This window comes from Actinoplanes sp. CA-051413, assembly GCF_050955795.1.
Lineage (GTDB): Bacteria > Actinomycetota > Actinomycetes > Mycobacteriales > Micromonosporaceae > Actinoplanes.
Genome location: NZ_CP192100.1, coordinates 4,370,295 through 4,427,965 on the forward strand (window position 1 = coordinate 4,370,295; position 57,671 = coordinate 4,427,965).

A 57,671-nucleotide genomic window follows, 5' to 3' on the forward strand; every position below is an offset into this window, starting at 1 on the left:
GACCTCTACACCCGGCCGACGTTGGACCTCAGCGACGACCAGACGCTCAAAACCGCGGCCCGCACCGACATCGAACGGCGCGGCTACCCGATCGTGGCCAACGTCGGCAACAGCGCCACGGACCTCGCGGCGGTCACGCCGAGCGCACGTTCAAGCTCCCCGACTACGACGGCCAGCTGGGCTGACTCGATCGCCGGCGCTGCAACCGTTCTGCTGCCCGGCAGCTCCCGGTGTGCCGCCCCGGGGCGTCCAGACTTGGCCCATGGTCGTCATCAGCCGGTGGAGCATCACCGACAAGCCGCAGGGCCGCCTCGACACCGCCCGCGAACTCGTCGCAGTCTGGGCCGTGCACCTGCACCGGTCCTACCGGCTCATCCGCGGCGCCTGAGCCGCTCGCTCACGCCTCGATCCGGGGCCGCGGGAACAGCGTCAGCAGGCGGTCGGCAGCCTCCCGGTCTCCGCGTACGGTGACCAGCCCCGCGTCCTCAGCGGCGGCCAGGGTCCCCGCACCGAAGATCAGCCCTCGGAAGATCGTCGCGCTCGTGTTGAGCACCGCGTCCGGCGCCTGAGCCGCACCTCGGGTGAGCGTGAACCGGCTGTCGCTGACCTCCGCCACCAGGACGTCGCCGTCGAGCCGCAGCTCGCACTGGGCGGCCCACGTGCCGGCCGCAGCCGCGTCGAAGGTCGTTCGCATCGCCAGGGCCAGCGCGTCCACGCTCAGTGGTGCCGTGGAGGTCGGCGGTGTGCGGCTGCCCCAGCGCCCGAGGGCCAGCAGGACCGGTTCGAGGTCGTGGCCGCGTTCGGTCAGCTCGTACACCTGGGCGCTGGCTGGTGGGCCCAGCTGCCGGCGGCGCAGCACGCCGGCCCGCTCCAGCTCGGCCAGGCGGTGGGTGAGCATGCTCTGCCCGGCGCCGGGCAGGCCCCGGCGCAGCTCGCTGAACCGCTTCGGGCCCAGCAGCAGCTCCCGAACCACCAGCAGGGCCCACCTGTCGCCGACAAGGTCGAGCGCGCGGGCAACTCCGCAGGGGTCGTCATATGTCCGGGCCACGTGTTCATAGTATCGTTACCGCACTGACTGGTACTAAATCAGAACCACGATGCGGAGTGCCGATGTCGACGACCCGTTCGTACGTCCTGGTCCCCGGAGCCGGCGGCAGCGCCTGGTACTGGCACCGTCTCGTGCCCGAGCTCCGCCGCCGCGGCCACGAGGCGATCACGGTCGACCTGCCGGCCGCCGACGACAAAGCCGGCCTGCGGGAGTACGCAAACGTCATCGTCGCCGCCGCCGGTGGCCATCGGCGGGTGGTGCTGGTGGGCCAGTCGATGGGCGGCCTCAGCGTTCCGCTGGCCTGCGACCGTCTCGACGTCGAGGAGATCGTGCTGGTCAATGCCATGATTCCGGCGCCCGGCGAGACCGGCGGCGACTGGTGGGCGGCGACCGGCCAGGAGCAGGCTCGCCGCGAGCTCGACGTGCGCGAGGGGCGCGACCCGGATGCGCCGTTCGATCCTCGCGTGATGTTCTTCCACGACGTGCCGGTGGAGGTTGCTGAGGAGGGCATGGCGGCTGAGCCGGGACAGTCGGGTACGCCGTTTGGTGAGCCGTGGCCGCTTGAGGCTTGGCCGGATGTGCCGACTCGGGTGCTCAGCGGGCGGGAGGATCGGCTGTTCCCGGTTGACTTTCAGATCCGGGTCGCGCGGAAACGGCTGGGGATCACGCCGGAGACCATGCCGGGCGGGCATCTTGTGGCGCTCAGCCGGCCGGGGGAGCTGGCCGCCTGGCTCGCCGGGTGAGTCGGCCGGGGGAGCTGGCCGCCTGGCTCGCCGGGTGAGTCGGCCGGGGGAGCTGGCCGCCTGGCTCGTCGGGTGAGTTGGCAGTCCGGCTCGCGCGTTAGTTCGCCGGCGGGGCCGGCCGTCCGGCTCGCTCGGTGGGCCAGCCGGAGGGGCCGGCGGCTCGGCTCGCCTGGCTTGCCCGTGAGCGTGGCCGTGATCGCCGCTTCCGAGACCGGTTTCGTGGTGCCGAGCGCCGGTCAGTCGGGCGGTCCCACCGGGGCGCCCTGCGCTGCCGGGCTGTCCGCGGCCTCGCCGGGAACGCCGGGGCAGCCGTCCTCCGCCCGGTGCACCTCGTCGTAGCTGAGGTCGCCGGGGTTGCCGGTGTCCGGCTCCGTCATCGCGTCCGGATCCATCGAGCCGGGGTCGGCCACGCTGCTGAGATCGTCATGCGGGTTCGTCATGTCGGCGGCTACCCGGTCCGTGCGGAGGCATACCTGCGCCTGATGATGTTCACCTTCACTTCACCCGGAACCGCGCAGCACCTTGTCGCCACCGGTGGAAGCGGGGGCCTCGGCCGTGCGCCCCTGCCGACCCGTACGGGAAACTGCTCGGATGCGGACCAAGCAGGAGCTCACCGAGGCAGTCAAACGGGACCGGCGGGCGGCGCTCGTCGTCAACGCCCACTCGCGGCAGGGCATGCGGTTGTACGACGCCACCCGTACCCGGCTGCTGGCGGCTGGGTTCACGTTGCTGGACGCGTACCCGGTGGACCGGCCCCGGGAGCTGGAAGCGACGCTCGCCGCTGTCATCGATCGCGGCCCGGATCTGCTCGTCGCCGGCGGCGGTGACGGCACCATCAGTACGGCCGCCCGGCTGCTCGCCCACCGCGACATCGCCCTGGGTCTGCTGCCGCTGGGCACCACCAACAACTTCGCCCGCACGGTCGGCGTGCCGCTGTCCCTCGACGAGGCCGTGGCGACGCTGACCGACGGCAAGGTCATCGACGTCGACCTGGGGCTCGCCGGCGGCACCGCGTTCACCAACCACGTCGGCGTGGGGCTGTCGGCCGACCTGATGCTGTCGGCGCCCCGGCTGCTGAAGCGGGTGATCGGCCGGACGGCGTACCCGATCACGGCTCTGGGGTTGCTGGCCCGGCACCGTCCATTGCGGATCGTCGTGCGCGCCGGCGGGCGGGAGCACACGTTCCTCACGCATCAGCTTTACGTGGCCAACGGCGGTTTCCACGCCGGGCGGCCGATCACGGCTGACGCGCACGCCGACGACCGGCTGCTGGTGGCCTATCCGGTCGGTGGCCGCGGGCGGTGGGGCCTGCTGCGGGAGACGGCCCGCAACGCGGCGACCGGTCACCGGCGCACGCTCGACGACGAGCCGTTCCTGGCGGTCGGCGAACTGTGGGTGGAGACCGACCGCCCGGCCCGCGTCGAGGTCGACGGCGAGCCGTCCGGCCGGACCCCGCTGCGGATCGGCCTGGACCCCAACGCGTTGCGGTTGATGGCCCCGGCCGACACGCGTGACCTTTAGGGCTGGGTGACCCCGCTCCGCCAGGACGGGTCGCGGCCGATGAAGCCCACCAGCCGGGTCTGGACGTCCGCGTCGGCGGGCACCTCGACCCGCGGGCCGTACTGGCCGGAGGAGCGCAGGACCTCTTCCATCTGCTTCATCCCGGCGAGCAGTCCGGCGCAGAAGGCCGGGTCCAGCCGGTCGTCCTGACCCGTGGCCCGGGACAGGTCCCAGGTGTGCATGAACACGTCCGAGGTGTAGAACTGGTCGATCGCGTTGGCCAGCGGCAGGTTGCCGATGTGCGGGTTGCTGAGCTCCCGGTCCGCTGTCGCCGGATCGTCGAGTACCGCCTGCACGCCGTCGCTGTGCACCTGCCACGCGCGGACCGGGTCGTCGTCCACCGATGGGCCGCGGGGCAGGTCGATGCCGGCGCCGGCGGCGAGGAAGCCGGGGAACCAGTCGGTCAGGTGCCGCACGACGTCGCGGGCGGTCCAGCCTTCCACCGGGGCCGGCACGTCCCAGGACCGGGTGCCGCGGACGCGGTCGGTGAAGAGCCCGGCGATCTGCCGGTGCCGCTCGGCGGGGATCTCAGACAGCGCCATCGTGGATCATCCTTTCCAGCTTTGCGTAACCCTGATTGAGGCCGACCTCCATGCCGCTGCGCAGCCACGCGTCGCGGGCCTCGAAGCTGTCGACCAGCGACTGGGTGCGCAGCCGCGTGCGGCCACCGCCCAGGTCCTCGAACCACATCGTCCCCAGCGACACCCCGTCCGGCTCGCCGTCGTAGGTGAAGGTCTGCACGATGCGGTCCACCCGAACCTCGTGGAAGCAGCCGTGGAAGCCGTACTCCGTGCCGTCGCGCACCGAGACGTAGCGCCAGCTGCCGCCGCTGGTGGCGTCCCAGTGCTCGATCCGGGTGGTCATGCCGTCGGGGCCCACCCATCGGGCGAACAGCACGGGGTCGGTGTGCGCGCGGAAGAGCTGTTCAGGTGTGGCTTCGAAGTCACGACTCAGCCGGATCACCGGCACCTTCGGGTCGGCCTCGATCGATGTCTCCATGATCGTGGTCATGCTCGTCTCCTTTCATCGCCGCCAGCACGGCGTCGAGGCGGCGGTAACGCTGCTCGGCGCGGGCCCGGTAGCGCTCGATCCAGGCGTCCATCAGGTCGAAGACCTCGGCCTCGAGCCGCACCGGCCGCGGCTGCGGCCCGCGTGGCCGGCTGACCAGCCCGGCGTCCTCGAGCACCCGCAGGTGCTTGTAGACCGCCTGCAGCGTCATCCTGTACGGCTCGGCCAGCTGGCTCACGGTCGCGTCGCCCTCGGCGAGCCGGGCCACCATGTCGCGGCGGGTCGGGTCGGCGAGGGCGGCGAACACCCGGGTCAGCGTGTCTGTGGTCACGGCCCCCGGCTTTCTGTGTCATGGCCCTGGTTTCAACTCATCGGTTTAAAGGACCGTAGACCGCACCGTGGCCACGCGTCAACCGATCAGTTGAAAGTCCTGCCCGTCGTGCGCCGGCCCAGGGTCGCGGGAATGATCGGAGGATGACGATCATCGAGACGCGGGGAGTGGACGCCCTGCTGACCCGGGCCCGGGCCGGGCTGCGCCGGCTGGACCCGCATGAGACCCTCGCGGCGGTCGCCGCCGGCGCGCTGCTCATCGACACCCGCACCGAGAGCCAGCGCCGGGTGCAGGGCGAGCTGCCCGGGGCGCTGGTGATCGACCGTACGGTGCTGGAATGGCGCCTGGATCCGGCGTCGCCGGACCGGATCCCCGAGGCGACCGGGTACGACCTGCACGTCGTCGTGGTCTGCCGGCAGGGCTACAGCTCCAGCCTGGCCGCGGCCGGTCTGCAGGCGGTGGGCCTGCGCCGGGCCACGGATCTGATCGGCGGGGTGGAGGCGTGGCTGGCCGCCGGTCTGCCGATGGCCGACGGCCCCGCCGACGTGCGTCTGTGAGTGGCGCCTTGTTCCGCCGCTCGACGCGACGGAACGAGGCGCCGCCGGTCTCAGATCCTGGCGCCCAGGTCGGCTCCGTTGGCCGGGCGCAGGAAGGAAGAGGTCGCGATCGCGCCGGTGGCCGTCCGCGGTCCGGTGATCACCGAGCTGTCGGTGCTGGCCAGTGCCGGGACCGAGCTCAGGTTCCACGAGTTGCCGCTGCCGGTCGAGCGGCCCAGCGCCACCGCGGTGCCGTTGCGGACGGACAGGTTCGCGGTGAGCCGGGAGGTGCTGGAGTCCACGTCGAAGCCGGTCTTCGGGTTCGCGTACGCGGTGTTGTGGTCGAAGACCAGCGTGCCCGGGTTGCCGTTGTCGGTGAAGCCGTGCGTGGCGTTGCTGAACGCCATGCTGTTGCGGATCACGTGGTTGGCGGCCGGGTCGGGATCGCCGCCGCCCATCTTGAAGCCGTTGCCGTCGCCGGCGAAGTTCGGGAAGTTCCACCGGTTGAACCCGTTGCCGTACGCGATGCTGCCCTCGACAGTGATGGGTGAGGTGAACATCCAGGCGTCGAACCCGTCGTCGACGTTGTTCCACAGCCGGGCGCCGCGGACCACGTTGCCGGTGCCGCTGCCCTCCTTGATCGCCAGGCCGTCCGCGCTCTCGCCGTTCTTGCGCGGGTCCCGGTTGAGGTAGCTGTCCAGGTTGAGCACCAGGTTGCCGCTCGACGCGCCCTGGATCTGCAGGCCGGACTCGTAGTTGTCGTGCGTCGACAGGCGTTCGAAGACGTTGCCGTTGCACCCGTCGCAGTAGAGCCCGTACGGGCCGTTGACCAGTTCAAGGCCGACCAGGCGCCAGTACGAGGCCTCCATGTGCACGGCACCGCGCTGGGCCCGGGGGACGCTGCCGCCGACCGGGGCCGGCGTGTTGGGCAGGGCCTCGCCGTCGATGACGACGCGCTCGGTGCCGTACCGGGTCAGCGTGATCGGCAGGCTCGCCGTGCCGCTGCGGGTGATCTGGATGTTGGTGGTCAGGGCGTAGGTGCCGCCGCGCACGGAGATGACAGTGCCGGGCTGGGCCAGGTCGACGGCCCGCTGGATGGTGCGCAACGGATGAGCCTGGTCGCCGGCGTTGCTGTCGTTGCCGGAGGTGGCCACGAACAGGGGAGCCGGTGCGGCGGCGGTCGCGGGGGCCGACGGGCCGAGGGTGACGCCGACGGCGGCGAGGGCGACGGCGGCCGCGAGCGCGGCGGTGCTGCGGGCATGCATGGGGAACCTCCGGAGGTGAGGGGAAGTCGTCGAGAGCTCAGCGACGAACGGATCTGCCGCCGCGTGCTGCCCTGGAACGCGGTGGGACGCCCGATGCTGGTAAGCGCTTTCCTGGCGAGGTTAGCCAGGTACCGATCGACTGTCAACGATGTCCGGCCGCCGGCTGCGCGCGCGGCGGTGATCCGAAGAATGTCAATATCGTGCCGCGTTCAAAGGCGACCGGACCCGGTGTGCGACTGATTCGCTGTGTCGTTGATCAGTGCGTCGCCTGATGGATTGGCGACACATATGCCGGCTGAATACGCCCGAATTCCGGATTGGGCACCGCGCCGCCGGGTACCAGGGCCGCCAAGCGAATAGCCGGCCGGTCGAATAGTCCGCCCGGTCGTTGCTCCGGTGGCGCGTGATGCGGGCCGCGGGCGTGCAAGTTGCACGCGAAAGATGAATTTGTTGTCGACGAAAGGACGGACACGTGCGTTCTCGCCTGTCGCGAAGGCGTTCGGTGCCCATTACCGGATCTGTGCCGGCCCGCGGGAATGAGGTTTCCCGATGATCGGTGTGGCATTGCGATCCGCTCTCGACGAGCGAGTGGCCGCGGACATTCTGAACGACTGCGCCCGGCGCCACGGGGTGCCCGGCGCGCAACTGGCGATTCATCAGGGCGGTGCGACGGTCACCGCGGAATACGGCGAGGACGAGTACGGGACCGGCCGGCGGGTCACCCGGCACACCGCGTTCCCGGTGGGGTCGGTGACCAAGGCCGTCACTGCGACCACGGTGCTCGCCCTGGTCGCGGACGGGGACCTGGAACTGGACGAACCGGTCGGCCGGCTGGTGCCGGACCTGACCGGGGCGGCGGCCCGGATCACCGTACGCCAGCTGCTCAGCCACACGGCTGGGCTGCCGTGCGGCCCGGCCGCCGAGGACGCGGCCGGGCTGTCCGTGCCGCGCTATCTGGCCGGCGCCTGCCGTCCCGAGCTGATGGTGCTGCCGCCCGGGACGGGCTTCTCCTACTCCAACGTCGGCTACGTGCTGCTCGGCCGGCTGATCACCGTCGTCACCGGAATGAGCTGGCGTGATGCCGTCTCGTCCATCGTGCTCGAGCCGCTGGGCGTCACCCCCACGCTGATCGGCGCCGGGGGTCCGCACCGTACGGTGGCGATCGGTCACTCCGTCCACGGCCGTACCGGGCGGGTGCGGCCCGTCCGGCAGTCCCTGCCGGAGGCCGAGGCAGCGGCCGGCGCGCTGGCGCTGAGTGCGGCCGACCTGGTCGCGCTCGGCCGGCTGCACGTGGACGACGGTGTGCCCGCTGTGCTGCCGGCCGGCCACGCGGCGCAGATGCGGGGCGTCGTGCCCGGGGTGGTCCCGTTCGGGCTGGCCCGGGGCTGGGGGCTCGGCCTGGCGGCGTTCGGCGTGGCCCCGCACGAATGGTCCGGCCACGACGGCAACGCCGACGGCACGGGCTGCTTCTGGCGCATCGACGCGGACGGCGGCCAGATCGTCGCGCTCACCTGTAATGCCGGTTCGGGCCACGCCATGTGGGCCGATCTGAGCGCGGAACTGCGCCGCGCCGGCATCGCGATGGACGATGCACTACCGGCGGCCGAGGTGCTGTTTCCCGGCACCGCGCCGGCGGAATGCGCGGGCACATATCTCAATGGCGACCTGGAGTATCGGGTAATCGCCGGAGGCCCTTTCGGGCTCCGGCTGAGCATCGACGGCGAACCCGCCGAGAACATTGTCGTTAGGGCCGACTTGACATTCCATCTCGAGGATGCGTCCACCGGTCGGTGGACGCTGGGCGGACGCTTTGTGCGAGATCACCGTACGCGGGTGGTGAACGGTATCCAGGTCGGTGGGCGCCTCGGTGGACGCCGAATCGAGGCGCTGGTCTAGCGGATTTCCCTCCGCAATTGTCGTGCGCCGCGGGACCGCCGCGCACATGTCCCGAGCTCCGCCCATCGTGACCCGAGAGGTTCATCGACGTTGACGAAACATCGCGCGGCACCGGTGTATTCAGCCGAGCAGACTCCGAAGCCGAGGGTGGGTGGGAAACCGCCGGAGACCGCGGAGGCCGAGCAGCTCGACCACTGGAGGCGGCGGTGCGCCGGCCTGGTGCCGCCGCGGCTGCCGGGGCACCGTCGCGGTGATGCCGGTCCGGGGAACTGGGCGCAGGTGCGGTGTGCGGTACCGGCCGGGTCGATCGGCGAGCAGTCGGCCGGGGCGTCTCTGCTGGAGCTCTGCGCTGCCGCGATGTACGTGGTCCTGACCCGTTACGCCCCCGGTGAGGACATCGCCGTTGCCAGTGCTTCCGGCGGAGCGCCGGGCCTGGTGGTGTTGCGGCTGGAGCCGGGTCGTGCCGCGATTCTCGGCGGGCTCGTCGAGGCTGTGCGGGATGCCTTTGTGCCCTTGGCGCGGGTGGGCCTCGACCCGGAACTCGCTCGAGTGGTGATCACAGACGGTTCGTATGCCTCGCCTGCCGAGGCGACCTCGTTGCTCCTGCGAGCCGTGCCGGGTCCGGGAGATGCGGTCGGCATTTCGCTGGAGTACCGGACTGACCGGCTGGCGGCGGATGTTGTGCAACGGATGGCGGGTCATCTGAGCCGCGTGCTGGCGGCTTTCGCATCGCAGCCTGGTTTGGCGGTGGCTGAGCTGGATCTACTTGGGGTGGCGGAACGGCAGGACGTGGTGACCGCCGGTGCCGGCGGTGTTCGGGAGATTCCCGCGGTTACTTGGGCGGCGCTGGTTGAGGCTCAGGTTCGCCTGATGCCCGAGATGCCTGCTGTGCTCTCGGAAGGTGTGGTTCTGAGCTATGCCGAGCTTGATGCTCGGGCCAACCGGTTGGCGCGGTTGTTGATCGCTCGAGGGGCTGGGCCGGAGACTGTGGTGGCGTTGGTGCTGCCGCGGTCGGTGGACATCGTGGTGGCTCAGCTGGCTGTGGCGAAGGCTGGGGCGGCGTTTCTGCCGGTTGATCCGGCGTATCCGGCGCAGCGGATCGCTTTCATGCTGGGTGATGCTCGGCCGGTTGTCACTGTTACGCGTAACGATGTTTCGGCTGCTCTGACTGGTGTTGGAGCGTCGGGTTCCGGCGTCGGCAGCCCTTCCGCGGGTCCGGTCGTGCTCGACGATCCTGGCGTCCGGGCGGAGTTGGCCGCTCTGCCCGGCACGGCGGTTACTGACGCCGACCGGGGTGCGCCGCTGACGCCAGAGCACCCCGCGTACGTCATCTTCACCTCAGGATCCACCGGCGTACCCAAGGGTGTGGTCGTCACCCACGCCGCGTTCGTGGACTTCGTGCTGGCCGAGGCGGAGCATCTCGGTGCTGGGCCCGGTGACCGGGTGCTGCAGTTCTCGTCGCCCAGCTTCGACGCGTCCATTCTGGAGCTGGGGCTGGCCCTGCCGTCCGGCGCGGCTCTGGTCGTACCTCCGCCGGGCGCCACCGTGGGTGAGCCGCTCGCCGAGGTGCTGGCCGGGCAGCGGGTGACGCACGCGCTGATCCCGCCGGCGGCTCTGGCCACCGTGCCCGCGGGCACCGAGATGCCGGAGCTGGGCACGCTGCTGGTCGGCGGTGAGGCGTGCGGTGCCGAGCTGGTCGAGCGGTGGGCCGAAGGCCGCCGGATGATCAACGCGTACGGTCCGACCGAGGTCACCGTCGTGGCGACCTGGACCGACGCGCTGACTCCGGGCGGCACTCCGCCTATCGGCCGGCCGCTGCCCAACACGGCCACGTACGTCCTGGATGCGCGGCTGCGTCCGGTGCCGGCCGGGGTGGCCGGTGAGCTGTACGTAGCCGGGCCGGGGCTGGCTCGCGGTTACCTGCACCGTCCCGGCCTGACTGCCCAGCGATTCGTGGCCGATCCGTTCGGTGTCCCGGGTGCGCGCATGTACCGCACGGGGGACCTGGTTCGCCGGGCGGCGGACGGGCAGCTGGAGTTCCTCGGCCGGGCCGACGACCAGGTGAAGATCCGGGGCTTCCGGATCGAGCCGGGAGAGATCGCGGCGGTGCTGGGACGGCATGGATCCGTCGGGCGTGCGGCGGTTGTCGCCCGCGAGGACCGGCCGGGCGTCAAGCAGCTGGTCGCGTACGTGGTGCCCGCCAACCCCGGGGGAGTCGACCAGGCGGAGTTGCGTGAGCACGTGGCAGCGGCGTTGCCGGCGCACATGGTGCCCGCCGCCTTTGTCACGCTCGCCGCTCTGCCGGTCAGCAGTAACGGGAAGCTGGACCATCGGGCGCTGCCCGCGCCACAGTTCGAGAGCTTGGCGCATGAGCCGCCTCGCACCGACGCCGAGCGGGCGGTCGCCGCCATCTGGGCCGACGTCCTCGGCTTGCCGCACGTGGGACGGCACGACGACTTCTTTGCGCTGGGTGGCGACTCCATCCTGGCTGTGCGGGCGTTGTCGCGGCTGCGGGAGACGCTGGGTGTGCGGCTGCCGGCCCGGACTGCGTTCGACGCCCGTACCATCGCTGCCACCGCGGCCGCCGTCACTTCAGGTGCGCCTGAGGTGGCTCAGGTCATCACGAGGGTGGACAGGTCCGGGCCGGTGCCGCTGTCGACGTACCAGCGGCGGCTCTGGGCACACGAGCAGCTCGACGCCGGGTCGGGCGAGTACCACACGGGCGTGGGGCTGCGGTTGCGCGGGCCGCTCGACCTCGGTGCCCTGCGCGCTGCCCTGGCTGCGCTGGTGGAGCGGCACGAGTCCTTGCGGACCACCTTCACCGTCGTAGGCGGGGAGCCGGTGCAGGTCGTCGCCGAACGCAGTGAGCTGCTCCTGCGCGTGGTCGAGATCGGCGTCGGTGCGCTGGACGAGCTGCTCGCTGAGGAACTGCGGCGTCCGTTCGACCTGGGAGCCGGGCCGCTGACACGAGCCACTCTGGCCGCCTGCGGGCCGGACGAGCACGTGCTCCTGCTTGCCCAGCACCACATCGTCACCGACGGCTCGTCGGTGCGGGTGCTCACCGATGAGCTTGCGGAGCTCTACGACGCCGGCGTCCGCGGGGTTCCGGCCCAGCTGCCCACGCCGGCGGTGCAGTACGCCGACTTCTCGGCCTGGGAGCGCGGCCGGGTCACCGGGGCAGTAGTCGAGGACCGCCTGGCGTACTGGCGTGAGTGGCTGGCCGGGATCGAGCCGCTGCAGCTGCCCACCGACGCGCCCGGATCCGCCGATGCTGCCCGGCCGGGTGGCCTGCACCGAACGCTCCTGCCGGCCGCGCTGGTCCGTCGCCTGGACCGGTTGGGCCGTCGGCATGGCGCGACCGTCTACATGACACTCGTGGCCGCGGTACAGGTACTGCTCGCCCGATACAGCGACCAGCGAGACATCGTGCTCGGCACGGTTGCCTCCGGGCGTGACCATCCCGACCTCGAACGGCTGGTCGGCTTCCTGGTCAACACGCTGGTATTGCGCGGGACGGTCGATCGGCGGCAGAGCTTCGCCGAGCGGGTGGCCGATGTGCGGGAGACGGTGCTCGACGCGTTCACCCATGACCTGCCGTTCGACCGGCTCGTTGAGGAACTCCGGCCGGGCGGTGTCCCGCTGGTGCGGGCCGTCGTCGTGCTGCAGCAGGAGCTGCTGCGGGCTCGCGAGGCCGGCGGGCTGCGGTTCGACGAGTACGACCTGCCTCGCCCGGCCGCCCGGTTCGACCTGGTCTTCGAGTTCGTCCCGCGCGGCGACACCCTCGGCCTGGCAGTCGAGTACGACGCCGACCTCTTCACGGTGGACCGCATCCGGCGACTCACGGATCACCTCGTCCGGCTCCTCGACGCGGTCACCACCGAACCGGCCGCGCCGCTGGGATCCGTCGACCTGATCTCCGCCGCCGAACGACATGAAGTGCTGGTCTCCCGCAATGACACGGCCCGAGCCACCGAGCCGGCCACTCTGGCACAGCTCTTCATCCGTCAGGCAGCCCGCACTCCGGACCTGCCCGCGCTGCTCGACCGGCACGGTCCGGTCACCTACGCCCAGCTTCGGGCTCAGGTCAACCGGCTCGCCCGGCTGCTGATCCAGCGCGGCGCAGGTCCGGAACGAGTGGTCGCCCTGGCACTGCCACGGTCGGTGGACATCGTGGTCGCCCAGCTGGCGGTTGCTCAGGCCGGTGCCGCGTTCCTGCCGGTCGACCCGGCCTATCCGGCGTCGCGCATCGCGATGATGCTGGACGACGCGGCTCCGGTGCTGGTGCTGACGCTGACCGCCCTCGCCCCGGATCTGTCCGTGCCTGGCGGGGCCACGCTCGTCCTGGACGACCCGGCGGTCGTGGCGGCCGTCGCCGAGCTGCCGGGCGACGACCTCGCCGAATCCGAACGTTCAGGTCCGCTGCTTGCGGCTCACCCTGCCTACGTCATCTTCACCTCCGGTTCCACAGGCCGGCCGAAAGGCGTCGTGGTTCCGCATGCGGGGCTGGCGAGCTTCTCGGCCGCGGAGATCGAGCACTATCAGGTACGCCCGGGCGATCGCGTCCTGCAGTTCGCGTCGCCCAGCTTCGACGCCTCCGTGCTGGAGCTGTGCATGGCTCTACCGGCCGGCGCGGCCTTGGTGGTTCCTCCGGAAGGTCCGCTGCTCGGTGACCGGCTGGCGGAGGTGCTGGCCGAGTCGCGGGTCACCCACGCGTTGATCCCGCCGGCGGCCCTGGCGACCGTGCCGGACGACGCGTGTCTGCCCGATTTCCGATGCGTCATCGTGGGCGGTGACGCATGCGGCGCAGACCTCGTCGCACGCTGGGCGCCGGGCCGCCGCATGATCAACTCGTATGGCCCGACGGAGTCCACGGTTGTGGCTACCTGGAGCGGGCCGCTGGTGCCGGGCCGGGTGCCACCGATCGGCCGGCCCATCGCCAACACCCGGGTGTATGTGCTGGACGGCGCGTTGCAGCCGGTACCGGATGGCGTGCCCGGCGAGCTGTACATCGCGGGTACCGGCCTGGCCCGCGGCTACCTGCACCGGCCGGGTCTGACCGCGCAACGCTTCGTCGCGGATCCGTTCGCCGCATCCGACCGGTCCCGCGCGTCAGACCCCGGCGGTGCGTCCCCCGCGAACGGCGCATTGGACGCGTCGACCCCATCCGGTGATTCCGATGTAGCCGGCGTGCCCGGCGCGGCCTACGCCTCTGGCGGGTCAGATCTGTCCGGCGCCGGCGGCGCACATGGCGTGCCTGGCGGGCGTGGCGGGCCCGGCGCCCGGATGTACCGCACCGGTGACATCGTGCGGTGGGGCACCAGCGGCGAGCTGGAGTTCCTCGGCCGCGCCGACGATCAGGTGAAGATCCGTGGGTTCCGTATCGAACTCGGCGAGGTCGCCGCCGCCCTGACCCGTCAGCCCGCCGTCGATCGCGCAGCCGTCGTAGTCCGCGAAGACCCGCCCGGCACCCGCCGCCTGGTCGCCTACGTGGTGCCCCATGCCGGCGGACAGCCCGACCCGGCACCGCTGCGGACCGCGCTCGCAGCCGAGCTGCCCGACCACATGGTCCCCGCCGCATTCGTCTTCCTGGACGCGCTCCCGGTCGACCCGAACGGCAAACTCGACCGCCGCGCCCTTCCCGCCCCGGACCTCACCGCCGCCCCGGACCGGTACGTGGCACCTCGCACCGACACCGAGCGGACCCTCGCAAGCATCTGGTCCGACGTGCTGGGCGTCCCCCGTGTCGGTGTCGAGGACGACTTCTTTGCTCTCGGCGGCGACTCCATCCTGAGCATCCAAGTGGTGTCCCGGGCCCGTGCAGCCGGACTTCAGCTGACCTCCCGCGAGCTGTTCCGGCACCCGAACATCGCGGCGCTGGCCTCGGTCGTTACGGTGGCCGGCCCAGCCACCGGTGACAGCGGGCCGGTCACCGGCAGTGCCCCGCTCACCCCGATCCAGCGCTGGCTCCTGGAGACCCGGGGCACCGGCGCGAACCGCTTCGACCAGTGGCTCGCCCTCGAGTTGACGCCCGACGTGGACGAGCGAGTGCTGCGGACCGCGCTGACCGCCTTGCTCGCCCAGCACGATGCGCTGCGGGCGCGATTCCCGGCGACCGGGGTCGGTCACCGGGTGGAGATCGGACCTCCAGTTGAGGTGAGCCTGATCAGGCGGCGGTTGTCCTCCGCAGCGACGCCTGAGGCGCTGCTGGGCGAGGCACAGCAGGCTCATGGGGCGATCGACCTGGAGAGCGGACCGCTGCTGCGGGCCACGCTGGTCGACGCCGGCGTGCCGGTGCTGGTGCTCGCGGTGCACCACCTTGTCGTGGACGCCGTGTCGTGGCGGGTGCTGGCCGAAGACTTGGGGCAGGCGTACCGGCAGGCGACAGCAGGGGAGCCGGTGCGGCTGACCGAGCGCACCACCTCGGTGCTGGAGTGGGCCAACCGCCTGACGGAGTACACCGCCAACGGTGGCTTCGCCGGGGAGCGGGAGCACTGGGCGGCTGTCGGGGCTTGTGACCCGGCCTTGCCAGTGGAGCGCAGCGGGCCGGACACCGTCGCGGACACCCGGTCGGTGACCGTGCGGCTCGACCAGGCCGAAACCACGGCCCTGCTGCAGGACGTGCCGGCGGCGTACCGGACGCAGGTCAACGACGTGCTGCTGACCGCGTTCGGCGCCACGCTTACCGAGTGGACCGGCCGACCGCGGGTGGTCGTGGATCTGGAGGGCCATGGGCGCGAGGAGATCATCCACGGCGTCGATCTCTCCCGGACCGTCGGCTGGTTCACCACCGTCTACCCCGTCGCCCTCGAGGTGCCGGTCGGGGACGGCTGGGGCGGCGCACTGAAGGCGGTCAAAGAACAACTTCGGGCGGTCCCCCGGCGGGGCATCGGCTTCGGGGCGCTGCGCTACCTCGCCCGCGACGAGCGACTCCACGGCCCGGCGCCGCAGATCAGCTTCAACTATCTTGGCCAGCTCGACTTCCCGGCGGGTGCCGACGGCCTGGTCCGGGGCGTGGCCGCTGCGCTCGATCTGGACGACGACCCGACCGCCGCCCGGCCACACCTGCTGGAGGTCGTCGGCCGGGTCACCGCCGGCTGCCTCGAGCTGACCTGGTCGTACGGGCGCAACCGGCACGAGCCGCGGACTGTCGCCGCGTTGGCCGATCGGATGTGCGCCGCTCTGCGCGCAATTGTCGACCACTGCGCCGAAGCTGGCGCCGGCGGGCGTACCCCGTCGGACTTTCCGCTTGCCCGCCTCGACCAGGCCGCGGTGGACCGCCTGGCCGGGCCCGGCACGGACGTCGAGGACATCTACCCGCTGACCGCGATGCAGGCCGGCATGGCGTTCCACGGCCTGGAGCCGGGCGCGCACGGCGTCTACTTCCAGCAGACCACCTTCGTGCTCGACGGCGTCGAGGATCCCGGGCTGCTTGCTCAGGCCTGGCAGCAGGTGGTGGACCGCACCCCGGTGCTGCGCACCGCGGTGGTGTGGGACGGGCTCGGCGAGCCGGTGCAGATCGTGCACCGCGGCGTACGCGTCCCGGTCACCCATCTCGACTGGACCGGGTACGGCGAAACGGACCGCCACGAGCACCTGCGTTCACTCCTCGACCAGGACCGCGCCGAGGGCCTCGACCTGGCCCGGGCGCCGTTGCTGCGGCTCGTGCTGGCCCGGCTCTCCGCGACCGAGGTGCGGGTGGTCTGGACCTTCCACCACCTGCTGCTGGACGGCTGGAGCATCTTCCAGGTGCTGTCAGACGTCTTCGCCTGTCACGCCGCACTCCGGCGAGGCGTCGCGGCCGCACTGCCGGTCCGGCGGCCGTTCCGCGACTACGTCGCCTGGCTGGGCGAACAACAGGATGATCTGGCGGAGGTTCACTGGAGGCAGGTGCTGTCGGGCTTAAATGCGCCTACGCCTCTGCCGTACGACAGGGAATCGGTGCCCGGGACCGGCGCCCGCTCGGCCCAGCGGTACGCCATCACGCTCGGCGAGCAGGAGTCGCAGCGGCTGCACGACGTGGCCCGCAGTAACCGGTTGACCCTCAACACGCTGATCCAAGGCGCCTGGGCGATGCTGCTGTCCCGTCACAGCGGACAGCGTGACGTCTGCTTCGGCGCGACGGTGTCCGGCCGCCCGGCCGGCCTGCGTGGCGCCGACGCCATCACCGGGCTGTTCATCAACACCTTGCCGGTTCGGGTCGATGTCGACCCGAACGCCGGCACCCTGCCGTGGCTGCAGTCGTTGCAGACCGCGCAGATCGAGGCGCGGCAGTTCGAGCACCTTCCACTCGCCCGGCTACGAGCGCTCAGCGACGTGCCCGCCGGTACCGGACTGTTCGACAGCATCGTGGTGTTCGAGAACTACCCGATCGATGACGACGCCGCGCGGGCCCACGGGCTGCGGCTGCGGGACCTGGACGCGGTCGAGACCACCAGCTTCCCGCTCAGCCTGCTCGCCTATCCCGGACCGCGGCTGTCGCTGGCGCTCGGCTACGACCCGGCGTGCTTCGACGAGGACACCGCGCGGCGACTGCTGGATCACCTGCGGGAACTGCTGGTCGCCGTCGCCGAGGATCCGCACCGGCCGGCCGGACAGTTTCCGATGCTGACCGCCGCGGAACGGGACCTGGTGCTCACCCGGTGGAACGACACCGCCCATCCGGTCCCCGCCGTCACCCTGACGGACCTGCTGACGGCGCAGGCGGCGCGGTCCCCGCAGGCGCCGGCGGTCACCTTCGGCGGAGAGACGCTGTCGTACGCCGACCTCGACCGCTGGTCCAACCGGCTCGCGCACCGGCTGATCGCCTCCGGTGCGGGGCCGGAGCGGTGCGTGGCGGTGGCGTTGCCCCGCTCGCTGGAGCTGGTCGTGGCTCTGGTGGCAGTGCTCAAGTCCGGGGCCGCGTACCTGCCGGTCGATCCGGAGCTGCCCGCCGCCCGGATCGCCATGATGCTTGACGACGCCCGTCCGGTGCTGGTGCTCGACCGCCGGCAGGACGTCGGCGACGCCTCCGGTCCGGAGCACACCCCGGGCGACGCCGACCGGCTTGCGACGCTCACTCCGGCCGGCCCGGCCTACGTCATCTTCACCTCCGGCTCAACTGGGCGACCCAAGGGTGTGGCCGTGCCGCACGAGGGCATCGTCAACCGGTTGCTGTGGATGCAACACGAGTACGGCCTCGGTCCCGACGACGTGGTCCTGCAAAAGACGCCGGCCAGTTTCGACGTGTCGGTCTGGGAGTTCTTCTGGCCGCTGATCGTCGGCGCGCACCTGGTCGTGGCCAGGCCGGAGGGGCACAAGGATCCGGCCTACCTCGCCGACCTCATCCAAGAGGCGCGGGTGACGACCGTCCACTTCGTACCCTCTATGCTGCGGGCCTTTGTGGCCGAGCCCGCCGCCGCGGGCTGCACCGGATTGCGCCGGGTGATCTGCAGCGGCGAGGCCCTGCCGGCCGATGTCGCCGCCGCTTTCCATGCGCTGCTGCCGGTCGGCCTGCACAACCTGTACGGCCCCACGGAGGCGTCCGTCGACGTCACGTATTTTCCGTGTCCACCGCTGTCCCGGGCCGCGGCAGTGCCGATCGGGCGGCCGGTGTGGAACACCCGCACCTACGTCCTCGACCGCGACCTGCGACCCGTGCCACCGGGCGTGCCCGGTGAGCTGTACCTCGCCGGGGTGCAGCTGGCTCGGGGCTACCTGAACCGGCCCGGGCTGACCGCACAGCGTTTCGTCGCCGACCCCCACGGCGGCCCCGGCAGCCGGATGTACCGCACCGGCGACCTGGCCCGCTGGCATCCGGACGGCACGCTGGGCTTCCTCGGCCGCACCGACGACCAGGTCAAGCTCCGCGGCTTCCGGATCGAGCCGGGTGAGATCGAGGCCGCGCTGCGCCGGCTGCCCGGCGTGACCCAGGCGGTGGTCCTGGTCCGCGACGACCGCTTGATCGCGTACGTCGTACCCTGGTCCGGTCCCGGGCCGGAACCGGCCGATCTGCGCGACCGGCTCGCCGCCGACCTGCCGCAGCACATGATTCCGTCGGCCTTCGTCGTCCTGGACCGGCTTCCGTTGAGTCCCAACGGCAAGCTCGACCGCGCGGCGCTGCCCACCCCGGACCGATCCGACACGACCGCCGCCGAGCCCGTGGCTCCCCGGACCGACGCCGAGGGTGTCATCGCCGGCATCTGGTCCGAGGTGCTCGGCACCGACCGGGTCGGCGTGCACGACAGCTTCTTCGACCTGGGCGGCGACTCGATCCGCGGCATGCTCGTCGCCTCCCGCACCGGCACCGCTTTCGGGCTGCCCCTGAGCCCTCGCGACATCCTCAGCGCCCGCACCGTGGCCGCCCTGGCCGAGCTCGTGGAGGACCGGATCCTCCTCGAGCTGGAGAGCCTCGCGTCCGGCGCCGGCACCGACGAACCCCGATGAAGGAGCACCTCTTGCCGTCCCCGCAGCAGAGCCGTACGGCCGCCCTGCCCGCGCACCTGCAACAGCTCCTCCGCCAGCGACTGGCCGGATCGGCGCCCGCCACCACGGTCGCCGACCCGATCCCGCCCGCCCCGCGGGACGAGCCGCTGCCGCTCTCGTTCTCGCAGCAGCGGCTCTGGTTCCTGGACCGCTTCCAGCCCGGCGAGGCCGAATACAACAGCGCGTTTGCGATGCGCCTCAGCGGTCCGCTCGACCTGCCGGCGCTGACCACGGCGGTACGGGCGCTGGCCACCCGGCACGAGTCGCTGCGGACCACCTTCGACGACATCGACGGTGCGGCGGTTCAGGTTGTGCACCCTGTGCCGGACCTCTACGTCCCGCTGGTCGAGTCAACCTCCGGAGCCGACCTGGAACAGGTGCTCTACGAGTCGTACTCGGTGCCGTTCGACCTGCGGACCGGCCCGCTGTTCCGGGTCACGGTGTTCCGCCTGGGGGAGCAGGAGCACGTGCTGCTGCTCGCCGCCCACCACATCGTCACCGACGGCTGGTCGATGGGCGTGCTGACCGAGGACCTCGCCGCCCTGTACGAGGCCGCTCACCTCGGCACTTCAAGTGAGCTGCCCGAGCCTGCCCTGCGGTACGCGGACTTCGCCGTCTGGCAGCGCCGCCGCGCCACCGGCGACGAGGCTCGCACGCACGCCGACTACTGGGCCGGTCGGCTCGCCGGACTGCAACCGCTGGAGTTGCCCACCGATCGGCCGCGTCCCGCGGTGCGCACGTCGCACGGCGCGGTGCACCGGTTCACCGTGCCCGCTGCTGTCGCCGACCGGCTGGCCGAGCTGGCCCGCGCTCATGACACCACTCTGTTCACTGCCCTGACCGCGGCCTGCACCCTGCTCTTCTCCCGCTACTCCGGGCAGGACGATGTCGCGGTGGGCACGGTCGTCTCCGGGCGCAACCGGCCAGAACTCGAACGGCTCGTGGGCTTCTTCGTCAACACGGTGGTGCTGCGTTCCCAGGTCGACGAGCGCGGGAGCTTTGCCGACCTGCTGGCCGAGGTGCGTGGTACTGCGCTGGACGCGTTCGCCCATGACGACGTGGCGTTCGAACGACTTGTGGAGGCGGCCGGCGCGGCCCGCGATCCCAGCCGCAACCCGCTGTTCGACGTCATGGTGCTGCTGCACGACGAGCGCCGCGCTGCCCCGCGTCTGAGTGGCCTGCGCGTCGAGGAGATCGAGCTGTCGCGGCGAGCGGCCACTGTGGACCTGTCGATGGAGTTCGAGCGGCGGTCCGGCGCCCTGTCCGGTTTCGTGGAGTACAACACCGACCTGTTCGACGCCGCGACTGTCGAGCGGATGACCCGGCATCTACTGGGGCTGCTCGACGCGGTCACCACGGCACCTGGGCGGCGATTGGCTGAGCTGGAGCTGCTCAGTGCCGGCGAACGCGATCAGGTGCTGCGGCAGTGGAACGCCACCGACGCCGACTTCCCGGCCGGCACCTTCGGTGAACTGTTCGAGGCTCAGGTGAGCCTCACCCCGGACGCCACCGCCCTGGTGTGCCGGGACACCACGCTGACGTACCGGGAGCTGGACGCGCGGGCGAACCGGCTCGCCCGGCTGCTCGTGCGGCGCGGTGCCGGGCCGGAACGGGTGGTCGCGCTGGCTCTGCCCCGTACGGCCGAGATGATTGTGGCGTTGCTGGCCGTGCTGAAGGCGGGTGGCGTGTACCTGCCCGTCGACCCGGATCTGCCGCCGGACCGGATCGCCTTCGTGCTGGAGGATGCGGCTCCGGTGCTGACCCTGACGGCAGGAAGCAGTCCGCTGCCGGCTGGGACGGCTGGACTGGCGCTGGATGACCCGGCCGTCCGGGCGGAACTCGACGGATTCGCCGACAGTCGCCTCGCTGACGCCGAGCTGCTCGGCCGCGCGGGTCCGCGGCACGCCGCCTATGTCATCTACACCTCCGGCTCGACCGGGCGGCCGAAGGGTGTCACGGTCGAGCACCGGCAGCTCGTCAACTTGTTCCACCATCACCGCCAGGGGCTGACAGCTGCCGCGGGCGGACGACTGCGGGCCGCCCTGACCGCGGCGTTCTCGTTCGACACTTCATGGGAAGGTCCGCTGCTCATGGCGGACGGGCACGAGCTGCACGTCATCGACGAACAGACCCGGCTCGACCCGCGCGCACTCGTGGACTACATCCGCGCGCACCGCATCGACTTCCTCGACCTGACGCCCTCGTACCTGCAGCAGCTGCTGCCCGCCGGACTGCTTGCCGACGACGTACACCGGCCGGCCGTGCTCATGCTGGGCGGCGAGGCGCTGAGCGAGTCGCTGTGGCGGGAGCTGGGTGCGGTGCCCGGCACGACGGCGTACAACTTCTACGGGCCGACCGAGTGCACCGTGGACGCGCTGTCTTGTGAGGTCGGGGCCGGGACACGTCCGGTGGTCGGGCGACCGCTGCGTAATGTGCGGGCGTACGTGCTGGACGCCTCGCTACGGCCGGTGCCGATCGGCGTCGCGGGGGAGCTGTATCTCGCCGGGGAGCAGGTGGCTCGTGGCTACCTGAATCGCCCGGGGCTCACCGCCGAGCGCTTCCTGGCCGATCCGTTCGGCGCCGGTGGCGGGCGGATGTATCGCACCGGTGACCGGGTGCGGTGGACCGCTGACGGGCAGCTCGACTATCTCGGGCGCGCCGACGAACAGGTGAAGGTGCGTGGCTATCGGATCGAGCCGGGCGAGATCGAAGCCGTGTTGCATGCCGTCCCGGGTGTCGCAGAGGCGGTCGTCATCGCCCGCGACGACGACGCGGGACATCGCCGGCTGGTGGCCTACGTCGTGCCCGCGAACCCGCAGGACGCGCCGGACAGCGCCGCTCTGCGAACCGAGCTCCGCCGTCAGCTGCCCGACTACATGGTGCCCACGGCGTACGTGGTGCTGGACCGGCTGCCCACTACGCACACCGGCAAGCTGGACCGCCGCGCCCTGCCTGCCCCGAGCGGGCCGGCCACCGACCAGGCCGGCTACGTGGCTCCCCGCACTGCCACGGAACGGCAGCTCACCGAGATCTGGGCCGGCGTGCTGGGCGCCGAGCGGGTCGGGGTGACGGACAACTTCTTCACCCTGGGCGGGGACTCGATCCTGAGCATCCAGGTGGTGTCCCGGGCCCGGCAGGCCGGTCTGCGGCTGACCTCGCGTGACATCTTCCTGCACCAGAGCATCGCCGAGCTGGCCCTCGTGACGGGCGCCGCCGAGGTGAGCGAGGCGGCACCGGTCATTGCCGGCCCGGCCCCGCTCGCGCCGATTCAGCACTGGTTCTTCGACACGTACGGGCCGCTGCGGCACTTCACCATGTCCATGCTGCTCGACTTGGCCGCCGACGTGGACGAGGAGATGCTGGGCCGGGCGCTGGACGCGGTCGTGCGTCACCACGACGGTCTCCGGCTCACCTTCACCATCGGAGCCGAAGGTACGGTTCAGCAACCTGTCGTTGTCCCCGTGGCGCTGGCCGTGCGCGATCTGCCCGACGCCGCCGCCCTGGAAGAGGCCGCCGCCGAGCTGCGCGCCGCACTGGACCTGCAGACCGGGCGGATGTTCGGCGCGGTGCTGGCGCGATCTGGCGCCGGTCGGCCGCCGCGGCTGCTGCTGGTCGCTCACCACCTGGTCATGGACGGGGTCTCGTGGCGGATCGTGCTGGAGGATCTGGAAACGGCGTACCGGCAGCTGGCCGGGGCGCAGCCGGTGGCGTTGCCGCCCGTGACGACTCCGTTCACCCAGTGGGCACACCAGCTGGCCGCGCACGTCACGGCCGGTGGCCTCGACGACGCGCGGGCGTACTGGGCGGGCACCGGCGATGTCGTGGCGCTGCCCAGGGATCACGACGGCGCGCCCACGGGGCACTCGACGCGGGCGGTGACCGTCCGGCTGGGCCGCGACGACACCGACGCGCTGCTGCACCGGGTGCCGCCGGTCTACCGCACCCAGGTCAACGACGTGCTGCTCAGCGCCCTGGGCCGGGTGCTGGCCGACTGGACCGGCCGGGACCGGGTCGCAGTCGCCTGCGAGGGCCACGGCCGCGAGGAACTGCTCGACGGCGTCGATCTGTCGCGGACCGTCGGCTGGTTCACCACCCAGTTCCCGGTGACGCTGGATTTGCCCGCGGCGCCGGACTGGGGCCGGACGCTGCTCGCCGTCAAGGAACAGCTGCGCGCGGTGCCGCACCGGGGGCTCAGCTACGAGGCCCTGCGCTACTTGTCGCCCACGGCCACCGCATCAGGGGGAGGTGCGCTACCTCAGGTTTGCTTCAACTACCACGGCCGGTGGGACGCCGCCCAGGCCACCGGACTGGTCCGGGCCCGGCACGACGGCGTCGGACCCGAGCTGGACCCCGGGCAGGCGCCGGCGTACCTGCTGGACATCGCCGGGCTGGTCGAGGACGGGGAGCTACGGCTGAGCTGGCTCTACAGCGCTGACGTCCACGACGAGCACACCGTACGGCGGCTCGCTGAGGCCATGCTGGACGCGTTGCGCGAGATCGTCGCGCACTGCGCCGACCCCCGGGCCGGCGGCCGCTCGCCCGCCGACTTCCCGCTGGCCCGCCTGGACCAGGCCGGCGTGGACCGGGTCGCCGGCGACGGCCGCAACGTCGAGGACGTCTACCCGCTGACCCCGCTGCAGGCCGGCATGGTCTTCCACAGCCTGGTCGACGAGGACTCCGGCGTGTACGCCGACCGGACCCAGCTGCGGCTCGGTGGGGTCACGGACCCCGCCGCGCTGGCCGCCGCCTGGCAGCGTGTCGTCGACCGGACGCCGGCCCTGCGTACCGCTGTGGTCTGGGAAGGGGTCGACCAGCCGGTGCAGGTGGTGCACCGGGAGGTCACCCTGCCCGTGACCCACCACGACTGGCGGGCCCTGGACGACGCCGCCCGCGCCGACGCCCTGCGCAGCCTGCTGGCCGAGGACCTGGCCGCCGGAGTGGAGCTGACGGCCGCCCCACTGATGCGGCTCGCCATCGCCCGCACCGCCGACGACGAGGTCCTCGTCGTGTGGACCTCGCACCACGTGCTGCTCGACGGCTGGAGTGTCGGGCAGGTCTTCACCGAGGTCGCTGAGCAGTACGCGGCCATCGTCCGTGACCGGGCACCCCGCCCGGTACACCGCCGTCCGTTCCGCGACTACCTCGCCTGGCTTGCCGGCCAGGACACCGATCAGGCCGAGCAGTACTGGCGTGGAGTCCTCGCCGGGCTGAGCGCGCCGACCCCGCTGCCCTACGACCGCCAGCCGGTCGAGGCGCACCGCACCGAATCCGCCGAGACCGTCCGGCTGCGGCTGCCCGAGCCGGAGTCCGCCGCGTTGCGGCAAGCCGCGCAGCAGTACGGGCTGACCGTCAACACCGTCGTGCAGGGCGCCTGGGCGTTGCTGCTGTCGCGGTGCAGCGGCGAGAACGACGTCGTGTTCGGCACCACTGTCTCCGGACGTCCGGCTGAGCTGCCGGACGTCGAGTCGATGATCGGCATGTTCATCAACACCGTGCCGACCCGGGTCTCCGTACCGGATGGCGAGCCGGTGGGGGAGTGGCTGCGCAGCCTGCAACAGGCGCAGAGCGAGGCCCGCCGCTTCGACTGGGCCGCCCTGTCGCAACTGCGCGCCTGGAGCGAGGTGCCGGCAGGTACCAACCTGTTCGACAGCGTCGTGGTGTTCGAGAACTACCCGTACGACGAGGCCAGTGTCGCCGCCGGGGAGCTGCGGCTGCGCGAGGTGCGGGCCGGTGACACCACGAACTTCCCGCTGGCGCTGAGTGCGTACCTGGCTGACGGGTTGCGGCTGGAGCTGGCGTACGACCCGCGGCTGTTCGACGCCGCAACCGCGCAAGGTCTTGCCGAACGGCTGCGACTGTTGCTCGGGGCGTTCGCGGCCGATCCGCGGCAGCCGGTGTCCACGTTGGAGTGGGTGACGGCTGACGAGCGGCGGCGGGTGCTGACCGAGTGGAACGCTACCGGTCTTGCCGTACCGGACACGACCTTCCCGGCCGTCTTCGCCGAGCAGGCCCACCGTACCCCGGACGCCACCGCCCTGGTGTTCCGGACCACCCGGCTGACCTTCGCCGAGCTCGACGCCCGGGCCAACCGGCTTGCCCACCTGCTGATCCGGGCCGGAGTGGGCCCGGAGCGCGTCGTCGCCGTCGCGCTGCCGCGCGGCGCCGACAGCGTCGTGGCGATCCTCGCTGTGCTCAAGGCCGGCGGTGTCTACCTGCCCGTCGATCCCACGCTGCCGGCCGAACGGGTTGATCTGCTGTGCCGTGACGCCCGCGCCACCGTCGTGCTGTGCGCGGACGGACAGCTCGCCGCAGACCTGCCCGTGCTCAGGCTCGACACCCGGGCCACCGCTCGCAAGCTCGCCGGCTGCCCCGAGACCTGCCCGAGCGACAACTACAGGACAGGTTCGCTACATCAGGAGAACTCCGCCTACCTCATCTTTACCTCAGGCTCAACAGGTCGACCTAAAGGTGTGCTGGTCGAGCACCGGCAGCTCACCACCCTGTACTACGACCACCTCACCGAGCTGATCGAGCCGGAGAGCCAGGCCGCCGGGCGGCCGCTGACCGTGGCGCTGACGGCGGCGTTCTCCTTCGACACGTCGTGGGAGGGACTGCTGTTCCTGGCCGCCGGCCACCAGCTGCACGTCATCGACGACGACACCCGGCTGGACCCGGACGCGCTCGTCGGCTACATCGCCGAGCACCGCGTCGACCTGCTCGACCTCACCCCGTCGTACGCGCGGCAGCTGGTCCCGGCCGGGCTGCTCGACGACGCCCGGCCGTTCCCGCGAGTGGTCATGGTCGGCGGCGAGGCGACCGAGCCGGACCTCTGGCGTGCCCTCGCGGCCAGTCACGTCACCGGCTACAACTACTACGGGCCCACGGAGTGTGCCGTCGACTCGGTGTCCTGCCGGGTCAGCGACGCCGACCGGCCTGTCATCGGCCGGCCCGGGCGCAACCAGCGTGCGTACGTTCTTGACCGCGGCCTGCGGCCGGTGCCGCCGGGGGTCACCGGTGAGCTGTACATCGCCGGTGATCAGGTCGCTCGCGGCTACCTGGATCGGCCCGGGCTGACTGCCCAGCGGTTCGTCGCTGATCCGTTCGGTACTGCTGGTGCCCGGATGTATCGGACCGGCGACCTGGTTCGCTGGACCGGTGCTGGGCTGCTGGAGTATCTCGGGCGTGCCGACGAGCAGATCAAGATTCGCGGCTTCCGGATCGAACCGGGTGAGATCGAGGCGGCTCTGCTCGCGGATCCGGCGATCGCTGCGGCTGCGGTCGTCGCCCACGAGTCCGCGACCGGTACGCGGCGCCTCGTCGCCTACCTGGTTGCCGCCCCGGCCCTGCAGATCCAGACGACGCAGCTCCCGGCGGCCGACGAGATCCGCTCGCGCCTGAGCCGCACCCTGCCCGACTACCTGATCCCAGCGGCATTCATCGGCGTCGCGAGACTGCCGATGACCAGCAGCGGCAAGCTCGACCGCCGGTCACTGCCCGAGCCCGACTTCGGCACCGGTACGCGCAACGAGCACGTCCCGCCTCGCACCCCGGCGGAGCGGCTCGTGGCCCGGGTCTGGTGCGAGGTCCTCGGGGTCGAGCGGGCCGGCGCCACGGACTCGTTCTTCGAGCTCGGCGGTGACTCGATCCTCAGCATGCGGGTCACCTCGCGGCTGCGGGAGACTTCCGGTGTCCGGGTGTCCCCACGCGCCGTGTTCGCCGCACCGACGCTGGCCGGCCTCGCCGCGCTGCTGGACGGCGGCGCGGGCACCGGTACCGAGAACACCAGGACCATCTCCCGGGTGGACCGGCGCGGCCCGCTGCCACTCTCGTTCGCCCAGCAGCGGCTGTGGTTCCTGGACCAGTTCGCTCCCGGCGGCACGGAGTATGTGTCGCCGCTGACGCTGCGCCTGACCGGATCCCTCAACACCGACGCCCTGAGCGCGGCGCTGACCGCACTGGTGGCCCGGCACGAGTCTCTGCGCACGACCTTCGACACCGTCGACGGCCGCGGGGTGCAGGTGATCGGAGAACCCTATGAGGTGTCGCCCGAGCTACGTGTCCTCAGCAAGCCGAACGAGACCGCGCTGCACGAGCTTTTGGCCGCCGAAGCGAGCCGCCCCTTCGACCTGCGCACCGGCCCGCTCCTGCGGACCCTCCTGGTACGCACCGCCCTCGACGACCACGTCCTCCTTCTGACCCTGCACCACATCATCACCGACGGCTGGTCGGGCGGCATCCTCACCGACGAGCTCACCGAGCTGTACGCAGCCGCCCTCCAAGGCGAACAGGCCACTCTCCCCGCCCTCACCCTCCAGTACGCCGACTTCGCCGTCTGGCAACGCGCCCAGCTCGCCGGCCGTACCGCCGAGACCCAGCTCGACTACTGGCGCGACCAACTCGCCGGCGTCGCCCCGCTGGAGCTACCCACCGACCGCCCCCGCCCGGCAGTCCGCACCTCGGCCGGCGCCATGCACACCTTCACCGTCCCGCCTGAGCTTGCCGGCCAGCTGCACCGCCTCGGCCGAGCCCACGACTGCACCCTCTTCACCACCCTGGTCGCGGCCTGCCAACTCCTGCTGAGCCGCTGGTCCGGGCAGGACGACATCGCCCTCGGCACCGTCACCTCCGGGCGTGAACATCCCAACCTCGACCGGATCGTCGGCTTCTTCGTCAACACCGTCGTGCTGCGCTCGCGGCTAGACGCGCGGCAGCCGTTCACCGAGCTGCTGGCCCAGGCGCGGGAGACCGTACGCGGCGCCTTCGCCCACCAGGACGTGCCGTTCGAACGGCTCGTCGACGAGCTGAGCCCGGTTCGTGACACCAGCCGCAACCCGCTGTTCGACGTGCTGATCGTGCTGCAGAACCTGCCCGGCGACCCGCCCGCGCTGCCCGGGCTGACTGTCGCGGAGCTGCCACCACCCGTGGTCACGGCGAGCCACGACCTGGCCATCGAGTTCGAGGAACGCGACGGGGTGCTGGCCGGCGCCATCGAGTACAACACCGACCTGTTCGACGCCGCCACGATTGCGCGGATGGCCGGGCATCTGGTCGTGCTGCTGGCGGCGCTGGCCGACGACCCGGCCCGGCCGCTCGGCGAGATGGCACTGCTCGCTGACGGCGAACGGCAGGAGATCCTGGAGTACCAGGGGGGTCCGGTGCTGGACGCGCCGGGCGCGACGTTCCCGGAGCTGGTTGCGGCGCAGGCCGCCCGGGTTCCGCAGGCGACCGCCGTGGTGTGTGGTTCCGTGTCGCTGACCTACGCCGAGCTCGACGCGCGGGCGAACCGGCTGGCGCACGTGCTCCTGAGCCGCGGTTGCGGTCCGGAGACGATCGTGGCGGTGGCCTTGCCGCGCAGCGCTGAGCTGGTCGTGGCTGTGCTCGCCGTGTTGCGGGCGGGCGCCGCCTACTTGCCGATCGATCCGGAGCAGCCGACCGCCCGGACCGCGGCCGTGCTGAGCGACGCGGAACCGGTCCTGGTGCTGGCCGCGCCGGACCTCGCCGGTCTACCGGCCGGTCTTGCCGTACTGAACCCGTCCAAGGTGGACGATGTGACCGCAACGCTGGTGCCGCCACTCCCGGTTAACACCGCGTACGTCATCTACACCTCAGGCTCCTCAGGCCGACCCAAGGGTGTGGCGGTGGAGCACCGGCAACTGACCAACCTGCTCGCCCACCACCGCGCCGGGTTCCTCGCCGACTTCGCGCAGCGGCACGGGGATCGGCCGCTGCGGGCGGCACTCGCGGCTTCCTTCACCTTCGACGCTTCACTGGAGGAACTGCTGCTGCTCGCGGGCGGCCACGAGGTGCACGTCATCGAGGACGCCGTCCGGCTCGACTCGGACGCCTTCGCCGGTTACGTCGCCGATCACCGGATCGACCTGGTCGACGTCACCCCGTCGTACGCCCGGCACCTGCTCGCCGCCGGCCTGCTGAGCACCGACCGGCACCGGCCGGGCATCCTGCTGCTCGGCGGCGAGGCCCTCGGCGACGGACTCTGGCAGGACCTGAGCCGAACGCCCGACGTCGCCGCCTACAACATGTACGGCCCCACAGAGTGCACAGTGGACGCTCTCGCCGCGCCGGTCACCGGGTCGGCACAGCCGGTCCTGGGCCGACCGCTGCCCAACATGCGTGCGTACGTGCTCGATGAGCGGCTGTCCCCGGTGCCGGCCGGCGTACCCGGTGAGCTGTACCTCGCCGGTGCCCAGGTGGCCCGCGGCTACCTGCACCGGCCGGGCCGGACAGCGGGACAGTTCCTCGCCGACCCGTACGGACCGGCGGGGGAGCGGATGTACCGCACCGGTGACCGCGCCCGGTGGACGGCCGACGGGACGGTGGAGTTCCTCGGCCGGGCCGACGACCAGGTCAAGATCCGCGGCTTCCGGGTGGAGCCGGGCGAGGTCGAGGCGGCGCTGCTGGCCCGGCCCGGCATCACCGAGGCGGTGGTGGTCGCCCATGCGGACCCGGCTGGTCACCAGCGGCTGGTCGCGTACCTGGTCACCGACGACGGCCGGGACCCGGGCAGCACCGTGCTGCGCTCCTGGCTCAAGCAGTCGCTGCCCGACTACCTGGTCCCCTCGGTGTTCGTGCTGCTGGACCGCTTGCCGGTCACCGCGAGCGGCAAGGTCGACCGGCGGGCGCTGCCGGCCCCGGCCCTGCCGGCCGGTGACGACCGCGAGTACGTCGCCCCGCGCTCCGAGATCGAGCGGCAGCTCGCCGAGATCTGGGCCGGGGTGCTGGGCGCGGACCGTGTCGGTGTCACGGACAACTTCTTCACCCTCGGCGGCGACTCGATCCTGAGCATCCAGGTGGTGTCCCGCGCCCGGCAGGCCGGGCTGCGGGTCAGCTCCAAGGACATCTTCCTGCACCAGAACATCGCCGAGCTGGCGCTGGTGGCCGGCACCGCGACGGCACCCGAGGCGGCACCTGTCGTCGCCGGGCCGGCGCCGCTGACCCCGATCCAGCACTGGTTCCTCGACCACGAGCCGGTCCACCGCAGCCACTTCGCCATGTCGATGCTGATGGACCTGCCTGCCGACGTCGACCGGGCCGCCTTGGCGGTGGCGCTGCACGCGGTGGTCACCCACCACGAGGCGCTGCGGATGCGGCTGCACCACGGGCCCGAGGGCTGGTCCCAGCAGCCGGCCGAGGAGACCGGTGTGCCCCTGGACGTGCATGACCTGTCCGAGCTCAGCGCCGAGGAACTACCGGCGGCGGTGGACCGCCACGCGCTCGACGCCCAGCGCGGCCTCGGCATCGCCAACGGCCCGATGCTGCGCGCCGTGGTGTTCACGTTCGGCCCGGACACATCCACCTCGCCCGAGCACCAGAACGGATCGAACGGCCACGGCCGCGCACCGCGGCTACTGCTCGTCGTGCATCACCTCGTCGTCGACGGTGTGTCCTGGCGGATCCTGCTAGACGATCTGCAGACCGCGTACCGGCAAGCAGCCGGCGGCAGACCAGTCGAGCTGGCCCCGGTCGGCACCGGCTACACCGGTTGGGCGCAGCGGCTCGCCGCGCACGTCGCCGCCGGTGGGCTCGACGACGCCCTGCCGTACTGGACCCGGGCGGTCCGCGAGGCCACGGCCGAGCTCCCGGTCGACCGCCAAGGCGCCAACACCACAGCCACGGCCCGCAACGTGACCGTCCGGCTCTCCCCGGCGGACACCGACGCGCTGCTGCATCAGGTGCCCCCGGTCTACCGCACCCAGGCCAACGATGTGCTGCTCAGCGCCCTGGGCCGGGTGCTCGCCGAGTGGACCGGCCGGGAACGCGTGCTGCTCGCGCTGGAGGGCCACGGCCGTGAGGAACTGTTCGACGATGTCGACACCTCCCGCACGGTCGGTTGGTTCACCGCCGAGTTCCCGGTCTCGCTCAACGTGCCGGCCGGCGATTGGGCGGGGGTGCTCATCGGCGTCAAGGAACAGCTGCGTGCGGTGCCGCACCGCGGTCTCAGCTTCGGTGCGCTGCGCTATCTGAGCCGGGCCGACGGTCCGGGGGCGGCGTTGCGCGGGCTGCCGATGCCGCAGATCTGCTTCAACTACCACGGTCAGTGGGACGTGGACGCCGAGCCGGACGGGCTCTACCGGGCCTGGCACCCCGGTGCCGGGCAGGACGTCGCGCCGGAGAGCAACCGTGGCTACCTGATCGAGATCACCGGCGCGGTCACCGACGGGTGCCTGCAACTCGACTGGACCTACTCGCACGAGGTGCACGACGAGGACACCGTACGCCGGCTGGCCGACGCCATGGTGGCGGCGTTGCGCGACATCGTGGTGCACTGTGCCGGGCCCGGCGCGGGTGGGCGCAGCCCGTCGGATTTCCCGCTCGCCGCCCTGGACCAGGCCGCGGTCGACCGGCTGGCCGGCGACGGCCGCGACGTCGAGGACATCTACCCGTTGACCCCGCTGCAGGCCGGCATGCTGTTCCACAGCCTGGTCGACGCCGGTTCCGGTGCCTACGTGGACCAGGTACGGGTCCGGCTGTCCGGGGTGAGTGACCCGGCCGCGCTGGCCGAAGCCTGGCAGCGGGTCATCGACCGGACGCCGGTGCTGCGCAGCGCCGTGGCCTGGGAAGGGCTGTCCCGGCCCGTGCAGGTGGTGCGGCGCCGGGTGACCGTGCCTGTTGTTCACCTTGACCTGAGCTCCCGGCCAGCGGAGGAACGCGACGCCGAACTCGAGCGACTGTGGGCCGAGGACCGCGCCAGCGGACTGGACCTCACCCGGGCGCCGCTGCTGCGGCTGGCGATCGTCCGGCTCGGCGCCGACGAGGTGCTGCTCAGCTGGAGCTCGCACCACATCATGCTGGACGGCTGGAGCACGGCCGCGGTCTTCGCCGAGGTCTGCGAGCAGTACGCCGCGATCACGTCCGGCCGCGCACCGCAGCTCGCCCCGCGGCGCCCGTTCCGCGACTACCTGTCGTGGCTCGCCGCGCAGGACGCCGCTGAATCACAGCGCTACTGGCGTGGCGTGCTCGCCGGCGTCGAGGCACCGACCCCGCTGCCGTACGACCGCGCGCCGGTCGACACCCACCGCACCGAGTCCTCGCAGTCGCTGCGGCTCGAACTGAGCCCGCCGGAGTCGGCGCTGCTGCACGCCACCGCCCGCGCGAACGGCCTGACCGTGAACACCGTCGTGCAGGGCGCCTGGGCGCTGCTGCTGTCGCACTACAGCGGCGAACGGGACGTGCTGTTCGGCACCACGGTCTCCGGGCGGCCCGCCGAGCTCGCCGGGGTGGAGTCGATGATCGGCATGTTCATCAACACCCTGCCCACCCGCGCGCTCATCAGCGACGACGCAGACCTCGCCGGCTGGCTGCGGGCCCTGCAGATCGAGCAGAGCGAGGCCCGGCGCTACGACTTCGCCTCGCTGGCGGATCTGCGCGCGTGCAGCGACCTGCCGCCCGGCGGCACCGGGCTGTTCGCGAGCATGGTCGCCTTCGAGAACTACCCGATCGACGCGGCGGGGGAGGGGCCGGGACTGCGGGTGGGTGCGGTTGAGGGGATCGACACCACGACGTTCGCTCTCTGTCTGACTGCCTACCTCGACGATCGGCTGCGCTTCGAGCTTGCCTACGATCCCGCGCTGTTCGACGCGAGCACGGTGGCGACGCTCGCCGAGCGGCTGCGCACCCTGCTCGAGGGGATCGCGGCGAACCCGCACCGCACGCCGGACCGGCTGCCGTGGCTGTCCGACGCCGAGTGCGAGCAGGTCCTGGTTTCCTTCAATGCCACGGACCGGCCGACGCCGGCCGGCACGCTGACCGGGCTGCTCGAGGAGCAGGCCGTGCGAACCCCGCACGCGCGAGCGGTGGTGTTCGAGGACGACGAGCTGAGCTACGCCGACCTGGACGCCCGGGCCCGGGAGCTGGCGGCGCGGCTGGTGGCGGCCGGTGCGGGCCCGGAGACGTGCGTGGCCGTCGCGCTGCCGCGCTCGGCCGAGTTGGTGGTGGCGCTGGTGGCCGTGCTGTACGCCGGGGCCGCGTACCTGCCGATCGAGGCGGACCTGCCCGCCGAGCGGGTGGCGTTCATGCTGAGCGACGCCCGGCCGGTGCTGGTGCTGGACCGGCTCGAGACTGTGCGCGCCGGCGCCGGCCTGCCCGAGCCGGCCGCCGGACCGCTGCCCGAGGTGGCCGGCGCGAACCCCGCCTACGTCATCTACACCTCCGGCTCGACGGGCCGGCCCAAGGGAGTGGCGGTGCCGCACGAGGGCATCGTCAACCGGCTGCTGTGGATGCAGCACGAGTACGGTCTGGCCACCGACGACGTGGTCCTGCAGAAGACCCCGGCCGGCTTCGACGTGTCGGTCTGGGAGTTCTTCTGGCCGCTGACCGTCGGCGCCACCCTGGTGGTGGCGCGGCCGGACGGACACCGTGATCCGGCCTACCTCGCGGACGTCATTCAGCGGCACCGGGTGACGACCGTCCACTTCGTACCATCGATGTTGCGGGCTTTCGTGGCCGAGCCGGCCGCCGCGGGCTGCACCGGCCTGCGCAGGGTGATCTGCAGCGGCGAGGCGCTTCCCGGTGACCTCGTCGCGGCGTACCAGCGGGTGCTGGGGGCCGGGCTGCACAACCTGTACGGCCCCACCGAGGCCTCGGTCGACGTGACCTCCTTCGCCTGTCCGCCCGGCTGGGACGCGTCACCGGTGCCGATCGGCCGCCCGGTCTGGAACACCCGCACGTACGTCCTCGACCGCCGGCTGCGCCCGGTGCCGCCCGGCGTACCCGGGGAGCTCTACCTCGCGGGGGTGCAACTGGCCCGCGGCTACTTGCACCGGCCCGGCCTGACCGCCGAACGCTTCCCGGCCGACCCGTACGGCGCCGCTGGGAGCCGGATGTACCGCACCGGCGACGTGGCCCGCTGGACCACCGACGGCCTGCTCGAATACCTGGGCCGCACAGATCACCAGGTGAAGATCCGCGGCCAGCGGATCGAGCTCGGGGAGATCGAGGCGGCGCTCGGTGCCCACCCGGCGGTCCGGGACGTCGCCGTGCTCGCCCGCGAGGACCGGCCCGGCGGACCACGCCTGATCGGCTACCTGGTCCCCGGACCGGAGGCGACCGTGCCGGACACCGTCGAGCTGCGGACGTTCCTGCGGCGGGACCTGCCGGAGCACATGGTTCCCGCGGTGTTCGTCTCCCTCGACCGGCTGCCGCTGACCGCGAGCGGCAAGCTGGACCGCCGGGCCCTGCCTGCACCCGGCGAGGACGGCCTGGTGGCCCCCGGTTACGTCGCGCCGCGCACCGAGGCCGAACAGGTCGTCGCCGCGGCGTGGTCCGAGCTTCTCGGCGTGGCCGAGGTCGGCGCCGAGGACGACTTCTTCGCCCTCGGTGGCGACTCGATCCTCAGCATCGGTCTCACCTCCCGGCTGCGCGAGGCCTTCGGCGTACAGCTGTCACCGCGGGCGATCTTCGACCAGCCCACGGTGGCCGGGCTGGCCGCCGCGCTCACCGTGCCGGCCGGCACCCCCGACACCGCCGGCATCACGCCGCTGCCCCGGGACCGGGCGCTGCCACTCTCCTTCGCCCAGCAGCGCCTGTGGTTCCTGCACGAGTTCGACCCCACCTCCACCGAGTACGTGACCCCGACCGCGGTGCGCCTCACCGGAACCCTGCGCACCGACGCCCTCCGCAGCGCGCTGGACGCCCTCGTGGCCCGGCACGAGTCGCTGCGTACCACCTTCCGGGCCGGCGCCGACGGTGTCGCCGAGCAGGTGATCCAACCGCCGGGACCGGTGCCGCTGGAGGAGCAGCAGCTCGGTGACCCGGCCGCGCTCGGCGAGGTCCTCGCCGCGCACACCGGCCGCCCGTTCGATCTGGCCGCTGGGCCACTGCTGCGGGCGGTTCTGATCCGCCTCGCCGACGACGAGCACGTCCTGCTGCTCGTGCTGCACCACATCGTCACCGACGGCTGGTCGACCGGGGTGATCATGAGCGAGCTGGCGGACCTGTACGCCGACCGGCCCGCGCGCCTGCCGGAGTTGCCGGTGCAGTACGCCGACTTCGCCGCCTGGCAACGCGAACGGCTCACCGGGCCGTTGCTGGACGAGCAGCTCGGCTACTGGCGGGAGACCCTCGCCGGCGTCCCCACTCTGGAGCTGCCGTACGACCGGCCCCGCCCGCCCGTGCACACCCAGCACGGCGCGGTCCACGAGTTCCGGGTCCAGCCGGCCCTCGCCGCGCGGCTGACCGGGCTCGGCCGGCAACACGGCGGCACGCTGTTCACCACCCTGGTGGCTGCCTGCCAGTTGCTGCTCAGCCGCTGGTCCGGCCAGGACGACGTGGCCGTCGGCACGGTCACCTCCGGCCGGGACCGGGCCGAGCTGGAGAGCCTCGTCGGCTTCTTCGTCAACACGGTGGTGCTGCGCACGCTGGTCGACGGCAACGGTTCGTTCGCCGAGCTGCTCGGCCGGGTCCGGCAGACCGTGCTCGGTGCGCTCGCCCACCAGGACGTGCCGTTCGAGCGGCTCGTCGACGAGCTGCGCCCGGCCCGCGACACCAGCCGGACGCCGCTGTTCCAGGTCATGGTGGTGCTGCAGAACCTGCCGGGGGAGGCGCCGGAGCTGCCGGGGCTGCGCACCGAGCCGGTCGAGCTGCCTATGACCGCGGCCGGTTACGACCTGACCGTGGAGTTCGAGGAATCGCCCGCCGGTCTCGACGTGGCCCTGACCTACAACACCGACCTGTTCGACGCCGCCACCGTGACGAGGATGGCCGGCCACCTGACGGCCCTGTTCGAGGCGATCGCCGCCGATCCGGACCGCCCGGTGTCCCGGCTGCCCATGCTGACCGGGCCGGAACGGCAGCACCTGCTGACCGGGCTCAACGACACCGCCCGACCGGTGCCGCCGGCCACTCTCGACCAGCTGTTCGCCGCGCAGGTGGCCCGGACCCCGCACGCCCCGGCCGTGCTGCACGACGACGGCGAGCTCAGCTACGCCGAGCTGGACGACCGGGTCAACCGGCTGGCCCGGCTGCTGATCGAGCGCGGCGCCGGACCGGAATCGATCGTCGCGCTGGTGCTGCCCCGGTCACCGGAGATCGTGGTGGCCCAGCTGGCGGCGGGCCGGGCCGGGGCCGCGTACCTGCCCGTGGACCCGGCTTATCCGGGCGACCGGATCGCCTTCATGCTCGACGACGCCCGTCCGGTCCTCACCGTGACCCGCGCGGACCTGGCGGCGAGCCTGCCGGAGGGACCGGTCCTGATCGTCCTCGACGACCCCGCGGTCGCCGCCGCGCTCGCCGGTCAGCCCACGGCCCGGGTGACCGCCGCGGACCGCCGCGCGCGGCTGGACCCGGCCCACCCGGCGTACGTCATCTACACCTCCGGATCGACCGGCCGCCCCAAGGGGGTCAGCGTCACCCACGCCGGGGTGGCGAGTTTCTCGGCGGCGGAGATCGAGCACTTCGCGGTCCGGCCCGGGGACCGGGTGCTGCAGTTCGCCTCGCCCAGCTTCGACGCCTCGGTGCTGGAGCTGTGCATGGCGCTGCCCGCGGGCGCCGCCCTGGTGGTGCCGCCGCCGGGACCACTGGTCGGCGAGCAGCTGCAGGAGGTACTGGCCGGGCGCCGGGTGACGCACGCCCTGATCCCGCCGGCCGCGCTGGCCACCGTCGGCGAGGCCGAGCTGCCGGACCTCGGCACGCTGATCGTCGGCGGCGACGCCTGCGGGCCCGAGCTGGTCGCCCGCTGGGCGCCGGGCCGTCGCATGATCAACGCGTACGGCCCGACCGAGTCCACGGTGGTCACCTCCTGGACCGGGCCGCTGACCCCGGGCGGGGTGCCGCCGATCGGCCGGCCCATCCCCAACACCCGGGTGTACGTGCTCGACGCCGCCCTGCAACCCGTGCCCGTGGGCGTCGCCGGTGAGCTGTACGTCGCCGGGGCCGGCCTGGCCCGCGGCTACCTGCAACGGCCCGGCCTGACCGCCGAGCGGTTCCTCGCCGATCCGTTCGGTGCCGCCGGGAGCCGGATGTACCGCACCGGTGACCTGGCTCGCTGGACCACCGCCGGGGAGCTGGAGTTCCTCGGCCGGGCCGACGATCAGGTCAAGATCCGCGGATTCCGGATCGAGCCGGGGGAGGTGGAGGCCGCCCTCACCGCCCACCCCGCGGTGGCTCAGGCCGTGGTGATCGCGCGCGAGGACCGGCCGGGCAGCAAGCGCCTGGTCGCGTACGTGGTGCCGCCGGCCGGGGAGTCCGCACCGGGGACCGTGGAGCTGCGCGAGTTCCTCGGCCGGAGCCTGCCCGACTACCTGGTCCCGGCCGCGTTTCTCGCGCTGCCGGCGTTGCCGGTCACCGCGAACGGCAAGCTCGACAAGCGGGCCCTGCCCGCCCCGGACCCGGCCGCCCCGGAACCGGGGGCCGGGTACCTGGCCCCGCGCACCGACACCGAGCGGGCGCTGGCCGGGATCTGGGGTGACGTGCTGGGCCTGGACCGGGTCGGCGTGCACGACAACTTCTTCGACGTGGGCGGCGACTCCATCCTGAGCATCCAGGTGGTCTCCCGGGCCCGGCAGAGCGGCCTGCACCTGACCACCAAGGACCTGTTCCTGCACCAGGACATCGCGGCGCTGGCCGAGGCGGTCACCGTGGTCGGAGCCGGCGACACCGGGCGGGCACCGGTCGCCGGCGAGGTGTCACTGACGCCGATCCAGCGCTGGTTCTTCGACACCCACACCGCCAACCCGCACCACTTCAACCAGGCGGTGATGCTGGAACTGCCGGCCGAGGTGGACGAGGCGGCGCTGGGCGCGGCCCTGACCGCCCTGGTCACCCAGCACGACGCCCTGCGGTCGGTGTTCACCCTTGGTTCCGCCGGGTGGCGCCAGGAGATCGCGCCTCCGGACGACGCCGGGGTGCTGCGCCGGCACAGGCTGCCGGCGGTCGGGGACGAGGAGCAGCAGGCGGCGCTGGAGAAGGTCGCTGAGGACGTGCACGCCTCGTTCGACCTGCACCGGGGCGGGCTGCTGCGGGCCGTGCTGTTCGACCGCGGGGACGGGCGGCGGCCGTACCTGCTGCTGGTCGTGCACCACCTGGTCGTCGACGGGGTGTCCTGGCGGATCCTGCTCGACGACCTGGAGACCGCCTACGGCCAGCTCACCCGGGGCGGACCCGTGGACCTGGGGGCCCGGACGACCTCCGTACAGGAATGGGCGGAGCGGCTGAGCGCGCACGTCGCCGCCGGGGCGTTCGACGGTGAGGTGGACTACTGGGCGGCCGGCGCCGGTGCCGAGGCGCCGCCGCCGCAGGAGGACGCGGAGGCGTCGTCCGCGCCGATGCGGACGGTGTCCGTGGCGCTGAGCGCTGACGACACCGACGCCCTGCTGCGGGTCGCCCCGGGCAGCTACCGGACGCGGATCAACGACGTGCTGCTGGCCGCGCTCGCCTGGGCGCTGTCCCGGTGGAGCGGCCAGGACCGGTTACGCGTCCAGCTGGAAGGCCACGGCCGCGAGGACATCCTCGACGGTGTCGACCTGTCCCGCACGGTCGGCTGGTTCACCACGATGTACCCGGTCGCGCTGGATGTCGGCGCCGGCGCCGGCACCGAGCCGCAGTGGCGCACGCTGATCAAGTCGATCCGCAAGCAGTTGCGGGCGGTGCCGGGTAACGGGCTGGGCTACGGCGCCCTGCGCTACCTCGGTGACGAGCGGTCCCGGAAACTCCTCGGCGGGGACCACCGGGACCCCGAAGTGGTCTTCAACTACCTCGGGCAGTGGGACGCCCGCTCCCAGGAGACCGGGACGACGCTCTACCAGGGGTCGCACCCGGCACCCGGGCAGGACCACGATCCCCGCGACCGCACCGCGCGGGCCCTCGAGGTGGTGGGCTCGGTGCACGGCGGTGAGCTGGAGTTCTCCTGGTACTTCCAGCCCGGCCGGCACGACCCCGCCGCGGTGGAGACGGCGGCCGGGGCCTTCGCCACGGCGTTGCGGGCCATCGCGCACGACTGCCGGCAGGGGCGGGGATGACCGTCCCGCTGTCCCGCAACCGCGACTACCGGCTGTTGTGGCTGAGCCAGGCCTGCGCCGAGTTCGGCCACAACGCCACCACGATCGCGTTCCCGCTGCTGGTGCTGGCGGTGACCGGCTCGACCGCCGCCTCCGGGCTGGTGCTGGGGACGATCGCCACCGCGCAGCTCGTCGCCGGGCTGCCCGCCGGGGCCCTGGCGGACCGGTGGAACCGCAAGCGGGTGCTGCTGGCCTGCGAGGCGGCGCAGGCGGTGGCTGTCGGCAGCCTGGTGGCAGCACTGCTGCTGGACGCGGCCACGGTGGCCCACATGGTCGTGGTGGCGGCGGTGCTGGGCGGCTGCACGGCGCTGTTCGAACCGGCCGAGGACGCGACCCTGGCCGCCGTGGTGCCGGAGGAGCAGCTGTCCGCGGCGGTCGCGTCGAACGGGGCCCGTACCTCGCTCGGGCAGCTCGCCGGCACCGCCGCCGGGGGGTTCCTGTTCGCCGCGGCCCGGGTCCTGCCGTTCGCGGTGGACGCCGTGACCCACCTGGTGTCGTTCGTGGCCCTGGCCTTCCTGCGGGTGCCGCCCCGGGACACTCCGCCGGCGCCGGTGCGCAACCTGGGCCCGGAGATCGTGGCCGGGCTGCGCTGGGCGTGGCAGCACCGGACCATCCGGATCACCACCCTGTACGCGGCGCTGCTCAACCTGTTCTTCAGCGCCTTCTACCTGGTGGTCATCGTGCTCGCCCAGCGCCGCGGCACGCCGCCCGGCGAGATCGGCGTCATGGCCGCGATGCTGGGCGCCGGTGGGGTGGTGGGCGCCCTCGCCGCCCCCTACCTGCAACGGGTGCTCAGCCCGTACGTGTCCATCGCCTCGGTCTTCTGGGTCCTGGCCGTGCTCACCCCGGTGACCGCGCTGGTGCACGGCGGCTACCTGATCGGGGCGATCTTCGCGGGCATGGCCCTGCTGGTCCCGACCGCGAACACCACCATCGTGACGCAGCAGCTGATCAGCACCCCGGACGAGCTGCGGGGCCGGCTCAGCGGCGTGCTCGCTCTGCTCACCGGAGTGGCCGGCGCGGCCGGACCGGTGCTGGGCGGGCTGCTGACGGCGGTGGTGCCCGGCACCACGGCGGTGCTCGTCTGCGCGGCGGGCATCGCGGCGGTGACCGTCTCGGTCACCGTCAGCAAGGTACTGCGCGAGTTTCCCCGGCCCCGGGTCCCGGTGGCCGGGTAGATCGATCCGAGCGAGAAAGAGGGGACAGAGATGGACGAGCACGAACGCTACGAGGTGCTGCGCAACGACGAGGAGCAGTACTCGCTGTGGCCGGTGGGGCTGGACGTGCCGGCGGGCTGGCAGCGGGTCGGCAAGGAGGGCACCCGCGACGAGTGTTCCGGCTACGTCGACGAGGTCTGGACGGACATGCGGCCGCGCACCCTGCGTGAGCAGATGGACGGCTCGGCCAAGGCCTGACGGCACGCGACCGGGCCCGCCACGCCGGCGGGCCCGGGCCGCGTCAGGAGCTCTCCGGTACGGCGCAGAACTCGTTGCCCTCCGGATCGGTCAGCACCCAGTGGCCGCTCTCGTCGTCCGGGGCGCGCACCACGCCCGCGCCCAGCGCCAGCAGGTCGTCCGGGTCGCGGTCGCGCAGCACCACGTGCCAGTGCAGCCGGTTCGCGCCGTCGCGGGCCTCCGGCACCGGATCGAAGACGAAGAAGTCCCACGGGAAGTCGGGGGCGGCCCGGACCACCGCGGCCTCGCCCTCGGCCGCCACCTCACCGCCCAGCACCGCACCCCACCAGCGGGCCTGGGCCCGGGCGTCACGGCACTTCACGACGAGCTCGAAGATGCCCGGGGGCCGGTCGTCCGCCGCCGGGAAGGCGCAGAACTCGTTGCCCTCCGGGTCGGCCAGCACGTACCAGGGGTCGGCGCCCGGCCGGCGCAGCAGCCGGCCGCCCGCCGCGACGATGTGGTCGACATCGGCGCCGGACAGCCGGACGTCGAGGTGCACCCGGCTCTGCTCGGTCGCGAGCCGCCGCACCCGCCGCACCCGGACGATCTCGTTGCGGGGCCGGCCCGGCCCCGGGTCGATGCGCAACGCTGCGGGGCCTTCCTCGCGCACCGGCGCGCCGAGCACCGTGCCCCAGAATCGCGCGATGGCCGGGGGGTCGAGCGCTTGCAGGCTCAGGCCGTGGAATTGTGCTGGCGGCAGCACATACCGGGCGAGGTCGTCGGTCAGGGTCGGTCGAGACATCGTTCCTGACTACCCGTACGCGACGGCGATCGTCAATGTCGCGGGGCGCTTGTCCAGCTAACGGGTGGCGGCACCGGTGGCGCGCGCCCCATTGGCTCAGCTCGGCCCCCGCACGACCGATGAGGTGCCGGAGAAGGTCGGAATCGTGGCACGGGAAACGGTGAGCGGGATGAGCTCTGGGCAGGCACGCCCAGGAGTCGGCACGAGCGGCGGTGCGCCTGACCGGCTGCTGCGCGCCACGGTCGCCGCGACCGTGGCCTGGCTCGTCCTCTACACCGTGCTCACCGCGCTCTGCCAGGACTCGCCGCGAGCGGCGATGTTCGTCGGCGACATCCTCTACCTCGTGCCGCTGATCGCCGGGGTGCTCGTCGCCGGGGTGGCGGTCCGCCGGGAACGGGGCCGGCACCGCACGCTGTGGCAGCTGCTCACCGTGGCGTTCGCGGCCCAGCTCGCGGGCGAGAGCATCTGGGCCGGCTACGACTATCTGACTCCCGACGGGCCACCCGCGCCGTCGGTGGCCGACATCGGCTACCTGCTCTCCTCGACGCTCATGGTGGTGGCGGTCCTGGTCGGCTTCGGCGGAGCCAGCCGGCTGCGGCACCTGCGCGGGCTGCTGGACAGCACGCTGATCATCGTGAGCCTGGGCGCGCTGGGCTGGCAGATGCTGATCAGGCCGCAGCTCTCCGAGGGGATGGCGTTCGCCGACGCGGTCAACATCGCGTACCCGCTGCTGGACGTGGTGCTGCTGGTCTGCCTGGGCATCGTCGGGATGGCCGGGCACAAGTCGGTGCCGTTGACGGTACGGCTCGTCGGCGCCGCCGGGGCCGTCAACGCGGTCAGCGACATCGTCTACACCTACATCGCCACCTTCAGCGACTACGACAGCGGCAGCTGGGTGGACGTCGGCTTCGAGATCGCGGCAGCGCTGTGCTTCCTGGCCGCTGTGGTCGCCGTACGGCGACCGGAGCCGCCCGCCGAGCCGCGGTCCTTCGACCGGGGCATGCCGCTCATGCCGATCCTCATCTCGGTCACCGCCACCTCGGCGCTGGTCGCGTTCGACAAGGTGAGCGCCGGGGCCGTCGGTGATCTCACCTTGATCGTCGTCGCCGTCCTGTTCCTCACGGTCATGCTGCGCCAGTACCTGTTCGCGGCCGATCGTGCCGGTCTGGCCGAGCAGCTCGCCCTGGCCGTGACCGAGCAGCGGCGGCTGGCCGTGACCGACGGTCTGACCGGCCTCTACAACCGCCGCCACCTGATGACGATCGTCGACCGGTTGCGCGGCGCGCCCGCCGGCCGCCCGGTCAGCCTGATGGTCGTCGACCTGGACCACTTCAAGCTCGTCAACGACACCCACGGCCACCTGGCCGGCGACGCGGTGCTGCAGGAGGCGGCGGCCCGCATCACCACCACCGCCCGGGCGAGCGACGTGGTGGCCCGCTACGGCGGCGAGGAGTTCGTGCTGCTGCTGACCGACACCGACGGGGCGGAGGCCGAGCGGCTGGCCGAGCGGGTGCGCCGCCGGCTGCGCGAGACACCGGTCGTGGTGGGTGACGCCGTCATCGCGCTGACCGCCTCGATCGGGGTGGCCAGCTCACCGGACGGCACGGTCCAGCATCTGCTCGAGGCGGCCGACCGGGCGCTCTACCGTGCCAAGGAGCAGGGCCGTGACCGGGTCACGACCGTCGCCGCGCCGGTACGGGAGCCGGTCGCCGTACCGGGACCGACCGGCTGACCGGAGCCACACTTCGGCCGGCACCGAACCGTTGCGGCCGTACCGTTTTGCCGTGCAACAGATCACCGGCCGCGAGGCCGCAGTCGCCGTCCTGAACGACCCTCGATTCGTGGTGCCGCCCGTGCCGCCCGGCGCGAGCGGGATCGCCTGGCTGCGGGCCACGGTCGGCCGGTTCAGCTCGGGTCCGGCCCACGACCGCCGGCGGGCTCTGGCCGTCGCTGTTCTCGACGCCGTGCCTCCCGCGACGCTGCGCACCGGCGGCGGGCATCCGGTGACCGTACTCGCCCGGGCCCTGGGCATCGCGGAGCCGGTCATGGACCTGGTGCGTGACGTGGCGCAGGCCTACCAACCGGGCACCGGCGACGAGAGCCGGGCCGACGCGGCGGTCGACCGGCTGGTGACGATCCTCGGCGGCAGACACGACGAACCGACCGCGGCGCTGATCGGGGTGCTGACCCAGGCGTGCGACGCGACCGCCACGCTGATCGAGCGGGCCCGGCACCGGCCGGTCGACGAGGTGTTGCACGCCGATCCGCCGGTCCGGGCGACCCGGCGCCAGGCCCAGGTGGCGACCACGGTCGGCCGCGTGACGGTGCAGGCGGGGGAGGTCGTACTGGTCGGTCTGGCCGGGGGACCGGCCTTCGGCGCCGGTCCGCGCCGCTGCCCGGGCTGGGACCATGCCCTGGCCCTCGTCGCCGGAGCCCTCGCGAGGGATTCACCGAGCGTTCACGAGGGAACGCCGGACACCGCACCGGGAACCGGCAGAGACTGACCCGATGATTGTCCTCGAGATAGCGGGGCTGCTCATCCTGGCCACCGCCACCTGGCTGGTCCTCAACCGGCCGCAGTCCGGCTCCGGCGTCCTGCACCGCCGCGTCACCACGACGATGCTGGCGGCCGGCGGCGCGGTGCTCGCGGGCAGTCTCGTCGCCGGGGTCGTGCTGGCGTTCTGACCCGCGGCGTTTGAAGGAGATCGTTGCGGAAACAGTGCGGCGATGCCGGGATGGTTGCAAGCGGGTGGATGGGGACTGCTGGCGGGCTCGGCGCTGCTCGTCGGCGCCGCGGTCGGCTATCTGGCGCGGATCCCGCAGAAGATCATCGCTTCGATCATGGCCTTCGGCGCCGGGGTGCTGCTGTCGGCCGTGTCGTTCGAGCTGGTCGCCGAGGCCTACGCCAGCGGCGGGCTGCTGCCGACCACGCTGGGCGCGATCGCCGGCGCCGTGCTCTACACCGCGGCGAACGTCCTGCTGGCCCGGCGCGGCGCCCGGCACCGCAAACGCTCCGGCGATCAGCAGCCCGCCGAGCAGGACCAGGGCGGATCCGGTACGGCGCTGGCCCTCGGCGCCCTGCTCGACGGCATACCGGAATCGATCGTCATCGGCACCAGCCTGCTCGGCGGCGGCGCGGTCAGCGTGGCCACCGTGGCGGCGGTGTTCATCAGCAACGTGCCCGAGGGCCTGTCCAGCGCCGCCGGGATGCGCCGCGCCGGCCGCTCCCGCACGTACGTCTTCGGGCTGTGGGCCGGGATCGCGGTGATCAGCGGTCTCGCCGCGGTGGCCGGCTACACCCTGCTGGGGGGCGTGGCGCCGAGCATCCTGGCCGCCATCACCGCGCTCGCGGCCGGCGCCATCCTCACCATGATCGCCGACACGATGATCCCCGAGGCCTTCGAGAACACCCACCTGGCCATCGGCCTGATCACCCTGCTCGGCTTCCTGACCGCCTTCGCCCTGTCCCGCGCCGGCTGAGCACCGCGAGCGCTCACTGCGACGGCAGGGTGGCCACGGGGATGCCCTCGCCCACGGCCCAGGTCAGGCCGTCCCGGATGGCGTCCAGCGGCAACGGGCGGTCGCGGGTCACCGCCACCACCACGGTGGCCGTCGGCGGCAGGAACGGGTCGCGCTCGCCCGCCGCGGCCAGCTCGGTGCCGACCCGGTAGGCCAGTTTCACCGCGTCGTCGTACGGCAGCGCGGGCATGACCAGCAGGAAGCTGTCCTCGTCCAGGCGGGTGATCCGGTCGGCCGGGCGCAGCACCGCGGCCAGGACCGCGATCAGGCCCTCGTTGCGCAACGCCAGCGTGCGGCGGCCGGTCTGCTCGGGCAGCACCTGCACCGGGGCCGGGCGGACGCCGAGCAGCGCCACCGGCAGCGTGCCCGAGGCGGTCACCCCGTCGGCTCCTGACCAGCGGCGTACCCCGGCCTCGTCGGTCAGCGCCGCCTGGTGCCGGCCGCCCGGCGTGGCCCCGGCCGCGGGGCTGCGCAGCTTCTGGATCGTGGCGCGGTCACGGTCGGTGCGCTCGGCCAGCAGCCGTACCGCCGCGTCGGCCCGGCCCTCGCCGGGCGTTGCCGGCAGGTGCCGGACGCGCTGCACGACGTCGTCGATCGCGGCGCGCGCGGACGCGGGCAGGCGGTCCGCCAGCGCCTCGCGCAGGCGCAGCACCTCGTGCAGGGCGTCGTCGCGCCGGAAGCGCCAGTCGCCGTCGAACACCCGGCCGGCCTCCAGGGTGGCCGCCGCGGGATCGACCTCCTCGCGGTCGTGAGCGACCAGCACGGCGCCGAAGCGCGGCGTCAGCACCGCGACGGTCCATTCGCGAGCCAGGTCCTCGGACTCGTGCAGCAGCACCGGGTACGGCCCGGCCGACAGCTCCGGCGGGTGGGTGGCGACGACGCCGACCACCGCGACGGCCGCCAGCTTCGCGATCCGTTCGTACACCTCGCGTTCACGCTCGAAGTACGGCAGCCGCTGGAACAGCGCGATGACCACCATGGGCCCGTCCTCGGCGACGGCCAGGGCGGCCTGCTCGATGGCGTGCGAGACAGTCACCAACGTGGACTTGGTCAGGCGTTTCTCGATCATCGGGCCGGACTCTACGGCGGTGGCCGCAGCTCCGCCACCGGTGCGTCTCAGGAGGTGCGGCCGGCCCGGGCGACCAGCGCCGCCGCGATGTCGCGGACCTTACGGTTGCCCTGCCGCGAGACGCCGATGAGGATCTGGATCGCTTCCTCCGGGGTGCACCGCCGCTCGCCCATGATGATGCCCTTGGCCTGCTCGATGACGGCCCGGCTCTCCATCGCCACCCGCATCTGCTGGGCCAGGGTGACCTGCACGTCGTAGACGTGGGCGTTGGCCAGGGCCGCGGCGGCGTACGCGGCGAAGGTCTGGGCGAGCGCGACAGCCTCGTCGTCGAAGGCGTCCGGCGCGGTGGAGTAGACGTTGATCGCCCCCGTGACCCCCTCCTCCACGGGCAGGCCCACGGCCAGGGCGCTGAGCACACCGGCGTCCACGGCCCGGGCGGCCCAGTCGGGCCAGCGGCTCTCGCTCTCGGTGTGCGGGGTGGCCAGGGTCTGCAGGGAGGCTGCGGCGTCCAGGCACGGGCCGTGTCCCCGCCGGTACTGCGCCTCGTCCAGGCTCCGGGCGAGCTCGGCGGTGAAGGCGGCGGTGGCCGGGCCGGTGGCGCGCACGAGGGTCACGGAGACCGCGTCGGCGCCCGGAACGGTGGCCCGGGCCAGCTCCGCGACGATCGTCAGCACGCCGTCGAGGTCCGTCTCGCCGAGCTTGATCCGGCCGAGCCGGGCGAAGGCCTCGGCGGCGGTGGGCCGGTGCGTCTCGGACATCAGCAGTCTCCTCGCCGGCCTCGGTCGGTCAAGGCCACACGCTACCCCTTGACGGTCCCGGCGAAGTTGAACCGGTTCAAGCGTTTTCGGACAGGACCCGGAGGGCAGCCTCCAGGGCGGTCGCGTGCGGCTGGGCGATGTCCGGCAGCACGCCGCTGCCCTCCCAGTTGCCGCCGGTCACCGCGTCGCGGACCTCGGCCTCGGGCAGGAAGCCCAGCACCTGCGGAGTCAGCCGGACCGGCGTGACGTGGTCGGCGGCGCCGCGGGTCGGCTCGCCCACCACGGTCGCGCGTCCCCGGGCCTGCAGGTGATACGCCAGCGCCTCCGCCGAGGAGTATGTCCGAGGGCTGGTCAGGACCAGCAACGGCTGGGTCAGCGCGCTGCCGGGCGGGGAGTCGGTGGTCCACCACTGCCGGCGCCGGTTCCGGTAGAGCACGTCGGACAGGTGCTGGGCGTCGTCACCGAGCAGTGGGCCTGCGACCGCCGCTACGGTGGCCGGGTCACCGCCCCCGTTGCCGCGCAGGTCCAGCACGAGCCGGGTGGAGTCGCGGGCGAGGGTCAGGGCGGCGTCGAGGTACGGCCGGGCGATCGCGTACGGCTCGAGCGCGTCCAGGGTCAGCACGCAGGTGCCGTCGTCCAGTCGCCGGACGGAGGTGACGCCCGCGGCTGTGCGCCGTACGAGTGCGGGGTCCGGCGGCGGCCAGCCGTTCGCCTCGTCGTCGGCCCGCTCCGCACCCGCGGGGTCGAAGTGCAGCTCCAGGTGCCGCGAGTGGCCGTTCGCGCATTTCTGCAGGGCCTGGCAGCCGGCCGCGTCGACCGGCTCGTGGCGGCCGGCGAAGGCGGCCGCGAGGTCGGTGGTGAGCCCGTCGAGCCGGGGCCCCGGTGGCATGAGCCGGCGCAGCCAGCCGGCCAGCACTTCGCTGAGCCCGGCGACGGTCCGGACCTGATCGGTGGACATGATCCGACCGTAGGGCAGAAATCGGCGCTCAGTGGGCCGTCGCGCTCTGCCTTCGGCAGAGAAGCCGGGGGCCGGGCTTTGTGCATTGCCGCGGCCGGGCCGGGAAAGGCCGTCGCGCGTGCCGGGACGCCGTTGCGAGGGGCGTCGTCATCACATTCGCGACGGCGTCACCGGCGGGCGCTGAATCAGCGCTTGCTGTGGAACGCCTCGACGATCGAGGTGGGGATGCGGCCGCGTTCGGAGACCTCGTAACCGTTCTTGTTGGCCCATTCCCGGATGGCCTGGTTCTGGTCGCGGTTGGCCCGGCTGGGGGCCGGCGCGGTGCTGCGCGCGGCGATCCGCGCGGTGCTGCTGCGGCCGATCCGGGAGGCGGCAGCCAGGTACGGGTCGAGCGCCTTGCGCAGCTTGCCGGCGTTCTTCTCGGAAAGGTCGATGGTGTAGCTGACGCCGTCGATGCTGAATTCGACGGTGCGGTCCGCTTTGCTGCCGTCAATGTCGTCGGTCAGCAGGGTGACGATCTGCTTGGCCATGTGGTCGCTCCCGGATAAGCCTTTGGTGCGGCACCTGGTGACCGCCTCTATTGGCGATACCATAGCCGATATCGCCATGCCGTCGTCCGGCGCAGTGCGATAAACGAATCCGCGTTCTTCCGTGTCGCGTATCCGTTACCGCGGCGTCGCACAAGGTGGCGCGGTGGCCGCCGCGCCGCCGGTCCCGCGTGGGTGGTTATATGTGCCCTCGGCGACCCGGTCCTTTGCTTTGTGGTCGGTCCATAACGGACAAAGACAGCGGCGAATGAGCGGGCCTGTGTTTCGGCTTGGTGTCGGTTGCTTGACAGGCATGTTGTGACCGTTAACACTTTCGGCAATCTTCCGGCTCCCACCCCTGGATAGAGGCCTTCATGGTCGCCGAGCCCCGTCGTCGCGGCACCCGACACCTGTCCCGTATCGCTGCCTGTCTGCTGGCCGCCGGCGCCCTCGTGGCACCGGCCGCACCCGCCGCCGCAGCTGATGTCACCGGCGGCCTGGTGCTGCGGTACGACCTCACCCAGTCCTCCGGGACCGCGGTCCCGGACACCTCGGGCCACGGCCGCGACGGCGTCCTGCGAGGTGACGCGTCGTTTGCGCCCGACGGCGGTGGTCTCGTCCTCGGCGGCACCGACGGGCACGTGCGGCTGCCGGACAATGTGCTGGCCGGGCTCGGTGCGGTCACCGTGGCGGCCGACGTCTACATCGACACCGCGCAGGCCACGCCGTACATGATCTGGGCGCTGGGCAACACCGACGCCGGCGGCGTCGGCAACGGTTATCTGATGGCCACCGGGGACCCCTACCGGACGGCGATCGCCAGCGGGAACTGGAGCACCGAGCAGACCGCCAAGGCCGGATCGGGCCTGCCCCGCGGGGTCTGGGCGAGCATCGGCTACACCCTCGGCGCCGATGGTGTGGCGACCGAATACCTCAACGGGCAGCCGGTGGCGACCACCTCCGGCGTCACCATCACCCCCGGCAGCATCGGCTCGGGCGTCACCAAGGCGAACTACCTGGGCCGGTCCGTCTACACCGCGGACGCCTACCTGCACGGCCGGATCCGCAACTTCCGGATCTACGACCGGGCGCTGAGCGCCGCCGAGGCCGCCGGGATCGCCATTCCCGACGCCACCCGGGTCGCCGGGGACCGGGCGGCGCTGACCCTGGGGGACACCTCGGCGGTCACCGGTGACCTGAGCCTGCCGGCCGCCGGACCCGCGTACGGCAGCAAGGTCTCCTGGTCCTCCTCGGACCCGGCGGTGATCACGCCCGCCGGTGCGGTGACCAGGCCGGCCGCCGACACCACCGTGACCCTGACCGCGACCCTCACCAGCGGTTCCAGCAGCGCCACCCGCGCCTTCCCGGTCACCGTCAAGGCGGCCCTCAGCGCCGCGCAGAAGGTCGAGCAGGCCCGCGAAGCGCTGACCGTCACCAACCTCGACGACGCCCGCGGCAACCTGACCCTGCCGGTCACGGGCCTGCACGGCACCACCGTCGCGTGGTCCAGTGCGGACCCCGCCACCGTCAGCGCCACCGGTGTCGTGCACCGGCCCGCGGCCGGCAGCCCGGCCCGGCGGGTCGCCCTCACCGCCACGGTCAGCCTCGGCCCGATCAGCGCCACGAAGTCGCTGACCGCCACGGTGCCCGCTCTGCCCGTGCCCGCGTCGCTGAAGGGCTACGCCTTCGCCTACTTCACCGGCAACAGCATCGCCGGTGAGAAGATCTCCTTCGCCGCCAGCCAGGGCAACAACGCCCTGCGCTGGACCGAGCTCAACGGTGGCCAGCCGGTGCTCACCTCCACGCTGGGCACCAAGGGCCTGCGCGACCCGTTCCTGATCCGCTCGCCCGAGGGTGACAAGTTCTTCCTGATCGCCACCGACCTGTCCATCGGCAGCGGCACCTCCTGGGACGACTCGCAGCGCCGCGGCAGCCGCTACCTCGAGGTGTGGGAGTCCACCGACCTGGTGCAATGGGGGCAGCAGCGGCACGTGCTGGTCTCGCCGCCGACGGCCGGCAACACCTGGGCCCCGGAGGCGTTCTGGGACGACACCCTGGGCCAGTACGTCGTCTTCTGGGCGTCCAAGCTGTACGCCGAGACCGACCCCGGGCACACCGGCGACGCCTACAACCGGATGCTCTACGCCACCACCCGCGACTTCGTCACGTTCAGCACGCCGAAGATCTGGCAGGACCGCGGCTCGTCCCGGATCGACAGCACCGTGATCAAGGACGGCGGCAAGTACCACCGCTTCACCAAGGACGAGGGCGCGGTCACCGGCTGCAGCGACATCATCCAGGAGCAGGCGGACTCGCTGACCGCGGTCGACGACGTGGCGGACCCGGCGTACGACCCGAAGAACCCGGCGTGGCGGATCGTGGCCTCCTGCATCGGCAAGGCCGCCGGCACCTCCGCCGTGGAGGGCCCGACCGCCTTCAAGGCCAACCCCGGCGACGAGTCCGGCTCGGACTACTACCTCTTCGTCGACGAGTACGGCGGCCGCGGCTACATCCCGCTCGGCACCGACAACCTCGACGCCCCGGCCTGGAAGGTGCCGGCGAGTTACGCCCTGCCGAAGAGCCCGCGCCACGGCACGGTCCTGCCGGTCACCCAGGCCGAGCTCGACCGGCTCTCCGGCACGCCCGATCCGCTGCCCGCCACCGCCGACGGCCTGGTCGCCCACTACGCCCTGGACCAGAGCACCGGCACCGCAGTCATCGACTCCTCCGGCAACGGCAACAACGCCACGGTCGCCGGCGGCACGAGCTGGAGCGACGGCAGCCTGACCTTCGGCGGCACCGACGGTTACGTGAAGCTGCCGGACAACGCCATGGCGGGGATGCGGGCCATGACCGTCTCCACCGACGTCTGGATCGACCCGGCCCAGCCCAAGCCCTACTTCCTGTGGGGGATGGGCAACACCGACAGCGGCGGCGCCGGCAACGGGTACGTGTTCAGCACCGGCGACAACTACCGCGCGGCCATCGCCTCCGGCAACTGGACCACCGAACAGGGCACGGCGACGGGCAGCGCCCTGAGCCGCGGCTCGTGGCGGACGCTGACCTACACCGTCGGCGACGGCACCGCGACGCTCTACCTCGACGGCCGCCAGGTGGCCCGCAACACCGCGGTCACCGTGACCCCCGGCTCGATCGGCAACGGCGTCACCAAGGCCAACTACCTCGGCCGCTCGGTGTACGCCGCGGACAAGTACTTCAAGGGCCGGATGCGCGACGTCAGCATCTACAACCGGGCCCTCACCGCCGCCGAGGTCGCCCAGCTCGGCGGCAACGCCACCACGGTCTCCGCGGTGACGCTGGACAGCCTCAAGGCCCCGGCCCTGATCGACAGCGAAGCCGGCACCATCGTGCTGCCGGTCCGCCCCGGCACCGACCGCCGCAACCTCAACCCGGTCTTCACCGTGGCGAGCACCTCGACGGTCACCGGTGCGGGAGCCGGCGACTGGTCCACCGCACGGCGCATCACCGTCACCAGCGCCACCGGCGCGACCCGGTTCTACACGGTCACCACCCGGGTGCTGCGCTCGCCGGTGCTGCCCGGCCTCAACGCCGACCCGAACATCGTCCGCTTCGGCGACACCTACTACATCTACGCGACCACCGACGGCATCGCGGGCTGGGGGAGCACCACTTTCAAGGCGTGGTCCTCGACCGACCTGGCGACCTGGACCGAGCACGGCACGATCCTCGACCTGGCCGACGTGTCCTGGGCCCACACCAACGCCTGGGCCCCGGCGATCGCCTCGGCCAACGGCAAGTACTACTTCTACTACTGCGCCGCGGGCAACATCGGGGTGGCCACCGCCGACTCGCCCCTCGGGCCGTTCACCGACACCGGCGCGCCACTGATCGACCGCGACGACTACGCCGGCGCCCAGCAGATCGACCCGGCCGTGTTCACCGACACCACCGGGCAGAGCTACCTGTACTGGGGCAACGGCAAGGCCTACGTCGCGCCGCTGAACGCGGACATGACCTCGATCGACGTCACCAAGCGGCAGACCATCGGCGGGCTCACCGACTTCCGCGAGGGCCTGTTCATGAACGAGCGGAACGGGACCTACTACCTGAGCTACTCCGTCGACGACACCGGCAGCGAGAACTACCGGGTCGCCTACGCCACCGGCAGCTCGCCGTACGGGCCGTTCACCGCCCGCGGCGTGATCCTGGCCAAGGACCCGGCGCAGGGCATCCTCGGCACCGGGCACAGCTCGATCATCCAGGTGCCCGGCACCGACGACTGGTACATCGCGTACCACCGCTTCGCGCTCACCGGCGGCGACGGCTTCCACCGCGAGACCACCATCGACCGGCTGTACTTCGACGCGACCGGCGCCATCACCCCGGTCATCCCGACCCTGGAGAGCGTCGACCCGCTCACCTACACCGGGGTGCCCCCGCAGGCGTCCATCTCCCGGCCCGGGACCGACGGCTGGTACGGCGCCGGCGCCACCCTCACCCTCAGCGGCGGCGCGGGCAACAGCACGATCGAGTACGCGCTGGGCGACGGCGCCTGGTCCGCGTACACCGAACCGGTGCCGCTGCCGGCCGGCTCGTACACCGTGCGCCACCGGGCCCGGGGCGCGAACCTGATCCTCGGCCCGGTCGCCGAACTGCCGGTACGGGTCGACCCGGAACCGCCGATGTCCGCCGTCGCGGTGCGGACCGTCAAGAACGCCTCGACGGTCACGCTCAGCGCCCAGGACACCGCCTCGGGCGTGGCCTCGATCAGCTACCGCGTCGACGACGGCCCGTGGCAGCCGTACGCGAAGCCGTTCACCCTCACCGGCGTGCACCGGCTCGCGTTCCAGGCCACCGACCGGGCCGGCAACCAGGAGACCGCGCAGCAAGTCACCGTGCCGCTGCAGCCGGACGTGACCGCCCCCGCGGTCACCGGGCTGACCGACCCGCGGCAGCCGACCGGCCGGCACGGCTGGTTCACCGGCCCGGTGGCCCTGGTCGTCACCGCCACCGACCCGTCCGGCATCGCCTCCCGCGAATACCGGACCGCCGGCGGCAGGTGGCAGACCTACACCGGACCGGTGCCGCTGCCGGCCGGCGTGACCACCGTGACCTACCGGGCGACCGACCACTTCGGCAACGTGTCGGCGCCGGGCACGCTCACCGTGCGGCGCGACCCCCAGCCGCCGGCGGTCAGCGCGGCGGTGCGGGTCGGCCGGTCACCGGTCACGGTCACGCTGAGCGCCAAGGACGGCGGCTCGGGGGTGGAGCGGATCTCGTACCGGGTGGACCGTGGGTCCTGGCAGACCTACAAGACGCCGGTCAAGGTCCGCGGCAAGGGCACGCACCGGGTGTCGTACCGGGCCACCGACCGGGCCGGCAACACCAGCCCGGTGCGGACCGTGCAGGTGCGGATCCGCTGACCTCACGGCGTCGCCGCGGCCACCAGCTCCTGGTACGCGGCGACGCCGTCCGGGTCGGCGTAACCACCGGCCGGCACGACCGACGTGCCCAGATACCAGTTGTCGTGCTGCCAGTACAAGACGACCTGGAACCCGTGCGACGCCAGCCAGGTGCGGGAGGCGCGGATCGCCGGTCCCCGCGACGCGCGGACGCCCTGGTCGTCGTCGATGCCCCACTCGGTGAGCGTCAGCGGGCGGCCGAGGGCGCCGAAAGCGCCGTACCAGCGCAGCATCCGCGGGTCGCTGCCGACGCTGACCGGGTCGTCCGGCTCGCTGCCGCGGGTGCTGGCCTGCCAGTACAGATCGATCCCGTACGCGTCGGCGTAAGCGACCGGCACGACCCAGTCCCGCACCTCCCGGTCCCCGCCGGTGCCGTTGTTGGTCACGAACGCCGAGCCCGACCGCCACTGGTACGCCATGTGCACCGGCACCACGTTGACGGCCGCGTTGACCGCCTTGCTCTGCTGGTACACCCGGGTGAACGCGGCCACGAACTGCACGCCGGTCATGTCGTCCTCCGGCTCGTGGTAGTACGTCAGATAGCTCCCCGCCGGCATCGCCGCGGCGATCGCCTGGATCTCCCCGTCACAGGTGCCGGCGGCGACGGCGACCGGCGTGCAGGTCGTCTTGAACGAGTACCAGAGCGTCGCGCCGTAGGTCTGCTGACAGCTGAGGGCATCGGCGGGCGGCAGGGCGGCGGCCGAGGTGAAGACCCGGCGGACGGTGAGCTGCGGCCCGAGATGCGCACGCTCGTCGAGGAACCCGGCGCAGGTGTTGCCACTGCCGACGGTGTCGGCGCTGGAGGTGGTGGCACCGACGGCCAGTGTCGGCAGGACGAGCGCGGCTGCCGGGGCCGGGGTCACCGGTCCGGCCAGCAGCAACGCGACAATCAGGGGAACGTGCATGGCGACCTCCACGGTCACAGGATGGTATCGAGAGGCTACGATTAGTAGCCATTGATCACCATCGCTGTGCGCCCGGATCGCCGCCGGCCGTCAGTCAGACCGTGAAGCCGCCGTCCACGTTGATCGTCGCGCCTGTGACGTAGCGTCCGTCCGGGCCGGCCAGGAACGCCACGGCCGCGGCCACGTCCGCCGGTTCCGCGTAGTGGCCCAGCGCCGTCAGGGCGTTGATCGCCTCGGCGTTCGGGCCGTCGGCCGGGTTCAGGTCCGTGTCCGTCGGGCCGGGGTTGACCAGGTTGACGGTGATCGCCCGCGGGCCCAGTTCCCGCGCCAGGGCCTTGGTCAGGCCGGTCAGCGCGGTCTTGCTCAGCGCGTACAGGCTGAAGCCGGGGAAGACGGCCCGCTCGGCCACGTTGCTGCCGATGGAGATGATCCGCCCGCCGCCGGTCAGGTGCCGCAGCGCCGCCTGCGCGGCGACGAACGGCGCCCGGACGTTGACCGCGACGCTCTGCTCGAAGTCGGCCAGGCCGAGCTGTTCCACCGGCCCGAGCAGGAAGGCGCCGGCATTGTTGACCAGGATGTCGAGCCGGCCGAGCTCGGCGGCGGCCCGGTCGACGGCGGCCACCACGGCCGCGGGGTCGGCGCTGTCGGCCGGTACGGCGATCGCCCGCCGCCCCAGCATCGTGATCTCGTGCGCCACTTCCTCGGCCCGCTGCTTGTCCCGCAGATAGGTCAGTGCGACATCGGCACCGTCCCGAGCCAGCCGCACCGCCGTCGCGGCGCCGATGCCCCGCCCGCCGCCGGTCACCAGCGCCACCTTGCCGTCAAGTCGGTTCGTCATGCCGCCAACCCTGCGCGATCACCCCGCGCCGAGTCTGGCGGCATTAGGACGTGGCGTTCGTACAATGCCGGCGATGCCTGCCGCTGCCGACCGTCCGATCGTCTTCCTCGATGTCGACGGGCCGCTGATCCCGTTCGGTGGCTTGGGCCGCCGCTACCCGGCCGCGGATCCCGAGCCCGGCGCCCACCCGCTGCTGTGCCGCCTGGACCCGGCGGACGGGCCGAAGCTGCTCGCGTTGCCCGGCGAACTGGTCTGGGCCACGACGTGGGGCGAGCACGCCAACGAGGTGATCGCGCCACGGCTCGGCCTGTCCGGCCTGCCCGTCGTCACCTGGCCCGACAGCGACGACGAGCCGGTGGGCGGCCGGCACTGGAAGACCGCCGGGCTGGTCCGGTGGGCGGCCGGGCGGCCGTTCGTCTGGGTCGACGACGAGGTCACCGACCGGGACCGCCGCTGGGTGGCGGCCTGCCATCCCGGGCCGGCGCTGCTGCACCGGGTCGATCCGCGCACCGGCCTGACGGATGCCGACTTCGCCGCGCTGGCCGACTGGCTGAATGCGGCTGTGCGCCGGTCAGCGGGGCACGCGTAGTTCGGACAGCGGTGGGTCGCCGAGCGGCGAGGTCTCCCAGCGGGCCTCGAACGTCCCGGCCGCCGGGTCGAGCCGCAGGTGCAGGCGGTGCGGCGTCTCCACGAAGATCACGTCGACGTGCAGCTGCCCGCCGGCCCAGACGGATGCGGTGGCCAGCGGGCCCGTGGTGGTCCATGCGCCCGGCGCGCCCAGGGCGGCGGCCAGTTCGGAGTCGCCTTCCAGCAGCCGGATCTCGTCGGGCCCGGTGACCACCCGGACAGTGTGCAGGCCGGGAAGCTGATTCCCCGTCCCCGGTCGCAAGGTCAACGGCGTGCGGTCAGGCTGCGGCCCGTCGGCTGCCGGGCCGGGCAGGGGTACGGGCTGAGGCGTCCAGACCCGGTCGGGCGGTGCGTCCGCAGTCAGCGCGGGCAGCAGGTGCGTCCATACGGCTTCCAGCACGCCCGGAGCGTCCAGGCTCTGCGACGTGATCGCCACAACCGCGTCCGCCTCGGGCAGGACCAGCATGAACTGCCCGTACGCGCCGTCGCCGCGGTAGCCGTGCCGGCTGCGCCAGAACTGGAAGCCGTACCCCTGGTCCCAGTCCGTCTCGGGGATGCCGGTCGTGATGTGCGCGCGGGTCGCTTCCTCGACCCACTGCGGGCTCAGCAGCTGCCGGTCCGCCCAGACACCGTTGCGCAGGTACAGCTGGCCCAGCTTGGCGATCGCCTCGGTCGGCAGGTGCAGACCCGAGAAGCCGATCTCGCGTCCTTGCGGGTCGCGCGTCCAGCCCGTCCGCGTGATGCCCAGCGGCTCGAACAGCCGGGGCCGCAGGTACGCCGTCAGCGACTCCCCGCTGACCCGCTGGATGATCGCCGACAGCGCGTGGGTGCACGGCTGGTTGTACGCGAACACCGTCCCCGGCTCGTGCTCCGGCGGGGTGAGCAGGAAGCCGCGCAGCATGTCGCCGTCGCCGGCCGTCCGGGCCCGCTCGAAGGCGTCGCCGTCGTGCCCGCTAGCCATCGCCGCCACGTGCCGGACCAGGATCGCGCGGGACCGCTCGTCGGTCACCTCCGCGTCGAGCTCCGGGAAGTACGACAGCACGGTCGCGTCCAGGTCCACCCGGCCCTCGTCGACCGCGAAGCCGAGCGCGGTCGACGTGAAGCTCTTGCTCACCGAGTAGGCCAGCCGCGGCCTGCCCGGCTCGTACGGCGGCCACCAGTGTTCCGCGACCACGTGCCCGTGCCGCAGCACCATCAGGCTGTGCAGTTCCGCGCCGCTGAGCGCGGCGACCGCGGTGACGAACCGGTCGATCCCGGACGCGTCGACGCCCTGTGCGGCCGGCCCGCTGCGCGGCAGCGCCGCCTCCCCGAGGGTTCTCATCCTCCGAACCTAGCGCCGCGGGTGGGGAGCCCGCGCGGGTGATACGAGCGTCGCGGCCCACCTCCGTGGCGCGGGCCCGACGGGCGTGTGCGAAAGTCGACCGACGGGGTAAAGGACACTGGTCAACGTCAACGGGGTCGGCCGCGCCGGCCGGAGGTGAGGCTCGCGCATGACCGGTGATCGGTACTGATGTCGCCGGATGACCTGTTCGCCGACGGGGGCACCGCCGGACGGCTCATGGCCGGGCTGGACTGGGCCGCCACGGATCTCGGTCCGGTCGGCGGGTGGCCGCAGAGCCTGCGTGCCGCCGTACGCATCGTGTTGTCCTCGCGCTATCCCATGCTGCTGCTGTGGGGCCCGCGGTTCACCCAGCTCTACAACGACGCGTACTCCGCGCTGATCGGCGACCAGCACCCCGCCGCGCTCGGCGGCGACGTGCGGGTCACCCTGGCCGACAGCTGGAACGTGCTGGAGCCGCTCATCCTCGACGCGATGGCCACCGGCGTGGCCAGCTGGGTGCCGGCCCTGCAGCTGGTGCTGGACCGGGCCGGTTACCGCGAGGAGGCGTACTTCAGCGTCTCGCACGCCCCGGCCCGCGACGACGACGGCACCACCATGGGGGTGCTCACCGTCTGCAGCGAGGTCACCGACC

30 protein-coding genes and 1 pseudogene (2 of these 31 cut by a window edge) are annotated in these 57,671 nt (G+C 72.5%); 17 read left to right on the top strand and 14 right to left on the bottom strand.

Features of this window, described 5'->3' with window-relative positions:
* Together ACQP2Y_RS20315 and ACQP2Y_RS20320 are read left to right on the top strand one after the other, a co-directional pair.
* Positions 1–84 (top strand): annotated as a pseudogene (locus tag ACQP2Y_RS20315) (HAD family acid phosphatase); its annotated part reaches 174 nt to the left of the window's first position; the annotation flags it as partial.
* A 178-nt stretch (positions 85–262) separates the two neighbouring features.
* Entirely contained in the window at positions 263–388 is a 126-nt protein-coding gene (locus tag ACQP2Y_RS20320) for a hypothetical protein (RefSeq protein ID WP_360553525.1), read from the top strand.
* A gap of 9 nt (positions 389–397) precedes the next feature.
* On the opposite strand, the gene ACQP2Y_RS20325 is transcribed toward ACQP2Y_RS20320, so the two are convergent.
* On the bottom strand, positions 398–1,048 hold the full coding sequence (locus ACQP2Y_RS20325) for a winged helix-turn-helix transcriptional regulator (RefSeq protein ID WP_433730525.1): 651 nt from the start codon (positions 1,046–1,048) through the stop codon (positions 398–400).
* Positions 1,049–1,179: 131 nt separating this feature from the next.
* Here ACQP2Y_RS20325 and ACQP2Y_RS20330 point away from each other — a divergent pair, with 131 nt between their 5' ends.
* Complete coding sequence (locus ACQP2Y_RS20330; RefSeq protein WP_433730527.1) at positions 1,180–1,791, top strand: alpha/beta hydrolase; 612 nt, start codon at positions 1,180–1,182, stop codon at positions 1,789–1,791.
* A 236-nt stretch (positions 1,792–2,027) separates the two neighbouring features.
* Here ACQP2Y_RS20330 and ACQP2Y_RS20335 read toward each other — a convergent pair whose 3' ends face one another.
* The gene (locus ACQP2Y_RS20335) at positions 2,028–2,231 is read right to left on the bottom strand and encodes a hypothetical protein (protein ID WP_433730529.1); all 204 of its coding nucleotides are present in this window, start codon (positions 2,229–2,231) and stop codon (positions 2,028–2,030) included.
* A 151-nt stretch (positions 2,232–2,382) separates the two neighbouring features.
* On the opposite strand from ACQP2Y_RS20335, the gene ACQP2Y_RS20340 reads away from it, so the two are divergent.
* Positions 2,383–3,312, top strand: a complete 930-nt coding sequence (locus tag ACQP2Y_RS20340; RefSeq protein WP_433730531.1) for a diacylglycerol/lipid kinase family protein — start codon at positions 2,383–2,385, stop codon at positions 3,310–3,312.
* On the opposite strand, the gene ACQP2Y_RS20345 is transcribed toward ACQP2Y_RS20340, so the two are convergent.
* Genes ACQP2Y_RS20345 through ACQP2Y_RS20355 form a run of 3 tightly spaced genes read right to left on the bottom strand, consistent with a single transcriptional unit; the run spans position 3,309 to position 4,690 of the window.
* A complete protein-coding gene (locus ACQP2Y_RS20345) occupies positions 3,309–3,893 on the bottom strand; it encodes a TIGR03086 family metal-binding protein (RefSeq protein WP_433730533.1) in 585 nt (194 codons plus the stop codon). The two genes, ACQP2Y_RS20340 and ACQP2Y_RS20345, sit on opposite strands and share 4 nt — an antisense overlap.
* Positions 3,880–4,362: an SRPBCC family protein gene (locus ACQP2Y_RS20350; protein WP_433730535.1), complete on the bottom strand. Its 483-nt coding sequence runs from the start codon at positions 4,360–4,362 to the stop codon at positions 3,880–3,882. Before ACQP2Y_RS20350 ends, ACQP2Y_RS20345 begins: the two co-directional genes overlap by 14 nt.
* Positions 4,295–4,690, bottom strand: coding sequence for an ArsR/SmtB family transcription factor (locus ACQP2Y_RS20355; RefSeq protein ID WP_433730537.1), 396 nt, complete (start codon positions 4,688–4,690; stop codon positions 4,295–4,297). Before ACQP2Y_RS20355 ends, ACQP2Y_RS20350 begins: the two co-directional genes overlap by 68 nt.
* Before the next feature lie 143 nt (positions 4,691–4,833).
* Here ACQP2Y_RS20355 and ACQP2Y_RS20360 point away from each other — a divergent pair, with 143 nt between their 5' ends.
* On the top strand, positions 4,834–5,247 hold the full coding sequence (locus ACQP2Y_RS20360; protein ID WP_433730539.1) for a rhodanese-like domain-containing protein: 414 nt from the start codon (positions 4,834–4,836) through the stop codon (positions 5,245–5,247).
* A gap of 50 nt (positions 5,248–5,297) precedes the next feature.
* Here ACQP2Y_RS20360 and ACQP2Y_RS20365 read toward each other — a convergent pair whose 3' ends face one another.
* Entirely contained in the window at positions 5,298–6,491 is a 1,194-nt protein-coding gene (locus ACQP2Y_RS20365; protein WP_433730541.1) for a right-handed parallel beta-helix repeat-containing protein, read from the bottom strand.
* Positions 6,492–7,040: 549 nt separating this feature from the next.
* Between ACQP2Y_RS20365 and ACQP2Y_RS20370 the strand changes: the two genes are divergently transcribed.
* The 5 genes from ACQP2Y_RS20370 (at position 7,041) to ACQP2Y_RS20390 (ending at position 40,272) form a co-directional block, all read left to right on the top strand.
* Positions 7,041–8,387 (top strand): serine hydrolase domain-containing protein, encoded by a 1,347-nt coding sequence (locus ACQP2Y_RS20370; RefSeq protein WP_433730543.1) that lies wholly within the window; start codon positions 7,041–7,043, stop codon positions 8,385–8,387.
* 879 nt (positions 8,388–9,266) lie between these two features.
* Complete coding sequence (locus tag ACQP2Y_RS20375; RefSeq protein WP_433732007.1) at positions 9,267–18,809, top strand: amino acid adenylation domain-containing protein; 9,543 nt, start codon at positions 9,267–9,269, stop codon at positions 18,807–18,809.
* The gene (locus tag ACQP2Y_RS20380; RefSeq protein WP_433730545.1) at positions 18,806–38,818 is read left to right on the top strand and encodes a non-ribosomal peptide synthase/polyketide synthase; all 20,013 of its coding nucleotides are present in this window, start codon (positions 18,806–18,808) and stop codon (positions 38,816–38,818) included. The genes ACQP2Y_RS20375 and ACQP2Y_RS20380 overlap by 4 nt, the downstream gene beginning before the upstream one ends.
* Positions 38,815–40,035, top strand: coding sequence for an MFS transporter (locus ACQP2Y_RS20385; RefSeq protein WP_433730547.1), 1,221 nt, complete (start codon positions 38,815–38,817; stop codon positions 40,033–40,035). Before ACQP2Y_RS20380 ends, ACQP2Y_RS20385 begins: the two co-directional genes overlap by 4 nt.
* A 30-nt stretch (positions 40,036–40,065) precedes the next feature.
* Positions 40,066–40,272 (top strand): MbtH family protein, encoded by a 207-nt coding sequence (locus ACQP2Y_RS20390; RefSeq protein WP_433730549.1) that lies wholly within the window; start codon positions 40,066–40,068, stop codon positions 40,270–40,272.
* Positions 40,273–40,315: 43 nt separating this feature from the next.
* Here the strand turns inward: ACQP2Y_RS20390 and ACQP2Y_RS20395 are convergent, their stop codons facing one another.
* Entirely contained in the window at positions 40,316–41,053 is a 738-nt protein-coding gene (locus tag ACQP2Y_RS20395) for a VOC family protein (protein ID WP_433730551.1), read from the bottom strand.
* A gap of 169 nt (positions 41,054–41,222) precedes the next feature.
* On the opposite strand from ACQP2Y_RS20395, the gene ACQP2Y_RS20400 reads away from it, so the two are divergent.
* The 4 genes from ACQP2Y_RS20400 to ACQP2Y_RS20415 are packed head-to-tail and all read left to right on the top strand — an operon-like array spanning position 41,223 to position 44,533.
* Positions 41,223–42,785 carry a GGDEF domain-containing protein gene (locus ACQP2Y_RS20400; protein WP_433730553.1) on the top strand — a complete coding sequence of 521 codons (1,563 nt, stop codon included), beginning with the start codon at positions 41,223–41,225 and terminating at the stop codon, positions 42,783–42,785.
* Between the two features lie 52 nt (positions 42,786–42,837).
* A complete protein-coding gene (locus tag ACQP2Y_RS20405) occupies positions 42,838–43,557 on the top strand; it encodes a hypothetical protein (RefSeq protein ID WP_433730555.1) in 720 nt (239 codons plus the stop codon).
* 4 nt (positions 43,558–43,561) lie between these two features.
* Positions 43,562–43,738 (top strand): hypothetical protein, encoded by a 177-nt coding sequence (locus ACQP2Y_RS20410; protein WP_433730557.1) that lies wholly within the window; start codon positions 43,562–43,564, stop codon positions 43,736–43,738.
* A 42-nt stretch (positions 43,739–43,780) separates the two neighbouring features.
* The gene (locus ACQP2Y_RS20415) at positions 43,781–44,533 is read left to right on the top strand and encodes a ZIP family metal transporter (RefSeq protein WP_433730559.1); all 753 of its coding nucleotides are present in this window, start codon (positions 43,781–43,783) and stop codon (positions 44,531–44,533) included.
* Between the two features lie 13 nt (positions 44,534–44,546).
* Here ACQP2Y_RS20415 and ACQP2Y_RS20420 read toward each other — a convergent pair whose 3' ends face one another.
* The 4 genes from ACQP2Y_RS20420 to ACQP2Y_RS20435 all read right to left on the bottom strand — a co-directional run bounded on the left by ACQP2Y_RS20420 (position 44,547) and on the right by ACQP2Y_RS20435 (position 47,887).
* Entirely contained in the window at positions 44,547–45,641 is a 1,095-nt protein-coding gene (locus ACQP2Y_RS20420; protein WP_433730561.1) for a DICT sensory domain-containing protein, read from the bottom strand.
* A 47-nt stretch (positions 45,642–45,688) separates the two neighbouring features.
* A complete protein-coding gene (locus tag ACQP2Y_RS20425) occupies positions 45,689–46,399 on the bottom strand; it encodes a GAF and ANTAR domain-containing protein (RefSeq protein ID WP_433730563.1) in 711 nt (236 codons plus the stop codon).
* 76 nt (positions 46,400–46,475) lie between these two features.
* Entirely contained in the window at positions 46,476–47,357 is an 882-nt protein-coding gene (locus ACQP2Y_RS20430) for a S41 family peptidase (RefSeq protein WP_433730565.1), read from the bottom strand.
* A gap of 185 nt (positions 47,358–47,542) precedes the next feature.
* A complete protein-coding gene (locus ACQP2Y_RS20435; RefSeq protein WP_360834125.1) occupies positions 47,543–47,887 on the bottom strand; it encodes a histone-like nucleoid-structuring protein Lsr2 in 345 nt (114 codons plus the stop codon).
* Positions 47,888–48,258: 371 nt separating this feature from the next.
* Between ACQP2Y_RS20435 and ACQP2Y_RS20440 the strand changes: the two genes are divergently transcribed.
* Complete coding sequence (locus ACQP2Y_RS20440) at positions 48,259–53,289, top strand: family 43 glycosylhydrolase (RefSeq protein WP_433730567.1); 5,031 nt, start codon at positions 48,259–48,261, stop codon at positions 53,287–53,289.
* 2 nt (positions 53,290–53,291) lie between these two features.
* Here ACQP2Y_RS20440 and ACQP2Y_RS20445 read toward each other — a convergent pair whose 3' ends face one another.
* Both ACQP2Y_RS20445 and ACQP2Y_RS20450 read right to left on the bottom strand, forming a co-directional pair.
* Positions 53,292–54,233 (bottom strand): hypothetical protein, encoded by a 942-nt coding sequence (locus ACQP2Y_RS20445; RefSeq protein WP_433730569.1) that lies wholly within the window; start codon positions 54,231–54,233, stop codon positions 53,292–53,294.
* Positions 54,234–54,327: 94 nt separating this feature from the next.
* Positions 54,328–55,071, bottom strand: coding sequence for an SDR family NAD(P)-dependent oxidoreductase (locus ACQP2Y_RS20450; RefSeq protein ID WP_433730571.1), 744 nt, complete (start codon positions 55,069–55,071; stop codon positions 54,328–54,330).
* 73 nt (positions 55,072–55,144) lie between these two features.
* On the opposite strand from ACQP2Y_RS20450, the gene ACQP2Y_RS20455 reads away from it, so the two are divergent.
* Positions 55,145–55,660, top strand: a complete 516-nt coding sequence (locus ACQP2Y_RS20455) for an HAD domain-containing protein (protein ID WP_433730573.1) — start codon at positions 55,145–55,147, stop codon at positions 55,658–55,660.
* Here ACQP2Y_RS20455 and ACQP2Y_RS20460 read toward each other — a convergent pair.
* Positions 55,643–57,019: a serine hydrolase domain-containing protein gene (locus tag ACQP2Y_RS20460; RefSeq protein ID WP_433730575.1), complete on the bottom strand. Its 1,377-nt coding sequence runs from the start codon at positions 57,017–57,019 to the stop codon at positions 55,643–55,645. The genes ACQP2Y_RS20455 and ACQP2Y_RS20460 overlap by 18 nt on opposite strands.
* Positions 57,020–57,208: 189 nt before the next feature.
* Between ACQP2Y_RS20460 and ACQP2Y_RS20465 the strand changes: the two genes are divergently transcribed.
* On the top strand, positions 57,209–57,671 hold the 5' end (the start) of the coding sequence (locus ACQP2Y_RS20465) for a SpoIIE family protein phosphatase (protein ID WP_433730577.1). 3,272 nt of this gene lie beyond the right edge of the window; only the first 463 of its 3,735 coding nucleotides appear in the window; its start codon is at positions 57,209–57,211; the stop codon falls past the right edge of the window.

Excerpts from the sequence above, each read along its gene's own strand:
- ACQP2Y_RS20320 (WP_360553525.1), top strand. The coding sequence starts at position 263 with ATGGTCGTCATCAGCCGGTGGAGCATCACCGACAAGCCGCAGGGCCGC.
- ACQP2Y_RS20335 (WP_433730529.1), bottom strand. The coding sequence starts at position 2,231 with ATGACGAACCCGCATGACGATCTCAGCAGCGTGGCCGACCCCGGCTCG.
- ACQP2Y_RS20340 (WP_433730531.1), top strand. The coding sequence starts at position 2,383 with ATGCGGACCAAGCAGGAGCTCACCGAGGCAGTCAAACGGGACCGGCGG.
- ACQP2Y_RS20345 (WP_433730533.1), bottom strand. The coding sequence starts at position 3,893 with ATGGCGCTGTCTGAGATCCCCGCCGAGCGGCACCGGCAGATCGCCGGG.
- ACQP2Y_RS20350 (WP_433730535.1), bottom strand. The coding sequence starts at position 4,362 with ATGACCACGATCATGGAGACATCGATCGAGGCCGACCCGAAGGTGCCG.
- ACQP2Y_RS20360 (WP_433730539.1), top strand. The coding sequence starts at position 4,834 with ATGACGATCATCGAGACGCGGGGAGTGGACGCCCTGCTGACCCGGGCC.
- ACQP2Y_RS20365 (WP_433730541.1), bottom strand. The coding sequence starts at position 6,491 with ATGCATGCCCGCAGCACCGCCGCGCTCGCGGCCGCCGTCGCCCTCGCC.
- ACQP2Y_RS20370 (WP_433730543.1), top strand. The coding sequence starts at position 7,041 with ATGATCGGTGTGGCATTGCGATCCGCTCTCGACGAGCGAGTGGCCGCG.
- ACQP2Y_RS20375 (WP_433732007.1), top strand. The coding sequence starts at position 9,267 with ATGCCTGCTGTGCTCTCGGAAGGTGTGGTTCTGAGCTATGCCGAGCTT.
- ACQP2Y_RS20380 (WP_433730545.1), top strand. The coding sequence starts at position 18,806 with ATGAAGGAGCACCTCTTGCCGTCCCCGCAGCAGAGCCGTACGGCCGCC.
- ACQP2Y_RS20385 (WP_433730547.1), top strand. The coding sequence starts at position 38,815 with ATGACCGTCCCGCTGTCCCGCAACCGCGACTACCGGCTGTTGTGGCTG.
- ACQP2Y_RS20390 (WP_433730549.1), top strand. The coding sequence starts at position 40,066 with ATGGACGAGCACGAACGCTACGAGGTGCTGCGCAACGACGAGGAGCAG.
- ACQP2Y_RS20395 (WP_433730551.1), bottom strand. The coding sequence starts at position 41,053 with ATGTCTCGACCGACCCTGACCGACGACCTCGCCCGGTATGTGCTGCCG.
- ACQP2Y_RS20400 (WP_433730553.1), top strand. The coding sequence starts at position 41,223 with ATGAGCTCTGGGCAGGCACGCCCAGGAGTCGGCACGAGCGGCGGTGCG.
- ACQP2Y_RS20410 (WP_433730557.1), top strand. The coding sequence starts at position 43,562 with ATGATTGTCCTCGAGATAGCGGGGCTGCTCATCCTGGCCACCGCCACC.
- ACQP2Y_RS20415 (WP_433730559.1), top strand. The coding sequence starts at position 43,781 with ATGCCGGGATGGTTGCAAGCGGGTGGATGGGGACTGCTGGCGGGCTCG.
- ACQP2Y_RS20420 (WP_433730561.1), bottom strand. The coding sequence starts at position 45,641 with ATGATCGAGAAACGCCTGACCAAGTCCACGTTGGTGACTGTCTCGCAC.
- ACQP2Y_RS20425 (WP_433730563.1), bottom strand. The coding sequence starts at position 46,399 with ATGTCCGAGACGCACCGGCCCACCGCCGCCGAGGCCTTCGCCCGGCTC.
- ACQP2Y_RS20430 (WP_433730565.1), bottom strand. The coding sequence starts at position 47,357 with ATGTCCACCGATCAGGTCCGGACCGTCGCCGGGCTCAGCGAAGTGCTG.
- ACQP2Y_RS20435 (WP_360834125.1), bottom strand. The coding sequence starts at position 47,887 with ATGGCCAAGCAGATCGTCACCCTGCTGACCGACGACATTGACGGCAGC.
- ACQP2Y_RS20440 (WP_433730567.1), top strand. The coding sequence starts at position 48,259 with ATGGTCGCCGAGCCCCGTCGTCGCGGCACCCGACACCTGTCCCGTATC.
- ACQP2Y_RS20445 (WP_433730569.1), bottom strand. The coding sequence starts at position 54,233 with ATGCACGTTCCCCTGATTGTCGCGTTGCTGCTGGCCGGACCGGTGACC.
- ACQP2Y_RS20450 (WP_433730571.1), bottom strand. The coding sequence starts at position 55,071 with ATGACGAACCGACTTGACGGCAAGGTGGCGCTGGTGACCGGCGGCGGG.
- ACQP2Y_RS20455 (WP_433730573.1), top strand. The coding sequence starts at position 55,145 with ATGCCTGCCGCTGCCGACCGTCCGATCGTCTTCCTCGATGTCGACGGG.
- ACQP2Y_RS20460 (WP_433730575.1), bottom strand. The coding sequence starts at position 57,019 with ATGAGAACCCTCGGGGAGGCGGCGCTGCCGCGCAGCGGGCCGGCCGCA.